General features: G+C 60.0%; 50 protein-coding genes and 3 pseudogenes (1 of these 53 running past the window's edge). 25 read left to right on the forward strand and 28 right to left on the reverse strand.

Annotated features, from left to right (window positions below; all coding sequences use genetic code 11):
* Positions 1–228, reverse strand: a 228-nt coding sequence (locus EAH74_RS30280; RefSeq protein ID WP_140677966.1) for a transposase, incomplete at its 3' end; no start/stop codon positions are given.
* 175 nt (positions 229–403) lie between these two features.
* Here EAH74_RS30280 and EAH74_RS30285 point away from each other — a divergent pair.
* The gene (locus EAH74_RS30285; protein WP_193560160.1) at positions 404–1441 is read left to right on the forward strand and encodes a GGDEF domain-containing protein; all 1038 of its coding nucleotides are present in this window, start codon (positions 404–406) and stop codon (positions 1439–1441) included.
* A gap of 257 nt (positions 1442–1698) precedes the next feature.
* On the opposite strand, the gene EAH74_RS30290 is transcribed toward EAH74_RS30285, so the two are convergent.
* From EAH74_RS30290 to EAH74_RS30325, 8 genes are all read right to left on the reverse strand, one after another.
* Positions 1699–1923: an AbrB/MazE/SpoVT family DNA-binding domain-containing protein gene (locus EAH74_RS30290; RefSeq protein ID WP_240050586.1), complete on the reverse strand. Its 225-nt coding sequence runs from the start codon at positions 1921–1923 to the stop codon at positions 1699–1701.
* A 394-nt stretch (positions 1924–2317) separates the two neighbouring features.
* Complete coding sequence (locus EAH74_RS30295; RefSeq protein WP_140683842.1) at positions 2318–2914, reverse strand: sarcosine oxidase subunit gamma; 597 nt, start codon at positions 2912–2914, stop codon at positions 2318–2320.
* 3 nt (positions 2915–2917) lie between these two features.
* On the reverse strand, positions 2918–5815 hold the full coding sequence (locus EAH74_RS30300; RefSeq protein WP_140683844.1) for a 2Fe-2S iron-sulfur cluster-binding protein: 2898 nt from the start codon (positions 5813–5815) through the stop codon (positions 2918–2920).
* Positions 5812–6111, reverse strand: coding sequence for a sarcosine oxidase subunit delta (locus tag EAH74_RS30305; RefSeq protein WP_140683846.1), 300 nt, complete (start codon positions 6109–6111; stop codon positions 5812–5814). Before EAH74_RS30305 ends, EAH74_RS30300 begins: the two co-directional genes overlap by 4 nt.
* A gap of 13 nt (positions 6112–6124) precedes the next feature.
* Positions 6125–7366, reverse strand: a complete 1242-nt coding sequence (locus tag EAH74_RS30310; RefSeq protein WP_046052994.1) for an FAD-dependent oxidoreductase — start codon at positions 7364–7366, stop codon at positions 6125–6127.
* The gene (gene folD, locus EAH74_RS30315; protein WP_140683848.1) at positions 7348–8253 is read right to left on the reverse strand and encodes a bifunctional methylenetetrahydrofolate dehydrogenase/methenyltetrahydrofolate cyclohydrolase FolD; all 906 of its coding nucleotides are present in this window, start codon (positions 8251–8253) and stop codon (positions 7348–7350) included. Before folD ends, EAH74_RS30310 begins: the two co-directional genes overlap by 19 nt.
* Positions 8250–9116: a formyltetrahydrofolate deformylase gene (purU, locus tag EAH74_RS30320; protein ID WP_140683850.1), complete on the reverse strand. Its 867-nt coding sequence runs from the start codon at positions 9114–9116 to the stop codon at positions 8250–8252. Before purU (EAH74_RS30320) ends, folD begins: the two co-directional genes overlap by 4 nt.
* A gap of 239 nt (positions 9117–9355) precedes the next feature.
* Positions 9356–9955, reverse strand: a complete 600-nt coding sequence (locus EAH74_RS30325; protein WP_123366042.1) for a helix-turn-helix domain-containing protein — start codon at positions 9953–9955, stop codon at positions 9356–9358.
* Between the two features lie 282 nt (positions 9956–10237).
* Between EAH74_RS30325 and glnT the strand changes: the two genes are divergently transcribed.
* The 5 genes from glnT (at position 10238) to EAH74_RS30350 (ending at position 16040) form a co-directional block, all read left to right on the forward strand.
* On the forward strand, positions 10238–11572 hold the full coding sequence (gene glnT, locus EAH74_RS30330) for a type III glutamate--ammonia ligase (protein ID WP_140683852.1): 1335 nt from the start codon (positions 10238–10240) through the stop codon (positions 11570–11572).
* 72 nt (positions 11573–11644) lie between these two features.
* Entirely contained in the window at positions 11645–12550 is a 906-nt protein-coding gene (locus EAH74_RS30335) for a class II glutamine amidotransferase (RefSeq protein WP_140683854.1), read from the forward strand.
* A gap of 11 nt (positions 12551–12561) precedes the next feature.
* Positions 12562–13245, forward strand: a complete 684-nt coding sequence (locus EAH74_RS30340) for a protein glxC (protein ID WP_140683856.1) — start codon at positions 12562–12564, stop codon at positions 13243–13245.
* A gap of 20 nt (positions 13246–13265) precedes the next feature.
* Entirely contained in the window at positions 13266–14594 is a 1329-nt protein-coding gene (locus EAH74_RS30345) for an FMN-binding glutamate synthase family protein (RefSeq protein WP_140683858.1), read from the forward strand.
* A gap of 120 nt (positions 14595–14714) precedes the next feature.
* Positions 14715–16040: an ammonium transporter gene (locus tag EAH74_RS30350; protein ID WP_140683860.1), complete on the forward strand. Its 1326-nt coding sequence runs from the start codon at positions 14715–14717 to the stop codon at positions 16038–16040.
* A gap of 69 nt (positions 16041–16109) precedes the next feature.
* Here EAH74_RS30350 and EAH74_RS30355 read toward each other — a convergent pair whose 3' ends face one another.
* From EAH74_RS30355 to EAH74_RS30395, 9 genes are all read right to left on the reverse strand, one after another.
* A complete protein-coding gene (locus tag EAH74_RS30355) occupies positions 16110–17015 on the reverse strand; it encodes a bifunctional 5,10-methylenetetrahydrofolate dehydrogenase/5,10-methenyltetrahydrofolate cyclohydrolase (protein ID WP_193560161.1) in 906 nt (301 codons plus the stop codon).
* 96 nt (positions 17016–17111) lie between these two features.
* On the reverse strand, positions 17112–18791 hold the full coding sequence (locus EAH74_RS30360) for an APC family permease (protein WP_140683864.1): 1680 nt from the start codon (positions 18789–18791) through the stop codon (positions 17112–17114).
* Between the two features lie 74 nt (positions 18792–18865).
* The gene (locus EAH74_RS30365) at positions 18866–21208 is read right to left on the reverse strand and encodes a DUF1989 domain-containing protein (RefSeq protein ID WP_140683866.1); all 2343 of its coding nucleotides are present in this window, start codon (positions 21206–21208) and stop codon (positions 18866–18868) included.
* A gap of 15 nt (positions 21209–21223) precedes the next feature.
* On the reverse strand, positions 21224–22591 hold the full coding sequence (locus EAH74_RS30370; protein ID WP_140683868.1) for an NAD(P)-binding domain-containing protein: 1368 nt from the start codon (positions 22589–22591) through the stop codon (positions 21224–21226).
* Between the two features lie 52 nt (positions 22592–22643).
* Positions 22644–23510 carry a formyltetrahydrofolate deformylase gene (gene purU, locus EAH74_RS30375; RefSeq protein ID WP_123366032.1) on the reverse strand — a complete coding sequence of 289 codons (867 nt, stop codon included), beginning with the start codon at positions 23508–23510 and terminating at the stop codon, positions 22644–22646.
* Between the two features lie 31 nt (positions 23511–23541).
* Complete coding sequence (locus tag EAH74_RS30380) at positions 23542–24672, reverse strand: aminomethyltransferase family protein (protein WP_140683870.1); 1131 nt, start codon at positions 24670–24672, stop codon at positions 23542–23544.
* Between the two features lie 34 nt (positions 24673–24706).
* Positions 24707–25720 carry a heme-dependent oxidative N-demethylase family protein gene (locus tag EAH74_RS30385; RefSeq protein WP_140683872.1) on the reverse strand — a complete coding sequence of 338 codons (1014 nt, stop codon included), beginning with the start codon at positions 25718–25720 and terminating at the stop codon, positions 24707–24709.
* A gap of 9 nt (positions 25721–25729) precedes the next feature.
* A complete protein-coding gene (locus EAH74_RS30390) occupies positions 25730–26659 on the reverse strand; it encodes a PDR/VanB family oxidoreductase (protein WP_140683874.1) in 930 nt (309 codons plus the stop codon).
* Positions 26656–27168 carry a dimethylamine monooxygenase subunit DmmA family protein gene (locus EAH74_RS30395; protein ID WP_140683876.1) on the reverse strand — a complete coding sequence of 171 codons (513 nt, stop codon included), beginning with the start codon at positions 27166–27168 and terminating at the stop codon, positions 26656–26658. Before EAH74_RS30395 ends, EAH74_RS30390 begins: the two co-directional genes overlap by 4 nt.
* A gap of 189 nt (positions 27169–27357) precedes the next feature.
* Between EAH74_RS30395 and EAH74_RS30400 the strand changes: the two genes are divergently transcribed.
* The 3 genes from EAH74_RS30400 to EAH74_RS30410 are packed head-to-tail and all read left to right on the forward strand — an operon-like array spanning position 27358 to position 29905.
* On the forward strand, positions 27358–28503 hold the full coding sequence (locus EAH74_RS30400) for an ATP-binding protein (protein WP_240050587.1): 1146 nt from the start codon (positions 27358–27360) through the stop codon (positions 28501–28503).
* On the forward strand, positions 28472–29143 hold the full coding sequence (locus EAH74_RS30405) for a response regulator (RefSeq protein ID WP_123366026.1): 672 nt from the start codon (positions 28472–28474) through the stop codon (positions 29141–29143). The genes EAH74_RS30400 and EAH74_RS30405 overlap by 32 nt, the downstream gene beginning before the upstream one ends.
* Positions 29144–29905 carry a PAS domain-containing protein gene (locus EAH74_RS30410; RefSeq protein WP_140683878.1) on the forward strand — a complete coding sequence of 254 codons (762 nt, stop codon included), beginning with the start codon at positions 29144–29146 and terminating at the stop codon, positions 29903–29905.
* A 147-nt stretch (positions 29906–30052) separates the two neighbouring features.
* On the opposite strand, the gene EAH74_RS30415 is transcribed toward EAH74_RS30410, so the two are convergent.
* Positions 30053–31369, reverse strand: a complete 1317-nt coding sequence (locus EAH74_RS30415) for an L-fuconate dehydratase (RefSeq protein WP_140683880.1) — start codon at positions 31367–31369, stop codon at positions 30053–30055.
* Positions 31370–31470: 101 nt separating this feature from the next.
* Between EAH74_RS30415 and EAH74_RS30420 the strand changes: the two genes are divergently transcribed.
* The 7 genes from EAH74_RS30420 (at position 31471) to EAH74_RS30450 (ending at position 40509) form a co-directional block, all read left to right on the forward strand.
* Positions 31471–32418, forward strand: coding sequence for a LysR family transcriptional regulator (locus EAH74_RS30420; protein ID WP_140683882.1), 948 nt, complete (start codon positions 31471–31473; stop codon positions 32416–32418).
* Positions 32419–32489: 71 nt separating this feature from the next.
* Positions 32490–33452, forward strand: coding sequence for a LysR family transcriptional regulator (locus EAH74_RS30425; protein ID WP_140683884.1), 963 nt, complete (start codon positions 32490–32492; stop codon positions 33450–33452).
* A gap of 164 nt (positions 33453–33616) precedes the next feature.
* Complete coding sequence (locus EAH74_RS30430) at positions 33617–35164, forward strand: UxaA family hydrolase (protein WP_140683886.1); 1548 nt, start codon at positions 33617–33619, stop codon at positions 35162–35164.
* Positions 35165–35200: 36 nt separating this feature from the next.
* Positions 35201–36781 (forward strand): aldehyde dehydrogenase (NADP(+)), encoded by a 1581-nt coding sequence (locus tag EAH74_RS30435; protein WP_140683888.1) that lies wholly within the window; start codon positions 35201–35203, stop codon positions 36779–36781.
* 16 nt (positions 36782–36797) lie between these two features.
* Complete coding sequence (locus EAH74_RS30440; protein WP_140683890.1) at positions 36798–37856, forward strand: Ldh family oxidoreductase; 1059 nt, start codon at positions 36798–36800, stop codon at positions 37854–37856.
* 26 nt (positions 37857–37882) lie between these two features.
* Complete coding sequence (locus EAH74_RS30445) at positions 37883–39100, forward strand: fumarylacetoacetate hydrolase family protein (RefSeq protein WP_140683892.1); 1218 nt, start codon at positions 37883–37885, stop codon at positions 39098–39100.
* Positions 39101–39192: 92 nt separating this feature from the next.
* Positions 39193–40509 carry an MFS transporter gene (locus EAH74_RS30450; protein WP_140683894.1) on the forward strand — a complete coding sequence of 439 codons (1317 nt, stop codon included), beginning with the start codon at positions 39193–39195 and terminating at the stop codon, positions 40507–40509.
* An 820-nt stretch (positions 40510–41329) separates the two neighbouring features.
* Here EAH74_RS30450 and EAH74_RS30465 read toward each other — a convergent pair.
* On the reverse strand, positions 41330–41566 hold the full coding sequence (locus tag EAH74_RS30465; protein WP_140683896.1) for a hypothetical protein: 237 nt from the start codon (positions 41564–41566) through the stop codon (positions 41330–41332).
* Between the two features lie 257 nt (positions 41567–41823).
* On the opposite strand from EAH74_RS30465, the gene EAH74_RS30470 reads away from it, so the two are divergent.
* Both EAH74_RS30470 and EAH74_RS30475 read left to right on the forward strand, forming a co-directional pair.
* Positions 41824–42165 carry a hypothetical protein gene (locus EAH74_RS30470; RefSeq protein WP_140683898.1) on the forward strand — a complete coding sequence of 114 codons (342 nt, stop codon included), beginning with the start codon at positions 41824–41826 and terminating at the stop codon, positions 42163–42165.
* Between the two features lie 263 nt (positions 42166–42428).
* Positions 42429–45335: a sensor domain-containing phosphodiesterase gene (locus tag EAH74_RS30475; protein WP_140683900.1), complete on the forward strand. Its 2907-nt coding sequence runs from the start codon at positions 42429–42431 to the stop codon at positions 45333–45335.
* A gap of 12 nt (positions 45336–45347) precedes the next feature.
* Here EAH74_RS30475 and proP read toward each other — a convergent pair whose 3' ends face one another.
* Both proP and EAH74_RS30485 read right to left on the reverse strand, forming a co-directional pair.
* Positions 45348–46850, reverse strand: a complete 1503-nt coding sequence (gene proP / locus EAH74_RS30480; protein WP_140683902.1) for a glycine betaine/L-proline transporter ProP — start codon at positions 46848–46850, stop codon at positions 45348–45350.
* A 110-nt stretch (positions 46851–46960) separates the two neighbouring features.
* Entirely contained in the window at positions 46961–47872 is a 912-nt protein-coding gene (locus tag EAH74_RS30485; RefSeq protein WP_140683904.1) for a bestrophin family protein, read from the reverse strand.
* A 152-nt stretch (positions 47873–48024) separates the two neighbouring features.
* Between EAH74_RS30485 and EAH74_RS30490 the strand changes: the two genes are divergently transcribed.
* The 3 genes and pseudogenes from EAH74_RS30490 to EAH74_RS30500 all read left to right on the forward strand — a co-directional run bounded on the left by EAH74_RS30490 (position 48025) and on the right by EAH74_RS30500 (position 50337).
* Positions 48025–48951 (forward strand): Gfo/Idh/MocA family protein, encoded by a 927-nt coding sequence (locus EAH74_RS30490; RefSeq protein WP_140683906.1) that lies wholly within the window; start codon positions 48025–48027, stop codon positions 48949–48951.
* A gap of 68 nt (positions 48952–49019) precedes the next feature.
* A pseudogene (locus EAH74_RS30495) lies at positions 49020–49226 on the forward strand (helix-turn-helix domain-containing protein); the annotation flags it as partial.
* 238 nt (positions 49227–49464) lie between these two features.
* On the forward strand, positions 49465–50337 hold the full coding sequence (locus EAH74_RS30500; RefSeq protein WP_140683908.1) for a DNA/RNA non-specific endonuclease: 873 nt from the start codon (positions 49465–49467) through the stop codon (positions 50335–50337).
* 170 nt (positions 50338–50507) lie between these two features.
* On the opposite strand, the gene EAH74_RS30505 is transcribed toward EAH74_RS30500, so the two are convergent.
* Genes EAH74_RS30505 through EAH74_RS30515 form a run of 3 tightly spaced genes read right to left on the reverse strand, consistent with a single transcriptional unit; the run spans position 50508 to position 52579 of the window.
* Complete coding sequence (locus EAH74_RS30505; protein ID WP_140683910.1) at positions 50508–51050, reverse strand: histidine phosphatase family protein; 543 nt, start codon at positions 51048–51050, stop codon at positions 50508–50510.
* 17 nt (positions 51051–51067) lie between these two features.
* Positions 51068–52156, reverse strand: a complete 1089-nt coding sequence (locus EAH74_RS30510; protein WP_140683912.1) for an SDR family oxidoreductase — start codon at positions 52154–52156, stop codon at positions 51068–51070.
* 3 nt (positions 52157–52159) lie between these two features.
* Entirely contained in the window at positions 52160–52579 is a 420-nt protein-coding gene (locus EAH74_RS30515; RefSeq protein WP_008154664.1) for an ester cyclase, read from the reverse strand.
* A gap of 117 nt (positions 52580–52696) precedes the next feature.
* Between EAH74_RS30515 and EAH74_RS30520 the strand changes: the two genes are divergently transcribed.
* Positions 52697–53632, forward strand: coding sequence for a LysR family transcriptional regulator (locus EAH74_RS30520; protein WP_076031405.1), 936 nt, complete (start codon positions 52697–52699; stop codon positions 53630–53632).
* A gap of 249 nt (positions 53633–53881) precedes the next feature.
* Here the strand turns inward: EAH74_RS30520 and EAH74_RS33515 are convergent.
* Positions 53882–54051, reverse strand: a pseudogene (locus tag EAH74_RS33515) (AraC family transcriptional regulator); the annotation flags it as partial.
* On the opposite strand from EAH74_RS33515, the pseudogene EAH74_RS30530 reads away from it, so the two are divergent.
* Both EAH74_RS30530 and EAH74_RS30535 read left to right on the forward strand, forming a co-directional pair.
* Positions 54048–54206 (forward strand): annotated as a pseudogene (locus tag EAH74_RS30530) (AraC family transcriptional regulator); the annotation flags it as partial. The pseudogenes EAH74_RS33515 and EAH74_RS30530 overlap by 4 nt on opposite strands.
* 205 nt (positions 54207–54411) lie before the next feature.
* Positions 54412–55533, forward strand: a complete 1122-nt coding sequence (locus tag EAH74_RS30535; protein WP_140683919.1) for a carboxylate-amine ligase — start codon at positions 54412–54414, stop codon at positions 55531–55533.
* 65 nt (positions 55534–55598) lie between these two features.
* Here the strand turns inward: EAH74_RS30535 and EAH74_RS30540 are convergent, their stop codons facing one another.
* Positions 55599–56156, reverse strand: a complete 558-nt coding sequence (locus EAH74_RS30540; protein WP_111449600.1) for an ATP-dependent Clp protease proteolytic subunit — start codon at positions 56154–56156, stop codon at positions 55599–55601.
* Positions 56157–56424: 268 nt separating this feature from the next.
* On the opposite strand from EAH74_RS30540, the gene EAH74_RS30545 reads away from it, so the two are divergent.
* Positions 56425–56856, forward strand: a complete 432-nt coding sequence (locus EAH74_RS30545) for a general stress protein (protein WP_140683914.1) — start codon at positions 56425–56427, stop codon at positions 56854–56856.
* A gap of 84 nt (positions 56857–56940) precedes the next feature.
* On the opposite strand, the gene EAH74_RS30550 is transcribed toward EAH74_RS30545, so the two are convergent.
* Positions 56941–57671, reverse strand: partial view of an HpcH/HpaI aldolase/citrate lyase family protein gene (locus EAH74_RS30550; protein ID WP_140683915.1) — the 3' portion only. Its footprint extends 85 nt past the window's final position; the window shows 731 of its 816 coding nt (coding positions 86–816); its start codon lies off the right edge, out of view — the gene reads right to left on this strand; the stop codon is at positions 56941–56943.

Here is a 57671-nt window from a genome sequence, read left to right on the forward strand (position 1 = left end):
AGGCACCACGGCCTCGCCAGCACTGACCGCCGACAGGCTGCCGTCCTGGTACAGCTTGCGCCACAGGAACAACTGGTTGGCATTGATGCCGTTACGCCGAGCCACCACCGAAACGCTTTGCCCTGGCTCAAGGCTCTCGCGAACCATGGCCAGTTTTTGCTCTGGGCTCCAGCGGCGCCGCCGCTCCTGGCCCAAAAGCTCCCCACTCTTATCGTTGCTGTTAGTCATAAACATAACCGTTTGCCTATCCCTTATCGTAAGGGGGAAACGGTGTCCTGTCTTTCATGGGGCTCGTTCATCCAACAGGTAGTAGGGACACTTTATGTATGGCTGCTTGGTGTACGTAAGGATATGCTGCCTCCCGACTTCATATATGCCAATAAAAACCAACCACAGTGACGTTATGAGCCAATCAGAGACGCGTGCGACTGCCCTAACGCTGTATCCAGAGGACTCCCGCGAGGCGGCGGCTCTGCTGAAGCAGGCCGTACCACTGATGGTGCGTCACAACATTCCACCAAACCCCGTGCACTATGCCCTCTGGTACACCTACAGCAAAGGTCAGGAGCCAGAGCTTAATCGCCATCTGGACAGGGTGGTCAAAGACTTCGACTGTTTCCCTCCAGAATCTGCTACGAAGCTTTTTCGTGACTACATCATTCGTGACGAATTGGAAGAGGCACGCGCAGGGCAACAACAAGCGATCAATCTGGTTGACGACATGGAGCGTAATGTCTCGCGTAGTGTGAATGGCAGTGTCAACTTTCAAGCCAGTCTTGGCCATTGCATGGAAATGCTCGCGGAGCCGGTCGATCAGAGATTGCCCGCCATTCTGAGCGCGCTGCAACAGAGCACCCAGGTCATGCAGGATCAGCAAGAGCTTTTCCTCTCCCAGCTGCACTCAGCGCAAAATGAAATTATGAGTCTGAGAGACAAGCTCGAGCGAGCCCAACTGGCTGCATCTTTGGATGGTCTGACTAAGGTGTTGAACCGGGCTACCTTCACTCGCTTGCTGGAGCATGCATTGATCAACGCTCCACATGGGGTGGCATTGGTCATGTTGGATATCGATCATTTCAAGCAGTTCAATGACCGGTATGGCCATCCTTTGGGCGACCGCGTACTTGAACATGTTGGTCAGGTGTTACGGAACTCAATCCCGTCTCAGGCCCTGGCGGCACGCTATGGTGGTGAAGAGTTCTGTGTAGTCCTGCAAGAGTGTTTTGATCTCACCAGTGCTCATACTTTTGCTGAGCAGCTGCGCCTGAAAATTCAGGCGCTGCGAATCAAGGTTCGTGGCACGGATGAGGTGCTGGACACTGTAACTGCGTCCCTTGGTGTCGCCCTCGCGATAGCGGGTGACGATGTGGAAAGCCTTCTGACTCGTGCCGATGATGCCCTCTATCAAGCCAAGCGCAGCGGGCGCAACCGAGTGAATTGAAACTGGCATTCGGATTCAATCTGCAATCACATAGCCGCACAGGATATGGTGATTCGATTCGCGTTCCTTCCGCATGGCAGCCATAGCTAGGCTGTGGTGTGAAGTAACGTCAATGGAGAGGTCGCTCCTTCGGGCTTAAGCCCGGCTCGATCTTGCGCCTTCAGGTGAGGTGTCCAGGTATGCGTTTGCGGCTTGGCGGAGGACTCTGAAGTTCAGCCTGATGTACCGGTAAAGCGAAGCATTTTATGGCTTCCTCATTAGTCTTCGAGGCTGCCGCGCTGTTCGCTATTCCAGGCTTCAGTGAGCTCGTCTATCCGATCTGTGATTTGAGGCTTTTTTGATAGGACTAGGCAGCGCGTGTTGCCGACAAATTCTTCTATCAGATACACAGAGTCGCCGACATCCAGCTCCAACTCCTGCAACGCTTCATCGGGAATTCGAATAGCACCGTCACCATCCCATTCTTCGATGATGATTTTCATAGGGGGCTTTCTCACGTGTAGTCTCCAATGCTTCTGAGTCGGCAATGGTAACGTGTTTTGGTCTATCCGGTTTAGAGCGAACCTAGACATCCCAAATAGCTAAGCTCTACGGCTCCGGCGCTCTGACCGAACAACCGCTCCATCTGTAATTTCCTGTTTGTCATTAAGGGCGGGGAAATCACACACTTGCGAAAGTACTTGCCGCTGACTGTTATAGACCCCCTCAGAATTGAGTCCGTTCCTGCTCCAGGATCCACAAAAAAACGCCACTCAATGAGTGGCGTTTTTTTGTGCGTGACATTTACAAGCGGCATTGCCATCACTGTCGGCATCTGCCCATGCATGCTTAGAACGGAATTTCGTCTCAGCAGGCATGACCCGTAGGGCGGCAGAATCAGCGCGTTTTCACAGCGGTAGCCAGACCTGAATACTCCTGCATTGCATCCTCCAACGCCCCCCGAAAATACTCCCGCGACGCCCGGTCACAAAGGATGTGCAAGCTCGCCTGCTGCACGGTGCCGGAATTGATAACGATCACGTTGATGCGTGCCGCCGACGTCTGGGCCACCGCTCCCGGGCCGAACGCCTGAGGGCTCAGGTCAACCCCGCAGAGCTTGGCCAACACTTCGCTCAGATGATCCCCCGTCAGCTGAAAACAGGCATGGCTGTCCTGCCGAGGCAGCAGATAGTTGGCTTGATGATCAAGTTCCCAGCGTGCCTCTTCATCCGCCATTCGTTGGCCTTGATCCTCTGGGCTGCCGAGCAGCAGGTATTCGGTCTGCGACAGCCGCGCCACCTGACTGCCGTCGGCTTGAATCACCGCACGGTTGGGCGCATCCGGCAGGACGAAGCCGCGGCTGCGCAGGTACGCGGCACTGTGGGCGCCGCGGAAACCGACTCGCGGCAGGTCAGTCAGGTCCGCCAGGCGGCACCCCGGCATCGGTGCCAGGGCTTGCCGAGGGATGCTGTGTTGTTCTCTCAGACTGGTCATGACTCAAAGCTCCTGGCGTTGGTTGTCGGGATCGAAGAAGGGCAACTGCACCACCTCGGCCTGGACCACGATGCCGCCTTCGACGCGGATCGGAATCCGTTGCCCTGGCGTGCTCTGATCGATGCCGGCGTAGGCCAGGCCGATGATCTTGCCCAGGGAGGCGGAATATTCGCAGGAGGTGACGTTGCCGCTGATGTCGGGGCCGTTCAGCACCAGATGGCCTTCCAGCGGTTGCAGGCTGCCTTTGGGCAGGCTGAAACCCACCAGTTTGCGTTTCAGTGGCTGGGCTTCGAGGATGTCTACCGAGCGGCGGCCGACGAAGAACGGCTTGGTGCGGCTGATCGCCCAGCCCATGTCGATTTCCGCCGGGTGGGTCATGCCGTCAGTGTCCTGACTGATGATCACGTGGCCTTTTTCCAGACGCAGCAGGCGCTGGGTTTCGACGCCGAAGGGGCGGATGTCATGTGCTTTGCCGGCCTCAGTCAGTGCGTCCCAGAGCTTGAGCCCATGACGCGCGGGTACGTGGATTTCATAGCCCAGTTCGCCGACAAAACCGACTCGCAACAACCGGGCCTTGATGCCGGCCACGGTGCCCTGGCGAACGCCCAGATAAGGGAAGGCATCGGCGCTCAGGTCGAGGTCGGTGCAGACCTGTTCCAGCACCTTGCGCGAGTCCGGCCCGGCGACGTTGACTGCACAAATGGCCGCAGTGACGTTGGCGACATCCACGTCGAGGCGCCATTGCGCGTTCCACTTAAGCATTTGCTGATAGATCCGGTCGACACCGCTGGTGGTGGCGGTGACGTAGAAATGGTTCTCGGCAAACCGCGCGCAGACACCGTCGTCGATCACCACGCCGTGCTCATTGGTCATCAGCGCATAACGGGAGCGGCCGATCGGCTGCTTGATAAAGGCGAACGTGTACATCCGATTGAGCAGTTCGGCCGCATCCGGGCCGCGCACATCCAGGCCACCGAGGGTCGAGACATCGATGATGCCGACCTTGTTGCGCACGTGCAGGGCTTCGGCCTGCATGCAGGCTTCGCGATCCTTCGCGTTACCGTAGTAGGCCGGGCGTTGCCAGATGCCCGCAGGCATCATCTTCGCGCCAGCTTGCAGGTGACGAGCGTGCATCGGCGTTTGCCGGTACGGGTCGAACGCGCGACCGGCGACATGCGCCAGCTTTTCAGCCACAAACGGTGGTCGTGCCGTGGTCACGCCGGTTTCACTGATGTTGCGTTGGGTGGCCCAGGCCACCAATCGCGCGGTCGGCAGCGCCGAGTGACGACCTTGAGACGGGCCCATGCCGACGGTGGAGTAGCGCTTGACCAGTTGCACGTCGCGATAACCGATCCGGGTGGCGTTGACGATGTCGGCTACTTGCAGATCCTCGTCGAAGTCGACGAAGTCCTTGCCTTTGGGATGCGGGAAGATTGGCCAATTAAAGTTGACCCGAGCCTCGCCGCTGAATGGCGCGCGTTGCGTACCGACTGTCAGACCCAGCGCGAGGGCGGCTTCGGTACCGGCATTCACACCATCGGCAATCACGTTATCCAGCTGGTGACGACCGTTGACCGAGCCGGCGACATTCAGATTCTTTGGCAGGCCGCTGAGAGTGAACTCGGCACGCTGATCGTCGTAGGCCAGTTTGCCGCCGGCCTGGCACAGCAGTTGATAGACCGGCATGTAGCCGGCGGACATGCACAGTAAATCGCAATCCAGGTGTTGCCCGCTCTCGGCGACCTGGCCTTGTGCGGTGATCTTGCGCACGTCGACGCCGTTGATATGGCGCATGCCTTTCTCGTGCTGGGCTTCATAGACGGTGCTGTTGCTCTGACGGTAGATCTTGCGTTGCGCCAGTGCACCCAGCAAGGATTCGTCCGAAGGACCATGACGCAGGTCCACCACCGCGACAACCTCCACGCCCTGGTCATGCAGATCCAGCGCGGCGAGGTAACCGTCATCGTTGCCTGTCAGCACCACGGCGCGTTTACCGGGTTTGACCGCATACAGTTTCATCAGTCGTTGCGCGGCGCTGGTCAGCATCACGCCCGGCAGGTCGTTGTTGCGAAAGATCACCGGTTGATCAAAGGCCCCGCTGCACACCAGGCACTGGCGGGCGCGGACCTTGTACATGCGTTTGCCCTGAATCACCGGCAGGTAGTTGTCGGTGAACCAGGCGTTGCAAGTGGCTTCGGTCAGGATCTGGATATTGGCGTGTTGCTCTACCGCAGCGAGCAGTTCGCGACGCAGGTTTTCAGCCCTGTTGCCTTCGATATCGAAGCGGGCATAGGTTAGTGAACCGCCGAGCACCGGTTGTTGCTCGATGAGCAACACCTTGGCCCCCGCGTTGGCTGCCGTCAGCGCCGCATGGAGCCCGGCGGGGCCTGCGCCGATGACTGCCAGGTCGGTGAAAAGGTAGGCCTTGTCGTAGTACTCGGGCCGGAAGGTCAGGTCGAGCACACCGAGGCCGGCCTTCTTGCGAATGATCGGCTCCCAGATTTTCCACATGCCCTTGGGTTTGTAGAACGAGCGGTAATAGAAACCCACCGGCATGAATTTCGAGAACTTGCCGAGGTAGGCGTCCTTGTCGTTATCCAGCGAGCCGTTGACGTTCTGCGCGCTGACCTGCAAACCGGCGGACAACGCATGTGCGTCGGCCAGCACGTTGGGCTCTTCGGGCAACTGCACCAGGCTGTTGGCGTCCTGGCCGGCCATGGTCAGCGGGCCACGCGGGCGATGGTATTTGAACGAACGGGAGATCAGGAAACGCCCGTTGGCCAACAGGGCGCTGGCGATGCTGTCGCCTTGCAAGCCTTGGTAGCGGTGGCCGTCGAAGCTGAAATCCAGCGGTTGATCACGGTCGATCAGCAAGCCCATGGGGGCGGGTAGGCGATTCATCCTGCGATCTCCTTGGCGACGCTGAAGTCGACGCGGGCGGTGAACAGTTCTTTGGGGTCGAAGGTGCGCAGGATTTCATCGGTTACGGTGTGCCGCTCCGCAAGAAACCAGTAGCTGGATGGCGTGTGCATCCACCATTCGCGCACCACACCGGCGAGGTTGTCGGTGTTGAACACGTAGTCGGCCCATTCGGCGTCGCTGCAACTGACCGGGTCAGGCATCGGCTTGAATTCACCGCCATAGGTGAACTCGCTGATATTGCGCGGCCCGTTGAGCGGGCAATTCATGATTTTCATAGTCCGCTCTCCGTCAGTGACTGGCCGCCGTGGCGCCCATTTCGTTGACTTGCTGGAAGGTTGAGAAACGCTCAAGGCCGAAGGGTTTGATCAGCTCCGGTACCTTGCCGCCACTGGCCACCAACTCGGCCATGGTCTTGCCGCAGATCGGCGTGGCCTTGAAACCCCAAGTGCCCCAGCCGGCGTCGAGGTAGTAATTCTTCACCGGCGACAGGCCCATGATCGGGCTGTAATCCGGGGTCATGTCGGTGATACCGGCCCATTGGCGCATCAGCTTGGCGTTGGCCAGGAACGGGAACATCTCGATGGCATGGGCCAGCAAGCTTTCCTTGAGGTCCAGCGTCGAGCGTGTATTGAACAGTGGATAGGGATCGGAGCCGCCACCGAACACCACTTCACCGCGGCTGGTCTGCTGCACATAGCAGTGCAGGGCGGAGGAGCTCACCAGCGGATCGAGAAACGGTTTGAACGGCTGGGTGACCATCGCTTGCAGCGGGAAGGTCTGGATCGGCGAACGGATCCCGGCCTTGGCCATCAACAAGGAACTGTGTCCGGCAATCGCCTGCACTGCACAACCGCACTTGATGGTGCCGCGATTGGTTTTCACGGCGGTGATGGCGCCGTTCTCGATGATCAGGTCCTGGACTTCGGTGAGCTGATGAATTTCCACGCCACGCTTGGCCGCCTGCTTGGCGTAACCCCAGGCCACGGCGTCGTGGCGCGCGGTGGCGCCGTCGATGTGCCACAGACCGGCGATCACCGGCAAGTGACCGGGATCGAGGTTGAGGCTGGGCACCAGTTCGCGGATCTGCTGGCGGTCGATCATCTCGGTACGGCCGCCAAAGTGTTTGTTGACCTCGGCGCGCTGACGGAACGAACGCACCGTGGCATCGGTGTGAGCCAGGGTCAGTTGGCCGCGCTCGGAGTACATGATGTTGAAATCGAATTCGTTGGACAGCGACTGGAACATCCGCACCGACTCGGCATAAAAACGCACGCCTTCGCTGGTCAGGTAATTGGAGCGGATCACTGCGGTGTTGCGCGCGGTATTGCCGCCGCCCAGATAGGACTTTTCCAGCACCGCGATGTTGGTGATGCCGTGGTACTTGGCCAGGTAGTAAGCGGTGGCCAGACCGTGGCCGCCGGCACCGATGATCACCACGTCATAACTCGACTTGAGTTCCTTCGGTGGCGGCAAATCCACTTCCACCGGGTACTCCGAACTCAGCCCGTATTTCAATAGATTGAATGGCATAGGGCCTCCGATTGGCTGCGTTGAGCCTGGTGTTGCGCAAGGGCTGCGGTGACAGTGTTTTTCATCAGAAAGGCGATGGTCATCGGCCCGACACCACCAGGTACCGGGGTGATCGCCGCGACGTGGGGCAGGGCGCTGTCGAAGTCGACATCGCCCACCAAACGGCTGCGGCCATCGTCTTCGATGCGGTTGATGCCAACGTCGATCACCACTGCGCCTGACTTCAGCCAACTGGCGTCGATCAGCCTTGGGCGCCCCACGGCGGCGATGACGATGTCTGCCTGCCGGCACAGAGCCTGCGGATCCGGGCTGCGCGAATGCAGGACGGTCACTGAGCAGTCGGCCTGCAGCAACAACGCTGCCATGGGTTTGCCGACGATGTTCGAGCGGCCGATCACCACCGCGTGCTTGCCGCGCAGATCGCCGCAGGTTTGTTCCAGCAAATACAAGCAACCACTGGGGGTGCAGGGCGCGAGTACCGTGCGACCCTGGCTGAGACCGCCGACGTTCTGACTGTGGAACCCGTCTACATCCTTGTCCGGAGCGATAGCCTCCAGTGCGCGTAATTCGTCGATATGCGAAGGCAGCGGCAGCTGCAGAAGAATGCCGTGGATCGAACGATCGGCATTCAATCGGGCGATCAAAATGAGTAACTGTTCAGTGCTGGTGTCCGTGGACAGCCGATGTTCCAGCGAGCGGATACCCACCTCTTCGGCGCGCAGGATCTTGTTTCGCACGTAGACCTGGCTGGCAGGGTCGCTGCCCACCAGAATCACCGCCAGTGCCGGTTGAATGTCTTGCTCGCGCAGGCGCTCCACGTCCTTGCGGACCTGTACCAAGACGCGGGCGGCGGTGGCCTTTCCGTCGATCAGTTTGTGTGCGTTCACCGGAAGATCACCGTTCTGTCCTGGTTGAGGAAAACCCGGTGCTCCAGGTGGTACTTGACCGCCTTGGACAGGGCCACGGTTTCGGTGTCACGGCCGGTGGCGACCAGATCGTCGGGCAGGTAGACGTGATCGACGCGCTGTACTTCCTGCTCAATGATCGGTCCCTCGTCGAGGTCGCTGGTGACGTAATGGGCGGTGGCGCCGATCAGTTTCACGCCGCGCTGGTAGGCCTGGTGATAAGGTTTGGCTCCTTTGAAGCCGGGCAAGAACGAATGGTGAATGTTGATCGCCCGCCCCGAGAGTTGCTTGCACAGGTCATCGGAGAGGATCTGCATGTAGCGCGCCAACACCACCAGTTCGGTGCCGGTTTCGTCGACGATCTTCATCAGCTCGGCTTCCTGTCGGGCCTTGGTTTCCTTCGTCACCGGCAAGTAGATGAAGCGAATGCCCTCGCGTTCTGCCATGGGCCGCAGGTCGAGGTGGTTGGAGACGATGGCGGTGATGGTCATGTCCATCTCGCCCTTGTGGTAGCGATAGAGCAGGTCGGTCAGGCAGTGGTCGAACTTGCTGACCATCAGCAGCACACGCATCGGCTCGCGGGTGTCGTGTAATTCCCAGGTCATCTCGAACGCCTTGGCGACGTCGGCGAAGCCGTCCTTGATCTGTTGAATGTCGCCCTGATGGCCGTCGTTGAAGCGGAACACCGCACGCATGAAAAAACGGCCGCTGAAGTCGTCGTCGAATTGCGCCATCTCCCCGATGTAGCAACTGTTGTCCGCCAGGTAGGTGGTGACGGCAGCGACGATGCCGGACACCGCGGGACAGGTGATCTTGATGATGAAATGGTTTTTTTCGTGTTGCATGACACGTCCTCGGGATGATGGCGGCAGCTCATCGCATAGCGAAAAAAGTGTCAGCGGACAGCAGGCTCATCCATGAGCGCGTTTTCTTGGTGGGAATAAATTATTCCTGTTGATGGCTTTATAGGGGAATGGTCGCGCCGCGTCCAGAGCTTTTAAGAAAGTTTTTTAACTGGCAGGAAAATTCGCGAGGCCGACAGTGGGTCGGCCTCGAGGCAGGGCAGAGCGCGGGAAGAGGGGCGTTATTCTTTGTCGGAACCGTAGTTCATGATCGACAGCAAGCGGATCGGCACTTGCACCAGTTGCTCGGGACCGTGAGGAATTTCGCCTTCGAACGTCAAGCTGTCGCCAGCCTCCATGCGGTACAGCTGATTGCCGTGGCGATAGATCAGTTCACCTTCCAGCAGGTGGAGGAATTCGGTGCCGGGGTGGGAGAAGGTCGGAAACTCCTCACTCGCGTCATCCATGCTCACCATGTAAGCCTCGAAGCTCTTCTTCGGCCCGCGGGTGTGGTTGAGCAGATGGTACGTATGGCCTTTCTCGGTACCGCGGCGCACCACCTCCATGCCCTGATCAGCCTTGACTAACAGCGCGCTGCCGTCCTGCTGGTCGTATTCGCTGAACAACTTGGACAGGGGCAGGCCGAGCACGTCGCACAGACGGCTCAGGGTATCGAGGCTGGTGGACACCTGGGCGTTTTCGATCTTGCTCAACATGCCCTGACTGATATCGGCAATCTTGGCCACGTCAGACAATTTCAGATCCTGAGCCTGGCGCTGGCGCTTGATCTGCAATCCCAGGTATTGCTCAAGCTTGAGGCGCGGGGCGGTTTCGGTCGACATAGTCATCAGATCCTGCACACTTTCCGTTCAGTAATATTAGTTTCGCACTGAGAAAGTGCAAATGGCGATGCTTGACGCATGCCCTGCGGGCAGTATTCCCACAGGGAAAAGAATATTCCCATATATACAGCACAAAAGCGCCTGTCACGGCGTTTCGACGTTTCACTCGCGAATCTGGCAAGGGCTTTGCATTCCTATTAGGAAAATAACTTTCTTTTTAGGAATAAAAAGACGGTCAACGCCCATCCAGAATGTTTTGCCTTTCGCGAGGAGTGACGAGCAATGTTGCCAGCAGAAACCCAGCGCATCATCGACAAGCACGGGATCAAGTACGTGCTCGCGCAATTTGTGGATATTCACGGTGCGGCCAAGACCAAGTCGGTGCCGATTTGTGGGCTCAAGACCGTCGCCGAAGAGGGGGCGGGTTTTGCCGGGTTCGCGATCAGTGGCATGGGCATGGAGCCCCACGGCCCGGACTTCATGGCTCGCGGCGACTTGTCCACCCTGACCCCGGTGCCCTGGCAGCCGGGTTACGGACGGGTGGTGTGCGTCGGCCACGTCGATGGTAAGCCGCATCCGTATGACAGCCGTTATGTGCTGCAGCAACAAGTGCAACGCCTGGAAGAAAAGGGCTGGACCCTCAACACCGGTCTGGAGCCTGAGTTCAACCTGATGCGCCGCGATGAGAGCGGCAAGCTGCAACTGGTCGACCCCAGCGACAACCTTGACAAGCCTTGCTACGACTACAAAGGCCTGTCGCGTTCCCGGGTGTTTCTTGAACGCCTGACCGAGGCCTTGCAGGCGGTAGATTTCGAGGTCTATCAAATCGACCACGAGGACGCCAACGGCCAGTTCGAGATCAACTACACCTACAGCGACGCCATGACCTCGGCGGATCGTTTCACCTTCTTCCGCATGGCTGCCGGCGAGATCGCCAATGACCTGGGGATGATCTGCTCGTTCATGCCCAAGCCTGACCCTAAACGTGCCGGCAACGGCATGCACTTTCATCTGTCGATCAGCAGCGCCGACAACAAAAACCTGTTCCATGACGCCAGCGATCCGAGCGGCATGGGGCTGTCGAAAATGGCCTATCACTTCGCCGCCGGCTTGCTTGCCCACGGCCCGGCGCTGTGTGCCTTCGCCGCACCGACGGTCAACTCCTACAAGCGTCTGGTGGTGGGCAATTCGTTGTCCGGTGCGACCTGGGCGCCAGCCTTCATTGCCTTCGGCGCCAACAACCGTTCAGCGATGGTGCGGGTGCCTTACGGCCGTCTCGAATTCCGTCTGCCGGACGCGGGGTGCAATCCCTATCTGGTCAGCGCCGCGATCATCGCTGCCGGCCTGGACGGCATCGACCGCCAGCTGGAAATCGACCACGTCTGCAACGAAAACCTCTACAGCCTGAGCCTCGAGCAGATCGCCGCGCGGGGCATCAAGACCCTGCCGCAATCGCTCAAGGAAGCCTGCGATGCGCTGGAAGCCGACCCGTTGTTCGCCGAGGTGCTTGGCCCGCAGATCGTTGGCGAGTTCATCAAGCTCAAGCGTATGGAGTGGGTGGAGTACAGCCGCCACGTCTCTGACTGGGAGATCCAGCGCTACACCGAATTTTTCTGATTTTCCATTTTGACAACCATTCGGGCACCCGGCACGGCGCCGGGCGTTCACTGCCTCCGAAGGAGACTTGATATGTGTGGAATCGTAGGTCTTTACCTGAAAAATCCGCAGCTGGAATCCCAGCTCGGCAAGCTCTTCGAACCGATGTTGCAGGCCATGACCGATCGTGGCCCGGACAGTGCCGGCTTCGCCATTTATGGTGATGAAGTGGCGGACGGCTGGGTCAAGTTGACCTTGCAGGCGACCACCGAAGGCTTCGACTGGAAAACCCTGATGGGCGAACTGGAAGGGCGCCTCGGCTGTTCCCTGGACTGGTTCCAGAACGCCAGTGCCGCGGTGCTGAAGATTCATGCCGAAGAGGCGCCGGTACGTCTGGCCCTCGCCGAACTGGCACCGAGCCTGCGCATCATGAGCGCCGGCCAGAGCATCGAAATCCTCAAGGGCATGGGCTTGCCCCAGGAGATTTCCCAACGCTTCGGCCTGGCCGGCATGAAGGGCAGCCACATCATTGGTCACACCCGCATGGCCACCGAAAGCGCGGTGACCATGGAAGGCAGTCACCCGTTTTCCACCGGCGCGGACCTGTGCCTGGTGCACAACGGCTCGCTGTCGAATCACTTCCGCCTGCGTCAGGAACTCAAGCGCGAAGGCATTCACTTCGAAACCGACAACGACACTGAAGTGGCCGCCGGCTACCTGACCTGGCGCTTGCAGCAGGGCGACTCACTGAAAGAAGCGCTGGATCACTCGCTGGAGGATCTCGACGGTTTCTTCACCTTCGCCATCGGCACCCGCAACGGTTTTGCGGTGATCCGCGACCCGATCGCCTGCAAGCCGGCGATCCTCGCCGAGACGGACGACTACGTCGCCATGGCCTCCGAGTATCAGGCCTTGTCGAGCTTGCCGGGAATCGAAAATGCCAGAATCTGGGAGCCCGCACCGGCCACCCTGTACATCTGGGAACGCGAGTCAGCTTAAGGAGCGCACACATGAAAACCATCGATCTTTCCACCGCCACCGTGCGCGACCTCAATCAGGCGCTGCACGATCAGGTCAATAACGTGACCGATCACGAGTGGGTGGTGACTCACTCCGATGGCAAGCACAACCTCGCGGTCGGGGTGAATGAAGTCGTGTCCATCGATATCCAGGGCCACGCCGGTTACTACTGCGCGGGGATGAATCAAAAGGCCTCGATCACCGTCCACGGCAACGTCGGTGTCGGTTGTGCCGAGAACATGATGTCCGGCTACGTCCGGGTCAAAGGCAGCGCCTCCCAGGCGGCCGGTGCCACGGCCCATGGTGGCCTGCTGGTGATCGAAGGCGATGCCGGTGCCCGCTGCGGGATTTCCATGAAGGGCATCGACATTGTGGTCGGCGGCAGCATCGGCCACATGAGCTGCTTCATGGGCCAGGCCGGGCGCCTGGTGGTCTGCGGCGATGCCGGCGATGCGCTGGGCGATTCGTTGTACGAAACGCACATCTACGTGAAAGGGACCGTTGAGTCCCTGGGCTCGGATTGCATCGAAAAAGAGATGCGCGCCGAGCACCTGGAAGAGCTGCAAGGGCTGCTCAACCGCGCCGGTTTCGAGCACAAGGCGGCTGACTTCAAGCGCTACGGTTCGGCCCGTCAGTTGTACAACTTCAAAGTCGATAACGCGTCCGCGTACTGATCCGCGCGAGGAGAATAGATATGACTGATAAAACCCCTCCGGTGCTGCGCGAGTCGGCCACCTTCGACCGCCTGACCATCCAGGAAATCCAGCGTGCCGCCGAGACCGGCATCTACGATATTCGCGGCGGTGGCACCAAGCGCAAGCTGCCACATTTTGATGATTTGCTGCTGCTCGGCGCCAGCGTTTCGCGCTATCCGCTGGAAGGCTATCGGGAGAAGTGTGGCACCGATGTAATCCTCGGTAACCGCTTCGCCAAGAAGCCGATCCACCTGAAGATTCCGGTGACCATCGCCGGCATGAGTTTCGGTGCTTTGTCGGCCAATGCCAAGGAAGCCCTGGGCCGTGGCGCGACCATCGCTGGCACCAGCACCACCACCGGTGACGGCGGCATGACCCCGGAAGAACGCGGCCAGTCGCAGCATTTGGTTTATCAGTATTTGCCGTCCCGCTATGGCATGAACCCGGACGATCTGCGCAAGGCTGACGCCATTGAAATCGTCCTGGGGCAGGGCGCCAAACCCGGTGGCGGCGGTATGTTGCTGGGCATGAAAGTCACTGAGCGCGTGGCGGGTATGCGCACCTTGCCGATCGGTGTCGACCAGCGCAGCGCCTGCCGTCATCCGGACTGGACCGGCCCGGATGACCTGGCGATCAAGATTGCCGAGCTGCGGGAAATCACCGATTGGGAAAAACCGATCTACGTGAAGATCGGCGCGAGCCGACCGTACTACGACGTCAAGTTGGCGGTAAAAGCCGGGGCTGACGTGATTGTGCTCGACGGCATGCAAGGCGGCACCGCAGCGACTCAGGAAGTGTTCATCGAACACGTCGGGATCCCGATTTTGTCGGCCATTCCCCAAGCGGTACAGGCTTTGCAAGAGATGGGCATGCATCGCAAGGTTCAACTGATCGTTTCCGGAGGGATTCGCAACGGTGCCGACGTCGCCAAGGCGATGGCGCTGGGGGCGGATGCGGTGGCCATCGGGACGGCGGCGCTGATTGCCTTGGGCGATAACCATCCACGCCTGGACGAGGAACTGAAGAAAATCGGCTCGGCCGCCGGTTTCTACGATGACTGGCAGAACGGCCGCGACCCGGCCGGGATCACCACGCAGGACCCGGAGCTGTCCAAGCGTCTGGACCCGGTGGAAGGTGGTCGGCGTCTGGCCAACTACTTGCGCGTGTTGGTGCTGGAAGCCCAGACCATGGCCCGGGCCTGCGGCAAGTCGCACCTGCACAACCTCGATCCCGAGGATTTGGTAGCGCTGACGGTGGAGTCAGCTGCCATGGCGCGGGTGCCGCTGGCGGGAACTAACTGGATTCCGGGTTCCGGTACCGGTTACTGAGAGAGTGCTCGTTCCCACGCAGGAGTGGGAACGAGCAGATTGAGAGGCCCGTCAAGAGGCCCATGAAATAACCATTGCTCGCTGCCAGACACTTTCCGTTCTTTTGCAGGAGCTTTGAAAATGGTCAATCGTCTTCTCGGCAAATCCCTTCTGGTCTTATTGGCGGCCGGCGCGCTCGCGCCGCTCGCCCAGGCGGCCGACGCACCCACCTTGAACACCGGCAGCACCGCCTGGATGGTGACCGCCGCGGTGCTGGTGCTGTTCATGTGTCTGCCGGGCCTCGCCTTGTTTTACGGCGGTCTGGTGCGGGCGAAAAACATGCTCTCGCTGTTTACCCAGTGCTTCGGCATCGCCGGCCTGGTCGGCGTGCTGTGGGTGATCTATGGCTACAGCATGGTGGTCGACAGCACCGGCATGGTCGAGGGACAGGTGACGTTCAACAGTTTCGTCGGTGGTTTGAACCGGGCCTTTCTGGCTGGCATGACCCCGCAGAGCCTGGTCGGTGACATTCCGGAAGGCGTGTTTGTAACCTTCCAGATGACCTTCGCGATCATTACCCCAGCGCTGATTGCCGGCGCATTCGCCGAGCGCATGAAGTTCTCGGCGGCGCTGTGGTTCATGGCGCTGTGGTTTACCCTGGTTTATGCGCCCGTCGCCCATATGGTCTGGGGTGGTTCGGGCGCTTTGATGCATAACTGGGGTGTCCTCGATTTTGCCGGCGGCACTGCGGTGCATATCAATGCTGGCGTTGCCGCGTTGGCCGCGTGCCTGATTCTCGGCAAGCGCAAGGGTTACCAGAATACGCCGATGCCGGCCCACAACCTGAGCCTGACCATGGCCGGCGCGGCGATGCTCTGGGTTGGCTGGTTCGGCTTCAATATCGGTTCCGGCGGCGGTCTCAACGGCACTTCGGGCATTGTCATGCTCAATACGCAACTGGGTGCCTGCGCCGGGATTCTGGGCTGGATGTTCACCGAGTGGTTCAAGGTCGGCAAGCCGAGTGCTTTGGGCCTGGCCAGCGGTGCTTTGGCCGGTTTGGTCGGCATTACTCCGGCGTGTGCGTATGTGGGCGTAGGCGGAGCGTTGGCCATCGGTCTGCTGTGCGGAGTGTTCTGCTACTTGAGCGTCACTGTGCTGAAACGCCGGTTCGGGTATGACGACAGCCTCGACGTGTTTGGCTTGCACGGCATCGGCGGAATGATTGGCGCGGTGTTGACCGGCGTGTTCTGCGTGCCGTCCCTGGGCGGGTTGGTGGAAGGCGTGAGCATGGGCGCTCAGGTCGTGGCGCAGCTCAAGGGCGTGTTGCTGACGACGGTGTACTGCTTCGTCATCAGCTGGATCATTCTCAAGGTGATCAACGCGGTGATCGGCTTGCGTGCCGACGAGGCGGTGGAGGAGATGGGGCTGGACCTGGCCGAGCACAACGAGAGTGCCTATAACCACTGATCTTTAATGTTGACTGACACGGCCCACCTTCGCGTGGGCCGTTTTCGTGGTGCTCAACTCAACGCTGCATCACTGATCGACTTTCGCTCGCGCTTGGGCGGCACGCTGCAATTGACTGGCGATCAGGGTGTTCTTTAGCAGATACGCAATGGTCATCGGCCCCACGCCTCCCGGAACCGGCGTGATCGCACGGGCGACGGTGCGCGCACTGGCGTAATCGACATCGCCTACCAGCCGATTGCCGGACTCACTGGCAATGCGATTGATGCCGACATCGATGACCACTACTCCGGGTTTGAGCCAGCTGGCGTCAATCAACTCAGGTCGACCCACCGCCGCGACCACAATGTCCGCCAATCTGCACAACGCCGGTGCATCGACACTGCGCGAGTGCACCACGCTGACCGAACAGTTGGCCTGCAACAACAGGGTCGCCATGGGTTTGCCGACAATGTTCGAACGACCGATGACCACCGCGTGCAAGCCGCTCAAGTCACCGCAGGTTTCGTGCAGCAGACGCATGCAGCCGCTGGGTGTGCAGGGTGTCAGGACTTCGATGCCTTGCACCAGGCCGCCGACGTTTTCCCGATGAAAACCGTCCACGTCTTTGATCGGGTCGATGGCGTGAATCACTGCCGCTTCGTTGATATGTCCCGGCAGGGGCAACTGCACCAAAATGCCGTTCACCGTGGCATCGGCATTCAGTTGGGCAATCAGTTCCAGTACTTGCGCCTGGCTGGCGTCGTCCGGCAGACGGTATTCAAGGGAGCGAATCCCGACTTCCTGGGCCCGCAGCAGTTTGTTGCGCACATAGACCTCGCTGGCCGGGTCCTCACCGACGAGCAGCACGGCCAGGGCGGGGTAAATCTGCTGTCCGGCCAGGACCAGAACCTCTTCTCGAACTTCGTCGAGAACCTGGGCTGAGATGGCTTTGCCGTCGATAACGCGGGCAAGTGCAGGGGTGGTGCTGATCAAAAGAGTCACCGTCGTCTTGATTGATAGGGGGGCGAAGTGATCATCGAGGCGTCGTTGCGCCCCGATGATCCATCAGAGACCTGCAGGCAAGGGCGGTCAGGCTACCAGTTGATGGCAGCCGTACACCACCAGTACACCCGCGATCAGCGTGGCATAAGGCAACCAGCCGGCGCGTTTTTGACCGGCATCGGTCTGAATGTACAGGTCGCTGAGCATCGCTTCCGGGAAGCGCCCCTTGTCCTGCACATAGTGCCGGAAGCAGAACACCGGGAGGATCAACAACGCCAGCAACAGGCCGGTCACCAGGGTGCCGGCGCCCCAGATATCGGCTCCCAGCCCCATGCACGCCAGGTTGACGAAGCTCAGTACGCCACCCGCGACCAACAGCACGGTCGGGGCCTTGTATGGGCGTATCCAGTCGGGACGGTCCAGGCGATGGATCCAGCCGGCATTGAGGTTGAGGAAGTTGAAGATGATGTAGCTGACGTTGGACGCGGCCAGCACGAACACATAATCGGACATCAGCAACAGCAGCAGGTTGAACGACAAGTCGGTCCACATCGCTGCGGTAGGCGCGCCGTGTTCGTTGGTGCGCCCCAGGTATTTCGGCAACCAGCCATCCACCGACGCCTGATACAGGGTGCGCGAGGAGCCGGACATCGAGGTCATGATCGCCAGCAACGTGGCCAGGACCAACATGATCAGTACGATGTTGGCCACCAGCTTTCCGCCGCCGATGCTGTCCGCCATGACCTGGCCGACGCCCATGCCACTGTAGATCGCCGGCGACAACAGTCCACTGTAGACCGCCGGTGTAACCACCGCGCCGCTGGCATCGAGCACTGCCGGGGTCACCAGCTGCCCGAGACCCAGGCTGCCTTGAAACGCCAGGGGCACCAGAGTGAACACCAGAATGCACAACAGGCCGGCATAGAAGATCGCCTTGAAGGTGTCACGCTTGGGGTCCTTGAATTCCCTTGTGTAGCACACCGCCGTTTCGAAACCATAGGTCGACCACGCGGCCATGAACAGCCCGCCGGCCATCAATGACCACCCGGAAATATCCCAAGGCCCGTCGATCACTTGTCCGGCTGCGTCATGGGCCAGCGGGTACAGCGGCAGGAAATTGGCCTGGGCCGCGTCCCCGGTGAACAATGGCACCACGCCCACCAGTAACAAAGGAATCAGCGAGGTCACGCCAAGCACCAGGGTCAGGCGTGCCGAGCGCAAGATGCCGCCATGCTGCACGGCGAACACCGTCAGTAAAATCAACAGGCCGATGGCGAACGTCGCGTTGATCCGTAGCGAAAGGCCGCTCTTGACCCAGCCCAGGTCAAGCAGGGTCAGTTGCCAGGTATTGATCAACGCATCAGCGGGGAACAATGCGGTGAGGATGTAACCGGCCGCCAGCCCCGAGCCAATCGACAAAACCGGGGACCAGGCCAGCCAGTTGCACCACACCGAGACCGGCGCAATCAGCTTGCTGTAGCGCACCCAGGCGACTGCACCGTAGACCGAGGCGCCACCGGATTTGTGTGGGAACAGCCCGGCGATTTCGGCATAGGTGAAGGCCTGGATGAAGCCGAACAGGATCGACACGATCCAGACGATCCAGGCAGGTTTGCCTACTGTGGCGGCAATCGCGCCGATAGAGAACAGCACCAGGGCGGGCACGCCACTGGCGACCCAGAACGCCCCGCGCCAATCGATCTTGCGGTGCAGGCTGCCCACTGAGCTGGCGGCCTGCGGTACGGCCTCGAACGTAGTCGCTTCCATCTTCGTATTCCCATGTCTGAGTAGAGGGGTAGTGGGGCAGTCAAAGTCGGGTGGCGCACAGCTCGTGTGATCGATCAACTGCGTACCCGGCTCTTGTCCGGGTCGTAGAAAATCGCTGCGGTGACCGTGGCGCTGATGCGCTTCTGCAGGCCATCGACTTTGCCGATCTCCAACGCTGTGCCGACGTCGGCGCAGGCCACGTCGACCCGGCACAGCGCGATATTGCTGGCCAGCAGCGGCGAGCGGCAGGCACTGGTGATGACCCCGACCTGAGCCCGGCCGCGGTACGCCGGGTCACCGTGGTGGGCGCCTTCGTTGCCGCTCAGTTGCAGGCCCACCAGTTTGTGAGCGGGATGGGCGCTGCGCCGCAACAGGGCGTCGCGGCCGATGAAGTCATCGGTTTTGCTTTTCAGCGGTACGCAAAAGCCGATACCGGCCTCGAACGGATCGGTCTGGTCGCTGAACTCGTAGCCGGCAAAAATCAGTCCGGCTTCGATGCGCAGCATGTCCAGTGCTTCCAGGCCCAGCGGCACCAGGCCCAAAGGTTGGCCCAGTTGCCAGATCCGGTCCCAGACCCGCTCGGCATCCTCGGGCTGGCACCAGACTTCGTAGCCCAGTTCGCCGGTGTAGCCGGTGCGCGAGATCATCAGCGGGCAGCCGTCGTAACCGTCCAGGCGACCCACCAGGAAACGGAACCAGCCCAAGGTTTCGAGGCTCGGCTGGTTGGGCGCGGTCCAGACCATCTGCTTGAGCAGTTCGCGGCTCATCGGGCCTTGCACCGCCAGGTTATGGATCTGCTCGCTGGCGGACTTGATCCAGACTTTCATTCCGAGCTTCTGCGCCTGCTCACGCAGCCAGACCCCGGGGTAGTCCTCGCCGCAGATCCAGCGGAAATTGTCCGGGCCCAGACGCAGCAAGGTGCCGTCGTCGAGCATGCCGCCGTGCTCGTGGCACATCGCCGAGTAGACCACTTGACCCACCGCCAGGCGCCGCACATCCCGGGTCAGGCAGTACTGCAACAACGCTTCCGAGTCGGGGCCGATGATTTCGAATTTGCGCAGGGCGGTCAGGTCCATCACCGCCACCCGCTCGCGGCAACCGAGGTATTCCTCGATCGCGCCATAGCCGTCATAGCGCAGCGGCAGCCACCAGTTGCGGTAGTCGACGAAGCTGCCGGTCAAGGCACTGGTGCGTGAGTGGAACGCGGACTCACGGGTAAGAATCGGGTCGGCATCGGCCGTGGTTCGAGTGCTCATGGCGATGGAAAAACGCTCCTTTTCGCTGTAGATGCGGACATGGATATCGGTCGGGTTCCAGCCATTGGCCGGGTCGATGTCATCCGGGCACGAGGTACTGCCGCACACCAGATCGGTCATGGCGCGCAGCAGCACGTAATCGCCGGGGCGCGACCAAGGTTCATCCAGGGTCATCTGCTGGTGCGCGTCGATCCCGGTATTGAAAAAGAAATTGATCGCCGGCCAGCCATTGCGGGCCTGGACCCCATGGGACGCGAGCACTCGGCTGAGGTTGTCGCTGCAGTTGTCGTGCCCGAAGTAGCCATGGCTCTCGTAGTAGCGCGCGGCGCAGGCCAGGGCGAAGGAGTCGTGACGGCCGACGGTGTCACGCACCACCTCCAGCATCGGCTGCATCTGCCGGTCGAAAAACTTTGAGAACAGTCCCGGTGCCGGGTAGGCGCTGCCGTTCAGGGTGCGGGTCACGGTCTGGTCCAGGTCCAGTTCCTGGCCGCGATCCAGTGCCCACCGGTCCAGAGCGACGAAGTCCGAGCACTGGCGACCGGCGACATCGAGCACCTGCACATACTGACCTTTGCCGACGGTGTAACTGTGGGCGGTGCCGGCGCCGATGGTGAACTCGTCGAGTAACTCGCCCAAGGGTTCGGGCAACGCGGGGAGTAGCAGGGGCGAGGGATTGGCCCGAGTCACCCATAACCTGAGTTCGCTGGGCCGGTATTGCCGGTCAACGGCGGTTGGTCCGGCGGGTGCCGCGACGATCACCAGTAGCTCATCGCTGGCGACGAAGTGACGGCTGAAGTCGGCGGGACTGTCCTCGTCCCAGAGTGACGCGGCGCTGGGCAGATGTTGCGGATCAATCCCGCGTCGTTTCAAAGCCTGGTTGATGCGCTGAGCCTGCAAGGTCGGTTCGGCGAGCCGTGCGCCGATGAAGCCGCAGGCCGTCGAACCGCTCAGCGCCCAGGCCGCCAGGGCGCTGCGACCGAGCGTATCGATGGCCAGCAATTCGCAGGGTTGCCGGCCTTCGAGGTCGATCACTTGCAGGCTGTCGCCGGGTTGCAACGCTACCAGGGTCAGGCCGCCGGCGGCCACCCGATAGCGCTCCAGGGCCGGGGGCCGGGCAAAGAGTCCGGGCTCCCGCGGGCGGGAAACACGAGGTGCGTTCATGGTGGGGCTCCCGGGTCAACCGATCGACTTGATGGACGTCGGCGGTTCAGCGAGGTACGCCGCCATGGAATCGTCAAGGGCATGCAGCCAAGGCGTGTGGTGGGGTGGCGACTGGGTACCGGTCATCAGCGATCGGTAGGACTTGTCGCGGTAACCCATGATGTTGTGGGCCTTGTCGTGCTTCCAGTGCAGGAAGGTGTCGTTGACCGCGGCGATATCGAAGTTCGGGTAGTCGGTGGCGTCCACCAGTTGCTGGATATAGGCGCCCTGGTATTCGAACATCTGCTGGTTGGTTTCAAGCTGCTGTTCGCGGGCACGCCATTGCTGACTATCGGCGGCCCTTTGTGTCTGGTCGGGTAGGGCGATGCGTTGCAGGATCACGTCGCGGGCGTACCAGGCCTGGGCGTCGAACATGTTGAACGAGTACCACTGGTCCTGCATGCCGAGGTAGATCAGTTGCGGGTTGGACTCCCAGAAAATGCCTTTGTACAGGTTCATCGGCCATAGCCGGTTGTCGGTCTTGAGGCACAGCTCGTCCGGCAAGAAGGGGAAGTGATGTTTGTAGCCAGTGCAGAGGATCACCGCATCGATGTGCTTGTGAGTGCCGTCGATAAAATACGCACGGTTTTTTTCCAGGCGCTGCAACAGCGGTTTTTCTTCCCAATTGGCCGGCCAGTCATAGCCCGTGGGCGCGGTGCGGTAGCAACTGGTGATGCTGCGGGCGCCGTATTTGTAACACTGGGAACCGATGTCTTCGGCGGAGTAGCTGCTACCGACGATCAACAGATCCTTGCCTTTGAACTCCAGCGCCTCGCGGAAATCATGGGCGTGCAGGATGCGCCCGCCGAACTGCTCGAATCCGGGGAAGTACGGCATCTTCGGCGTCGAAAAGTGCCCGCAGGCGTTGATCACATAGTCGAACTCTTCCGAGGTCCGGGTATCGCTGCCGTGGTCATGGGCGACCACTGTGAAGCGGCGAGTCTCTTCGTCAAAGGTGACCTGGCGCACCACGTTGTTGAAGCGGATGTAATCCCTTACCCCGGCTTTTTCGACGCGGCCCTTGATGTAGTCCCACAGTACTTCCCGTGGCGGATACGAGCCGATAGGGCGGCCAAAATGTTCTTCGAAGGTGTAGTCGGCGAACTCCAGGCATTCTTTCGGGCCGTTCGACCACAGGTAGCGGTACATGCTGCCATGCACCGGTTCGCCGTTTTCATCCAGGCCAGTGCGCCAGGTGTAATTCCACATGCCACCCCAGTCTTGCTGTTTTTCGTAGCAGACCAGTTCCGGGATGGGCGTTCCCTGGTCCCTGGCCGATTGAAATGCCCGCAGTTGAGCCATGCCGCAAGGGCCGGCGCCGATGATTGCTACGCGTGTGGTCATGGTCGTTTCTCGTGGCTGTGTCTCGTGGCTGTGGATCGGAAAAAGGGCTCGCTCAGCGAAAAATCACCGTCTTGTCCTGGTTGATGAACACCCGGTGTTCCAGGTGGTATTTCAGGGCTTTGGAAAGCGCTACGGTTTCGGTGTCGCGGCCGATGGCGACCAGCGCATCGGGCAGGTAGGTGTGATCGACTCGCTGGATTTCCTGCTCGATGATCGGGCCTTCGTCGAGGTCGCTGGTGACGTAGTGGGCGGTGGCGCCGATCAGTTTCACGCCGCGTTCGTAAGCCTGGTGATAGGGTTTGGCCCCCTTGAAACCGGGGAGAAACGAGTGGTGAATGTTGATCGCCCGGCCGGACAGCTGTTTGCACAGGTCGTCGGAGAGGATCTGCATATAGCGGGCGAGTACCACCAGGTCGGTCTCGGTCTCTTCCACGATGCGCAGCAGTTCGGCTTCCTGGCGCGACTTGCTGTCTTTGTTGACCGGCAGGTAGATGAAGCGAATGCCTTCGCGTTCGGCCATGGCTCGCAGGTCCAGGTGGTTGGAGACCACTGCGGTGATGTGCATGTCCATCTCGCCCTTGCGGTGGCGGTACAGCAGGTCGGTCAGGCAGTGATCGAACTTGCTGACCATCAGCAGCACCCGGGTCGGCTGACTGCTGCAGAACAGCTGCCACTGCATGTCGAAGCCGCCGGCCAGGTCGCCGAGACCTTCGCGCAGAGCACCGATGTCGCCGCTCACGCCCTTGTTGAAGCGGAACACCGCGCGCATGAAAAACTGCCCGGTGAACTCATCGTCGAATTGCGCCAGCTCGCTGATGTAGCACTGCTGTCCGGCCAGACAGGTGGTGATCGCGGCAACGATGCCGGACGCTGCCGGACAATTGATCTTGAGAATGTAATGTTCGTTGGAAGTGTCCATCGAAGGTCCCTTGGATAAAGTGGTTGGAGGCTCAGCCCTTGGCCGTGCGCTTGGTTTTTTCCGGATCGTCGAAGGGCAGGGCGTGGGTCACGGCGGCGCTTTCCTGGCTGCCGCGCACCTGCAGGGCAATGCCTGGGGCCGAGCAGGCGACGCTCATGCGGGCGATGGCCATTGAGCGTTTGCTCAAGCGCGAATACATGCCGCAGGTGATCACCCCGACTTGCTGGTTGCCTTGCCATAGGGTGTCGCCGGCCTCTGCGGCGCGGACGCCTTCGAGCAACACGCCGGTGATCTTGAAGCGCTCCTGACCGCGCAACCGAAAGTGTTCTTCGGCGCCGCGGAATTCGCGCTTGTCCGGGGATACGGTGAAATCCAGGCCCATTTCCCACAGAGTGTCGCCAGCCTTCTGATCGGCGAAGGGGTACATCTGTGAGTTGTCGTAGGGGAAAAACATCAGCGAGCTTTCCACCCGCAACCAGTCCAGGGCGGTAAAGGCGCAAGGGATGATGCCCAGGCCCGCGCCCTGTTCGAGGATCGTGTCCCACAGCGCTGGGGCATCGGCGGCCTTGCAGAAAATTTCGTAGCCGCGCTCGCCGGTGTAACCGGTGCGAGAGATCATCACCGGGCGGTCGAACAGGCGGGTTTGCAGGTGATGGAAGTAAGGCAGCTGACGGATCCCGGGGATGTGCTCGGCGAGAAAGTCCACCGCCAGCGGCCCTTGCAGCGACAGGTCGTGCAGGTCGTCATCGAACAGCACCGCCACTTGCCGGCCCTGGGATGAGCGCACCAGCATTTCGTGGCCGCTGCCGGCACCGTGCACCACCATGAACGCGTTGGGTCCAGTGCGGTAGACGATGCAGTCATCGACGAACTTGCCGTCCTCGTCGAGCATCGAGGCGTACACCGACTTGCCGGGGTAGAGCTTGGCGATGTCGCGGGTGGTCGCCCATTGCAGCAGGCTCTCGGCGTGGGGGCCGACGTAGTGGACTTTTTTCAGCCCGGACACGTCCATCAGCCCGGCCCGGGTGCGGATCGCCTGATGGTGATCGGCCAGGTCGCTGTCGTAGGTCCAGGCAGTGCCCATGCCGTTCCAGTCTTCGAGGTTCGAGCCGAGTGCGCGGTGCCGTTCGGCCAGTGCAGAAATACGCCATGAATGCGCCATGTGAAGATCCTTGTCGGTGAAAGTGGGTCAGGGTTCAGGCCTGGTCGAAGCGGCTCAGCCACTCGACCAGGGTCTGTCGGTAGCGGCTCATGCCCTTGTAGTCGGCGATCGGCTCGGGCAGGTCGCGCAGCACACGGTGCAGGCGGCAGCCCCAGCCGGGCTGAGTGACCAGCTCCTGCATGCTGATCAGGTAGGTGCGGATGCTGAACATCACCGCGTTGCTGCGCGGCAGACGGACCATCACTTGCAACTCGACCCGCAGGTGAACCTGTTGCCCGACGTTCTCGGCGGTGATGCGGCCGCGGTCGGCGCCCCATTCATGGAAAGTCTCGGGGGAGGAGTCCAGGCGCGGATTGATGGTCAGCGTCCAGTTCAGACGCCGCACCGGCTGCCCCACTTGCAGGTTGAGCAAGTACTTCAGCGCACGGTCGAAGATGCCCATCTGGTGGGCCATGGGCACCGGCGAATGCCACTGCTTGAAACTCATGCCGGCGTCGAAGGCCAGGGACCAGTCGGCCGGGCTGGTGACCAGGCCGGCATCCATGTACAGATCGCCGTCGCGTTGATCGAGCAGGGCGAAATCCCCCTGCACCTGTCGGCCAATGAACTCCAGCGGTTCGCAAGGCAGGCTCGCGGCATCACCGAACACAAAGCGCTGATCGATATCCAGCAGCGTGTTGCGCCAATGCCAGTGATCAGCGTCACGCTCGAGGGTGAACCACTGCGGATAATCGGCGGCCAGATGCTCCATGAGCATCTGCAGCGCATCCCAGGCCGCCACTTGCATGTGCGGCAGCACCAGGTAGCGGCGCGGATCCTTGTCCAGCACCAGGGTGCGTTCGGCCATTTCCGAGCGATAGTGTTCGTCGATGTCGAACCCGTGCTGGTAAATCGAGCCGGGATCCCGGGAGGTCGCCGGTTCGATGTTCACCGAGTACAGGTAGCTGTCCTCGGTGAAGGGGAAGGGAAAACGGCGGATGGCGGTCGGGCTGTTGCGAAAGCTGAAATCGTCTCGGTAGCTCTGCACGGGGCTTGATTGAATGGTCATGGTCGACTCCTAAAGATCCAGCGAAACGCAAGGGCCACAGCCGCGAGAGACACACGGCATGAGAAAGTCGGCCTGCTCGGCGGGGCTCAGAAAACTGTCGCGGTGTTCGATGTCGCCGCCCACGTGGCGGGTCATGCATTGGCCGCAGACCCCGCCGCGGCACAGGTTGGGGATCTGCAGCCCAGCGGATTCCAGGGCTTCGAGCAGGCTTTGTTCGGTGCCGACCCGCAGGCGCCGGCCGCTGCGCAGCAGTTCCAGATCGAAGGGTTGGCCCGGTTGTGCGGCATTGAAGGCTTCCCAGTGCACACGGCTGCGCGGCCAGCCGAGTGCCTTGGCCTGTTGCCGAACCGCGTCGAGCAACGGTTGCGGGCCGCAGGTGTAAAGGTGGCTGCCCAGCGGTCGATCACGCAGGATCCGGCTCAGGTCCGGGCGGCTGGCATAGGTGTGCAGGCGCGATCCCAGCCGCTGTTGCAACGCCTCGACATAGGCATCGCTCAGGCCCGGACGACAGAGGTAGTGCAATTCGAAGTGAGCCTGGCGTTGTTCAAGGGCCGCGATGTAGGCCATGAACGGCGTGATGCCGATGCCTCCGGCGATCAGGATGTGCAGGCTGGCGGTCGAGTGCAGGGCGAACAGATTGGCCGGTGGTGAGATCTCCAGCCTGTCGCCGACCTGGACCTGTCGATGCAGGTAGTGTGAGCCGCCGCGAGAAGCTTCCTGCAGGCGTACAGCGATGCGGTAATGCTGGCTGTGCGCCGGGTCGCTGGTCAGTGAATAGGCATTGCGCACCTTGCCGTCGGCCAGCGGCAGGTGAACCTGCACATGACTGCCGGGGGAGAACGCTGGCAGGGGCCCGGCGCACGTCTGCAGGGTGAATTCGCGCACCACTGGGGTAAGCATTCTTGCCGCGCTGACCCGCACTTCGATGACGGCGCTCATGACCGGGCTCCTGCGTAAGGCTGGTCGGGGTTGGTGCAGACGCCGAGGTACGCCCCGAGGCGGCGGGAAAAGTGCTCCCGGACTTCCAGCCCGACGGCGCAACCGTTGCAGGTCAGCAGCGGCTCCGGCCCGGCGGCCTGAGTCAGGCCGCAGTGCACGCAATACACCAGGCGCGGGCCGGCAATTGTGCGGGTGATGTCGATCTCGTCATTTTCCAGTCCGGCGCTGCGGGCCTCGCCGTGGATGCGCCAGATAAAGGCCTCGTCGCCCATGATGTAGAGATGGCTGCCGACGGTGGCGCTGACCAGCACCTGATGCAGACGCCGGGAAAAGTCGGCGCTCTCGCCATTCAGCACCAAGGGCTGTTCCAGTTTCCCGATAAAGGGCGAGCAGACGGCAGCTGATTGCATGACCACGATGTGCCGGGTGACGCTTTCACGAGGCAGCGGTTGGCGGTAGCGCGGGAGGCTGTGAAGTCGGTCCGGGGCGGCGCTGTGTCTATCCGTCATGTGGGCTTTCCTGGCGTTGAACTGGGAATTTGTTTCCTGTTGAGGAAGATACTTTCCTATGGGGAAAATCTTCTCAATCCGGAAAAAGGGCTATGTCTTTGGAGATAAGTCCTGCGCAACACCTGTTCAGGGCATGGAAGTTGCTGGTCTTTGCTCAGGGCTGAGCAACCGGACGGGGAGTTATCGAGAGTGCGAACACGACCGCAGTGGTGGCCGCTCTGGTGGGGGCGTATCCGCCCCGAACAGGCACGCAGCGTGCGCAAACTGCTGGCAGGATTGCCCTTGTGCCAGGTGCACGCTGACGGTGCCTTGTCGGGTTTTCTGGACCGTTTCGAAGCATTGTTGCCGACCTGCAACCTGAATCTGATCCTGGGCGGCGAAGACTTGGGGCCGGCGCGACGCGGATTGATCGAGGGCTGCCAGGACGCGGAACGCTGCCCTTGGCGTGACTCGACACTGGATGATGCGGCTCAGGTCTGTGGCCCTTGTCGGCAGCGGGGCGTACATCGTCTGCTGTGTGCCTTGCCGCAAAATGACGATTCAAGCAAAGGGGTGTTGTTGCTCGATACCCCACAACCGGTCCACGCAAGCTGGCGCCAGTTGCTGGAAGAGGCGGCGCAGGCAGTCGGCGTCACCGTGCGCTTGCGCTGCTACACCCGTGAGCAACAGCGCAAACAGGCTACGTCCCGGCACGGCTCCCTGGCCCGTGAGCTGCACGATTCGGTGGCTCAGCAATTGGGTTACCTGTCGTTCCAGGCGCGTTTGCTGCAGTCGCAGTTGGGCGAGCCTGCGCAGGCTACCGCCGCGTTGCAGGAACTGTGCGGCGGTTTGAGTCAGCTGCAGCGCCAGGTGCGCGAGCTGATCACCAGCGCTCGTCTGACCATGGACGGGCGCTCGCTGCGCCAGGCCCTGGCCGACTCCGTCGCCGAGTTTTCGCGGCGCTGCATCATCGTTTTTGAACTGGACAATCGCCTGGCCGACGATGCCTTGAGCCCGGAAACCGAATTGCAGGTTCTGCAGATCATTCGCGAGGCACTGGCCAACGCGGTACGCCATTCACATGCACGGCATGTGCGCATCGAGTTGCGGCAAAACCAGGACGGTGATGCCTCCGTTTCGGTGGAGGATGACGGCATCGGCCTGAGTCCCGCATCAGGGGAGGACAACCATTTCGGCCTGGCGATTATCCGTGAGCGCGCTGCGAGCATTGGCGCCCGGTTGACCATTGAAGCGATCCGCCCGCATGGGGTACGCGTACACCTTGGCCTTAGCCGCAACCAAGACTTGCCAGAAGGGAGTTTCGATGGACTGCACGACCTTATTACTGATCGATGATCACCCGCTGTTTCGCAAGGGCCTGGCACAGTTGTTCGGCGCCAGTGACGATTTCGAAGTGGTGGGGCAGGCCGCCAGTGGCCGCGAAGGCATCAACCTGGCCGTGAGCCTGGCGCCGCAGCAGGTTCTGCTTGATCTGCACATGCCCGGCTTGAGCGGTTTGCAGGTGCTTGATGAACTGCGTCAGTTGCGCCTCGACTGCCAGGTGGTGGTGCTCACCGCATCGATGGATCGCGCCGAGCTGTTGACAGCCCTGCGCCTGGGCGCCAGTGGTTATGTGCTCAAGGAAACCGAGCCTGATGCGTTGTTGGCTTACATGCGCAATTGCCACAAGGGCGCGATTGTTCTGGATTCAACCCTGATTGCGCTGCTGGCCGATCAGCGTGAGTCGGTGACCCGGCCTGCGCACGATGCGGATCCGCTCGACACCGGCAACCTGACCGAGCGCGAGGGGCAGACCCTGGCCCTGATCGCCGCTGGCATGAGCAATAAACAGATCGGCCGTGAACTGGGCATCAGCGATGGCACGGTCAAAATCTATGTGCGCAATCTGTTGCAGAAGCTCAGCCTGCACTCGCGCCTGGAGCTGGCGGCGTGGGTACACAACGGCGCGTCGGTAAGACACGAGGAGCGTCATTAGATGATGGAACGGCCAGAGGCATTCGTGCAGACACTGCCCTTGCACCTGATGGATCGCTTTCCGGCGGCGTTGCTCGAACTGCGCGATAACGGTCAGATCGCCCACTTCAACCTGGCCTGGGTCGAGCTGATGGATCTGCCGGGTACGGAACGCAACCTCATCGACTATGTGCACCACGAAGACCGTTCGTTGTGGCGTCAGGCCCTGCATGAACTGCGTCGGCGCCCCGAAACCTCCTTCAACCAGCGGCTGCGTTTTGTTCACCCTTCGGGGGAACTGCGCTGGTTCGATGTCAGCCTGAAGCGCGGGCCTCAGGGTTTTTATCTGGTGGCCGGCGACATCACGGCGCACAAGCGGCGCGAGATTGCCTTGCAGGCCAGCCAGCGCAGCAGCATGAGCCTGCTCGACAGCATGCCGGGGTTGATCTATCGCGGCCGCAACAACCGCGACTGGACCATGGAATTCGTCAGTGCCGGTTGCCTGCAACTGACCGGGTATCCACCGGAGCGGCTGGTGGACAACCATGAGTTCACCTACAACAGCCTGATCCTGGCGCAGGATGCCGATTACGTCTGGCGCGAGGTGCAATATGCCTTGTCACGGCAGGAGCCGTTCGAACTCAATTACCGGATTCGCTGTGCCGATCAGTCGATCAAGCATGTCTGGGAAAAGGGTGTCGGGATCTATGCCGACACGCGGGAAGTGCTGGGTATCGAGGGGGCGATTTTCGAGCGCAGGGCTGGCCAGAATCCGGCGCGTTGAATGCAGGGTTTTAGGGGAAGCGCAACGCCGGGCATTGCACTCGGCGTGGTGGTTTTCAGGCGTTGATCAAGACCGTTCTACGCGCACCGGATTGGTATCCGTGGCGTAATCGTCGAAACTTTTTTGCCGGCTGCTTCGGCGTGGCGATCAGGTGCGGGCGATATCGATCCACACTTGTCCGTTGGGGTACTGATAACGCTCCAGGGTTTCAGCGGTCATTTCGATGCTATAGCCCGGGCGCAGGGGAGGGATGTAGCGGCCGCGGCGGATCACAACGGGATCAAGGAAATGCTCGTGCAGGTGGTCGACGTATTCGAGTACACGGTTGTGCAGCGAGGCCGAGACGGCGATGTAGTCGAACAGGGCGATGTTCTGCACATACTCGCATAAACCGACACCACCACCATGGGGGCAGACCGGCACGTCGAACTTGGCGGCCATCAGCAGCACGATCAACACCTCATTGAGACCACCCAAGCGGGCCGCGTCCAGCTGGCAGAAGTCCAGTGCGCCGGCCTGGAACATCTGCTTGAACATCACCCGGTTGTGGCAGTGCTCACCGGTCGCGACGCCGATCGGTGCGATGCGCTGGCGGATGCTTGCATGGCCGAGTATGTCGTCGGGGCTGGTCGGCTCTTCGATCCACAGGGGGTCGAAAGCCGCCAGGCGGCGCATATTGGCGACCGACTCATCGACGCCCCAGACCTGGTTGGCGTCCATCATCAGGCTGCGTTCCCAGCCGATTTCTTCGCGCAGAATAGTGGCGCGGCGGATGTCCTCTTCCAAATCGGCGCCGATTTTTTGCTTGATGTGGGTCCAGCCATCCTCGACCGCGGCTCGGGCCAGTTGGCGCATTTTTTCTTCACTGTAGCCGAGCCAGCCCGGCGCGGTGGTGTAGCCGGGGTAGCCTTCGCGCAGCATTTGCGCCTCGCGCTGGGCTTTGCCCGGCGCCTGGCGGAGCAGCAGGGCGATGGCTTCTTCGGGTGTGAGCACGTCGGTGACGTAGCTGAAGTCCAGGCAGCGCACCAGTTGTTCCGGCGTCATGTCGGCCAACAGCTTCCACACGGGCTTGCCTTCGTGTTTGGCCCATAAGTCCCAGACAGCGTTGACGATGGCAGCAGTGGCCAGGTGTATAACGCCCTTTTCCGGGCCCAGCCAGCGCAGTTGGCTGTCGCCCATTGTGATGTTGTGCCAGAAGGCACCCATGTCGGCAATGATCTCTTCCAGGGTCCAGCCGACCACCATTGGTGCCAGGGATTGCACCGCCGCCACACAGATCTCGTTGCCACGGCCGATGGTGAACGTCAGGCCGTGGCCTTCAACGCCGGTAGGGGCGTCGGTGTGCAGCACGACGTAGGACGCGGAGTAATCCGGTGCGCTATTCATCGCATCGGATCCGTCCAGCGACAGGGAAGTGGGGAACCGGATGTCGCGAACGCTCAGGTGAGTAATTCGAATGCTCATGATGGATTTTTGTTCTTGGTGACCTTAGGAAGACTCGACTGTAGGTCGCCGAGCGATACATGCATAATCACGGTTTCCTAAGTATGTATACCGGATTTGATATGTATGAAAATCCAGAAGTCCCCACGCTCACGCCACGTAACCTCGGCGCCCTGAAAATTTCCAGCCGGCAGATCACCTTGCTCAATGCCCTGGGTGAATTCGGCAACCTGCGCCGGGCGGCCACGGCGATGCACACCACGCAACCGGCCGCCAGCTTGCTGTTGCAGCAACTCGAAGAGCGCCTCGGCGTGCGCCTTTTCGAACGCTTGCCGCGCGGTATGCAGCCGACCCTTTATGGCGAGGTGATGATCCGCTACGCCCAAGGCGCGGTGCATGAGTTCGAGCATGCCCAGGCGCAGATTGCGGAACTGGCGCGCGGGGCCACGGGACTGGTGCGCGTCGGCAGCGTGATGGGGCCGGTGCCCAGTCTGCTGACCAATGCTGTGCTGGCGTACAAACGCGCTCACCCCAAGGTGCGGATTTCCATAGAAGTCGGTACCAGCGATACCTTGCTGCCTGCGTTGCTGCGCGGCGATTTCGATGTGGTGTTGGGGCGCTTGCCGGACCAGAGCGACAGTCAGGACCTGGACATCGAACTGTTCGAAAACGGCGAGCAGATGCGCGTGATTGCCCGGGCGGGTCACCCGTTGGCGGGTTCTTCGCCCTTGCAGTTGGCCGACCTGATCACCTTGACCTGGATTCTGCACCCCATCGGCAGCCCCATGCGCCGTCGAGTGGAAACGGCCCTGCAGACCGGCGGTTTGGTGCAGTCGCTGGACATTGTTGAGACCGCTTCGATCCTGGCGACCACCGCAATGCTGGAGGCTTCGGACATGATCGCGGTGGTGCCCAATGACGTGGCCGAGCATTATGCGCGCTATGGCATGGTCGCTATCCTGCCGGTCGAGCTGCCGATCTCCATGGCCAACATTGGCCTGCTGACCTTGCGCTCGCGGCCAAGGTCGGTGGCGTTGAATACGCTGCTGCAGTATTTGCGGGGGCAATAGCTTTGACTTCGTCTGTTCGGGCGGATGAACTGACAGACACTGCATTCCATCTTTAACGAGGCGCTGACCCGATGCCGTCGGACATTACCCATTCCAGCTTCTGCAATTGGGTGCGTTTCAAGCACCTGGTACTGATCGACACCTTGGCGCGCACGCGCAACATGCACGCCACCGCGATACGGATGAACCTTAGCCAACCAGCCTTGAGCAAGATGCTGCGCGACCTGGAGGAGCAGTTCGGCTTTTCCCTGTTCCAGCGTCTGCCTCGCAGCATGCCGCCCACGGAGCTTGGCGAGTACGTGGTGCGCTATGCACAGGGTGCACTGGCCGATTCACACAAGTTCGTCGACCAGGTCAACCGCCTGCGCAAAGGCGGCCATGGCTTTCTCAAGGTGGGCGGGATTTTCGCGGCAACCTCGGTGGTGCTGCCCGAAGCCATCGTCGCGATCAAGGCGCGCAGCCCTTTGCTGTCGATCGAAGTGGTGGAGCAATCCAGCGATCATTTGCTCGCCATGCTTGAGCAAAACAAGCTCGACCTGATGATTGGCCGCTTTACCGAAGAGCGTTACAGCCAGGTTTTCGACTTCGAGCCCTTGGAGCCCGAGCCCTTCAGCTTGGTGGTCAACCGCAGCCATCCGCTGAACGAGCTGGACTGCACACCGCTTGAAGCGCTGGGCCAGTGGCCGTGGGTGTTGTACCCGGTCGGTACGCCGATTCGCGATCGCCTGGAACTGGCCTTCAAGGCCGCGGGCATCGCCTCTCCGGCTGACAGCGTCGAAACCATCTCCATGCAGATGTTCCTGCAATTGCTGCACTCGGGGCCGTTGATCGCCATGCTGCCCAGATCCATGGTGGCGGCGCAGCTGGACAGCGGCCAGTTCAAAGAGCTGCAGACCCCGCTGCGCCTGGCGCCACTGGAGTACGGCATCATCACCCGCAAGGACGAGCCGCTTACCGGTTCTGCCCGGGAATTCGCCGACATCCTGCTCGATTTCGCGCGCCAACGACGGGAGGAGGAGGGGGCGACTGATTGATTAACGACGGTCAATAAGACAATTCGATAACGCCAGGTTATCGATTGATCGGATCATCTCATTGGGAATGTTCAGGCAGGGTCCATACAGTTATCGCAGATTCGCCCTTCACAGAAAGGGCGACGCCATAACAAGAAGACAGCCGTACTGCCCTGAGAGGTCCCATGCAACTGATTGCCAGAACCCGGACCAGCGACGCTGCCGTGATCCGCCTTAACCCCCTGGATAACGTTCTGATTGCACGCCAGGCCCTGCCTGAAGGCTTGAGCCTGGAAGCCGAAGCAATCACCGTGCGCCAGCCGATTCCCTCCGGGCACAAAGTCGCTAGCCAACGCGTGGAGCAGGGCCAGCCGCTGCGCCGTTATGGGCAAATCATCGGTTTTGCTTCGCAACCCATCGAAGCCGGCGACCACGTGCATGTGCACAACGTGGAGATGGGCGACTTTGCCCGTGACTACGCCTTCGGCGTCGATGCCCACGCCATGCCAGGCACCGAAGCCGTTTTCCAGGGCATCGTGCGTGCCGATGGCCGCGTCGCGACTCGCAACTATGTCGGCATTCTCACTTCGGTGAACTGCTCGGCGACTGTGGCCCGGGCCGTGGCCGATTACTTTCGCCGGGATATCCACCCCGAGGCGCTGGCTGATTTCCCGAACATCGACGGCGTCGTGGCGCTGACTCACGGCGTCGGGTGCGCAGTGGACCCCAGCGGTGAGGCTTTAGGTTTGTTGCGCCGCACGCTCGGTGGCTACGCCGTTCACCCTAACTTTGCGGCAGTGCTGATCATCGGCCTGGGGTGTGAAACCAACCAGATCGAGAGCCTGCTCGAGACTCAGGGTCTGAAGGCCAGCGACCAGTTGCGCGCCTTCACCATCCAAGGCATAGGCGGCACTTCGAAAACCATCGCCAGTGGCATCGAGCAGATAAAGGCATTGCTGCCAAAGGCTAACCAGGTGCAGCGCGAACCGGTCAGCGCTCGCCACTTGATCGTCGGCCTGCAATGCGGTGGCTCGGACGGGTACTCGGGCATCACCGCAAACCCTGCGCTGGGCAATGCCGTTGACCGCCTGGTGGCGGCGGGTGGCACCGCAATTCTCTCGGAAACCCCGGAAATCTATGGCGCCGAGCACCTGCTGACGCGCCGCGCCGTGAGCCGCGAGGTGGGGGAAAAACTCATCGCGCGCATCCACTGGTGGGAAGACTACTGCCAGCGCATGAACGCCGAACTGAACAACAACCCCTCGGCCGGTAACAAGGCCGGTGGCCTGACCACCATCCTGGAGAAATCCCTCGGTGCGGTGGCCAAGGCCGGTTCCAGCAACCTGGTGGATGTGTATCTGTACGCCGAAGCGGTCCGGGCCAAGGGCCTGGTGTTCATGGACACCCCAGGCTACGACCCGGTCTCGGCCACAGGGCAAGTCGCCGGCGGCGCCAACCTGATTGCCTTCACCACGGGCCGGGGTTCGGCCTACGGCTGCGCGCCGACACCTTCGATCAAGCTGGCGACCAACAACCGGGTATTCGAGCACCAGGAAGAAGACATGGACGTGAACTGCGGCGGCATCGCCGACGGTTCCACCAGCATTGAAGAGCGCGGTGCCTTCATCTTCGAACAGATGCTGCGCATCGCTTCGGGCGAGCGCAGCAAGAGCGAACAACACGGTTATGGGCAGAACGAGTTCGTGCCCTGGCAGATCGGTGCCGTGACCTGATTGACAGCCCTGCAACCTTCACGAGGCGAAAAGTACATGCAAGTTTCCGGATACAACTTTATTGCCGGCCAGCGCAGTGCGCTGGGCGACACCCTGGTCTACAGCGTCGACGCCCACACTGGCGAACGACTGCCAGGCGCTTTCCATCAGGCAACTCTGGCGGAGGTCGATACGGCGGTGGCAGCTGCGAGCGCGGCATTTCCGCTGTTTCGCAATTTGCCCGCGGTACGCCGGGCGGAATTTCTTGAAGCCATCGCCGACGAGCTCGACGGCTTGGGCGAGGATTTCATCGCATTGACCTGCCAGGAAACAGCGCTGCCGAGCGCCCGTATTCAGGGTGAGCGCGGTCGTACCAGTGGCCAGATGCGCCTGTTTGCCCAAGTGCTGCGCCGTGGCGATTTCTATGGTGCACGCATCGACCAGGCTCTGCCGACACGCACCCCCATTGCGCGTCCTGACTTGCGTCAGTACCGCATCGGTGTTGGCCCGGTGGCGGTATTTGGCGCCAGCAACTTTCCCCTGGCGTTCTCCACGGCCGGAGGTGATACCGCCGCAGCCCTGGCGGCCGGTTGTCCGGTGGTATTCAAGGCCCATAGCGGTCACATGGCGACAGCCGAGCGGGTCGCCGAAGCGCTGATCCGTGCCGCCGAGCGCACCGGTATGCCGGCCGGCGTGTTCAACATGATCTTTGGTGCCGGCGTCGGTGAGGCGCTGGTCAAGCATCCGGGCATCCAGGCGGTGGGCTTTACTGGCTCGCTAAAAGGCGGCCGTGCCCTGTGCGACATGGCGGCGGCAAGACCGCAACCGATCCCGGTGTTTGCCGAGATGTCGAGCATCAATCCGGTGGTGGTTTTGCCACAGGCCCTGGCCAGCCGCGGCGCTCAGATGGCAAAGGAACTGACTGCCTCGGTGGTGCAGGGCTGTGGCCAGTTCTGCACCAATCCTGGTCTGGTGCTGGGGATTCGCTCACCGGCGTTCAGCACTTTCATTGAGCGCTTGACCGGGCACATGGCCGAGCAGGCGCCACAGACCATGCTCAATGCCGGCACCTTGAATAGCTACGGCAAAGGCTTGCAGGCGTTGCTTGCTCACCCGGGCATCAAACACTTGAGCGGCCTCGCGCAAACGGGCAACCAGGCGCAGCCGCAGCTGTTCGAGGCCGATATCAGCCTGTTGCTGGAACAGGATGAACTGCTGCAGGAAGAGGTCTTCGGCCCTTGCACGGTGGTGGTTCAGGTCACGGATGAAGCACAACTGTTGCGCGCGGTCGAGGCCTTGCGTGGCCAGCTCACGGCCACGCTGCTGGCCGACAACGATGACTTGGCCGCATTTGGTCACCTGTTCGGTGCGTTGGAAGTGAAGGTCGGCCGAGTGCTGCTCAACGGCTACCCGACCGGTGTCGAGGTGTGCGATGCGATGGTCCATGGCGGCCCGTACCCGGCCACTTCCGATGCCCGCGGCACTTCGGTCGGCACTCTGGCGATCGATCGCTTCCTGCGTCCGGTGTGCTACCAGAACGTGCCCGATGCGTTGCTGCCCGATGCCTTGAAGAACGCCAACCCACTGGGCATACAGCGCCTGGTCGATGGCAAGAACAGCACAGCCGCCTTGAATTGATGACGGAACAGCCAGCATGACTGAAGCCAAACACTACGACGTACAAACGCTCACCACGTTCGTCGAGCAACTGTTCGAAAAAGCCGGGGCTGATGCCGAAGTCGCCCAGGTGGTGACCCGGGTACTGCTCGAAGGTGAATTGCTGGGCCATCGCACTCACGGCCTCAACCTGGTGAGCCGCTATATCGGCGGTATGCTGACAGGGCAGGTCAAGGCCAGTGCCCAGTTGCTCGAGCAGGTCTCGGATAGCGGCATTTCGGCTCTGTTCGATGGCCACTATCTGCTCGGTCCTTATTGTGTCAGCCGAGCCCTGGACTGCGCGGCCAAAGGCGCCACGGAGCAGGGCATAGGTATCGCGGTGGTGCGTCGTGCCTCGCACATCGGTTGCCTGGCCGCTTACCTGAAGCCGTTCACTGACCGTGGCCTGGTGGCGATGGTGTATTCCTCGGACCCGTCGGTGGGGCTGGTGTGTGCCCATGGCGGGATCGATCCGATCTACACGCCCAACCCGATTGCCGCTGGCATCCCGACCCGAGGCGAGCCGATCCTGCTGGATGTGAGCATGTCCACCGTAACCCTGGGCCTGATCGGCCAGTGCCGCGATGCCGGCAGCGCACTGCCTCACCCGGTGTTGATGAGCAATGATGGCCGTCTGAGCGACGACCCGACCGACTTCTTCACCACCCCGCCGGGCAGCATCCTGCCCCTGGGCGGTCAGGCCTTTGGCCACAAAGGTTTTGCCCTGGCGATTCTGGTCGAGGCCCTGACCTCGGGATTAGCCGGCCACGGGCGCAAGGACGCCCCGGACCAGTGGGGTGCTTCGGCCACGGCTGTGGTGATTGACCCGCGCTTCTTCGGCGGGCTGGAAGCCTTCACCGACGAAAGTTCGTTCCTGAGCAAGCTGATCCTGGCCAGCCGTCCGGCCGACACCGAGCGCCCGGTGCGTTTGCCTGGCCAGGCCGGTCTGAAGCTGCGCGAGCAAGCCCTGCGCGAAGGCGTGAGCCTGTCGCAGAAGGTGATCGATGATCTCAACCAATGCGCCGGGCAGTTGCAGCTTCCAGCACTTTCTCAATGACTGACAACGACAACAAGAGTGCAGACATGACAAACGAATCAAGAGCACAAGCACCGCTGCAGTTGAGCAACAACGCCGCCGTATTCAATACCGGCAGTTGGGTCGGGCGCGTCTGGCTGCCCGGCCAGGGGCCGGCAGTGGTGCTGGTCAAGGCCGGCGCCGTGCACGATATCAGCGCCCATGTGGCAACCGTCTCGGCCTTGCTTGAAGTGGCTGACCCTGTGGCGTATCTGCGTGCATTACCCTTGACCCAGGCCCTGATCGAGTTGCCTGCGTTGCTGGGCAACAGCGACCCGAGCCTGCGCGACGAAAACTTGCCGTGGCTGCTGGCGCCGATCGACCTGCAAGCCGTTAAGGCTGCTGGCGTGACTTTCGCCGCCAGCCTGCTGGAGCGTGTGGTCGAAGAGCAGGCCAAGGGTGATCCGGCCAAGGCCGATGCGATCCGCGACACCCTGGCCAGCCGCATTGGCGCCGACCTTTCGCAAATCGTCCCAGGCTCGGCCCAGGCCGAAGCCTTGCGCAAGGTACTGGTGGAGCAGGGCTTGTGGTCCCAGTATCTGGAAGTGGGCATCGGCCCGGACGCCGAAATCTTCACCAAGGCCCAGCCAATGTCGGCGGTCGGCCACGGTGCCGACATCGGCATTCACCTCAAGTCGAGCTGGAACAACCCGGAGCCGGAAGTGGTGTTGGCGGTGTCGAGCAACGGTACCGTTCAGGGTGCCATGCTTGGCAACGACGTCAACCTGCGCGACTTCGAAGGGCGCAGCGCCTTGCTGTTGGGCAAAGCCAAGGACAACAACGCATCCACCTCCCTGGGCCCCTTGCTGCGCCTGTTCGACGAGACTTTCAACATGGATGACGTGCGTAACGCGCAAGTGGATTTGCGCGTCGAAGGCCAGGACGGTTTCATCCTTGAAGGCCACAGTTCGATGCGCCAGATCAGTCGCGACCCGCTCGACCTGGTCCAGCAAACCCTGAACGAAAATCACCAATATCCCGATGGCCTGGTGCTGTTTCTCGGTACCCTGTTCGCCCCCAAGCAGGACCGCGACCAGCCGGGCAACGGTTTCACCCACAAGCTGGGCGACATGGTGGCCATCAGCAACGCGCAACTGGGCACCTTGAGCAACCGCGTGACCACCAGCGACCAGGCGCCGCAGTGGAATTTCGGCCTGCGCTCGCTGATCGAGAGCCTGAGTCGGCGTGGCCTGCTCGAGGCGGCAGTGACGGCGCGTCAGCCCTGATTTTTTCGTCATACCCCAAGGATGAGTGTGTCACCGGTTGAAGGAGCACCGGGCATTGAAACCGCTGCAATAACAATAATAAAGGCCATCAGATGAACACACTGAAGAAGTATCAAAGCATCACCGTTGTCTTCCTGCTGTTGATCGGCATCGTCAACTACCTGGACCGTAGTGCGCTGTCGATCGCCAATACCTCGATCCAGAAGGACATGATGATCAGCCCCTCGCAGATGGGCATTCTGTTGTCGGCCTTCTCCATCGCCTATGCCTTTGCGCAGTTGCCGATGGGCCTGATCATCGACCGCCTGGGCAGCAAGATCGCTCTGGGCGCCTCGTTGCTGGCCTGGTCGGTGGCTCAGTCAATGTGCGGCATGGTCAACAGCTTTTCCGGTTTCATGGGCCTACGCGTACTGCTAGGGATTGGCGAGGCACCGATGTTTCCTTCGGCGGCCAAAGCCCTGTCCGAATGGTTCGATGCCAACGAGCGCGGTACTCCGACCGGGATCGTCTGGTCGTCGACGTGCCTGGGCCCATGCCTGGCGCCTCCCTTGCTGACGCTGTTCATGGTCAACTTCGGCTGGCGCGGAATGTTCGTCATTACCGGCGCGATCGGTATCGTTCTGGCCTTGTGCTGGTTGACCTTCTACAAGAGCAAGGCGCGGTACCTGGCCGAGCTCGCGGCTGAAGGCAAGCCCTTGCCAACCGAGAAAAAGCGCCAAGTGCAAGCGGCCACCTCGCAGGCACCGAAGGTCTCCTACTTTGCCGGCTGGCTCGACCTGTTCAAGCACCGCAGCACCTGGGGTGCGGTCCTGGGCTTCATGGGCGTGATCTACATGCTGTGGCTGCACCTGACCTGGCTGCCCGGTTACTTCGAGCGTGAGCATGGCTTGAACCTGTACAAGACCGCATGGCTGGTGTCGCTGGCCTATGGTTTCGGCGCGGTGGGCACCATCGTCGCCGGACGCTTCTGCGACCTGCTGGTGCGCCGTGGCATGAGCATCCTGGCCAGCCGAAAATTCGGCGTGATCACGGGCCTGGTGCTGGCTGCGCTCTTCACCCTGCCGCTGTCGTATGTCACGGGTCTTGCCGGTTGCATCATCCTGCTGTGTCTGGCGCTGTTCAGCATCAACATGGCTAGCGCCACGGCCTGGATGATCGTCAATACCATCGTCGACAGCCGCCGGGTCGCCTCGTTTGGTTCGATCCAGAACTTCGGCGGCTACATCGCCGGTTCCGTCGCGCCGATCGTCACCGGCTTCAGCATCCAGTACTCGGGTTCGTTCAATACCGCGTTCATGATCAGTGCGGTGGTGGCGCTGTGTTCGGCTCTGGCGTACTTCCTGCTGCTCAACGCCCCGATCGGTAATGCCGAGCCTGCACCTGAGCACATCGTTGGTGTGACCGAGTAAGAGCCTTAAGTCATCGGCGGCCGGCGGCACCTGCCCAGGGAGGCTGACGGTCGCGGTGGTTCAACGTATCCGTTGAGGCAGTCGAGCAGCGTTATCTAACTGCCCCTCGAACGGACTGGAGGAGGGCGATGAAGCAATCGTCGCCCGTCCCCCTGTCGCACTGTGTGAATGCGGAGTGGCCACGATATGGCGCTCCACATCTTGACAGCACAAAGAGCGCAAAACCGGCGATTAAAAAATGCAGTAACGGCTGGCGAAGGCATCGTTTGATTGACGACAATCGAGATGCTTTAAGTTCGGAGACGGTTAAGTTCATGACTTATTGCCCCACGCTATACTCGAATAGTTTTCGAAGCAGAGTGGAGTATTGCTGCTGGACCGGAAGTTTCCATCGAGGTCAATCACGATAGTCACTAGGTATTAGTCGCAATCGGATTAACCCACTCCCCTGGCAGTGCAGTCACGTACCCCGCGCACTGGAAGTCAGCACTCAGTTGGCGGAAGCCCATTGGATTCTGGTCGAGAGCAATTACGGAGGGTCTGCCTACGGCGTTTCTTGTCATCCTGACCTGCTGGCTGGCCTGGCTATTCGCGACGTTCGGTCTTCATGCGCCGGCAAATCCTACGGTCATTGGGGGCATGCTTATCTGCGCCTTGTCGATTGCTGCTGCGATGATTCTGGTGGTCGATATGGCTCATCCTTACATTGGTGTCATCCATGTTTCGGATGTCCCGTCGCGGACTGCGCTTATGCATATCGGTAAGTAGTTTTTTGTGTGATCGAGCGGTGGCCATTTGGATTGAGGTGCGCGCGCAGAGGCTAAAGCCACGTATTCACCACTCTGCGATCCAGCTCCTCCCAATCCGCCATGCCCAACACTCGTGTGGTGTTCAATCCGCGCAAATAGCCGCGCAACTGATTGGCGGTGGCCCGTACAAGCTCCGGGTCGGGCGCGTTTTCGCTCAACAGTACGGTTTCGTATTGGGTCAGGTACTCGGCCACCCGGTCTCGGAAATCGGGCAAAACGGCGTCACGGATCAGGTCAAATGTTCTCAAGGAGAGATCCTCATCAATCTTTTCTGGTTGTGATTGAGTGTGCATGCGTCTGCACGGCGCGCAACTATCGCTAGAAGTAATAGTGACCATTACGAAACGCAAGTTCTGCTTTGTCGGCAGTAGGCGGAAAATCACCTCCATCGAACACGCGGCTCAAAAAATTTGCGTGATCAAGACATTGACCCGATGGCAATGACGACGTTCGACGCAGTTCCGTTGCTTGTTGAACCGAACCTTTTATTTTCAGGATGAGACCGATGCGCCCTTTTTTCGTGCCTGCCATGGCGTTTGCCTCTTTGCTGCTCGTCGGTTGTGCCTCCGCGCCGAACGATCCGACCCTGACCTTGCAGACCAGCAAGACCCCGGCCCAATACGCTGACTGCGTCATACCGAAATTGCAGGGCAGTGCGTTGAACCCGACTGTCTCGCAGACCCAGCGCAGCTACCGGATCGTGGTGCCGAGCAAGGTCTCGGCGGACAACGTGCTGGAAGCCTACAAGGCCGGGAACGGCGGCAAGGTGTTCATCTACGAGCGACATTTGCTGGCCTCGAACTTCCTGCCTTCGAGTTTTGAACGCGCCGCGCAGGATTGCATCTGACCCTGGCCCGTAAACGCTTCTCACAGCGCTCCTTTGGTTGGCCGCAACCAACCAATTTTCGCCCCGCACCGCATTCGGTGGCGGGGCTTTTTTTCGTCGGCGAAGGTAACAAGTAGCGAATAACTCGTTGTTGGTCCCTTAGTTGGCACTAAGCGAATAAAACTATTGATAAAAACTCCCATAAGCATTAAACGGAAAGCTCGCCGGCAAATTGCTAGCAATCAGTAAGTGAGTATCGCCGGTTTTTGGCTCAGGGAGCGCTGATGAGTGTTCGTCCATTGACTGACTCCCCGTGGCAATCGAACGATTGCGACGAAGTCGTCTCTCAACTTAAAGGGATCTTGGATACTGTCGGCATGGCCTGCGCCGGCAACCAGGACACGATTGAGCATTTGCTGGACTCGGCGCGCAACTGGGCCCATACCACCGCGTGGGTGGTTTACCGCGCCGGTGAACAACTGCATTTGGTCGGACAGGGCGACGCCCTGGAGCAGTGGCCGTCAATCGTTGCCAATGATGAGTTTGAAGCCTTTTGCCTGACCCGGCGCTTGCACCGCTGGCCGACCGGTCGAGGCGAATGTGTGCTGGGTTGGTTACTCGCGCCAGTCGATGATGCCGCGGACCCGACGCTCGCCGAGTTTGCCCAGCGCCTGGGCATTGAGGTTCAGACCAATACCTTGGCCCGTGCGCAGATTACTCAGCGTGTGCTGTATGAAATTACCTACCTGGCCAGTTCGACCCGCGACCGCTCAGTGTTTCTGGTGGGGGTCCACCGGCTGCTGGCCAGCCTGATAGACGCCGAGAACTTCTACCTCGCGCTGTATGACCCGCACAGTGGCAAGATTGACTACCCGTATTACGTTGACATCATCGACGTTGATGCCCTGGAGTCCGAGAACTACGAATACCTGGACCGTTCGCACCTGTCGTTGACCGGCCAGGTGTTGACCACTGGCCAGCCGTTGCTGATCGACGCCGCCGGCATTCTCGCGGCCCAGGCTGAGGGGCGTTTCTACTGCGTGGGTGATCGTCCCGAGTTCTGGATGGGCGCACCGTTGAAAAACGCCTCGGATGAGGTGTTCGGCATGCTGGCGATGCAGGTCTACGACGTGTCTCGTACCTACAGCGCTGAAGACCGCGCGCTGTTTCTGGTGGTGGCCCGCCACGTGGCCATGGCGCTGGACCGGATTCTGCACCGAGCGGACCTGGAAGAGACGGTGATGCGTCGCACCCTGGAGCTTTCGGCACTCAACGACGCATTGAGGCAGGAAGTGGCAGACCGGGAACGCGCCGAACATCTGCAGAGTGCGCTGTTCCAGATTGCTGAACTGTCGAGCCAGCCTGGCGACATGGCTGAGTTGTTTCAAACCTTGCATGGCATCGTCGGTGATCTGCTGTTCGCGCAGAACTTCTATATTGCGCTGTTCGACGACGCGACCGGTGAAGTGACTTTTCCGTATTACATCGATGAGCGGCAGACGACCCGCCCGGAGGCACGGCGTGGACGCCGGGGCTTGACCGAGTACGTTATCCGTCAGCGTCGACCTTGCCTGATTGATGCAGGCGAAGCTGACCGATTGTCTGCGCACGGTGAAATCGCAATGGCCCATGAATCTGTCAAAGCCTATTCCTGGCTGGGCATTCCATTGTTCGATGGCGATGTAGTGCGTGGCGTGCTGGCGGTGCAAAGCTATACCTCGCAGGTGCGCTATACCCTGCGTGACCAGGAATTGCTGACGTTCGTGTCGCGGCACATCGACACCGCGTTGTCGCGACGCACCGCCGCCGAAGCGATCCATGCTGCCAACCTCATGCTGGAAGCCCGGGTGCAGAACCGCACTCGCGAGCTCGATCACGCCAATGCCAAGTTGCAACACGAAAACTCCCATGATGCGCTGACCGGGCTACCGAATCGCACCTACCTGCAACAGCGCCTCAATCTGGCCTGGTCGCAGTTCGGCAGCGCAGGCGGGCACCTGGCGGTGATGTTCATCGACCTCGACCGTTTCAAGATGGTCAACGACAGCCTTGGCCACCATTTTGGTGACCTGCTGTTGAGGCAGGCCGCCCACCGTCTGCGTGGTTGTCTGCGCGACACCGACATGCTGGCGCGCCTGGGGGGCGATGAGTTTTCGGTGCTCGCTCCTGAGGCACCGCTGGACGTGGTGATCGACATCGCCGAACGGATCCTGGTGGCGTTTGACCTGCCGTTTGTCATCAATGGCCATCAGGTTTTTTCGTCCTGCAGTATCGGCATTGTCAGCGCCGACAGTCAGTTCCATCACGAGCCAGCCGACTTGTTGCGTGATGCCGATGCGGCGATGTACCGGGTCAAGAGTGCCGGGCGCGACAGCTACGCGGTGTTCAACCAGGAAGTGCGCCGTGAAGTCTCGGACCAGGTCGAGCGTGAAGGTGCCTTGCGCAATGCGCTCAAACGCACTGACGAACTGCTGCCGTATTTCCAGCCGATTGTCAGCGTCGAAACCGGCGAATTGTTGGCCCTTGAAGCGCTGATCCGCTGGCATCAGCCGGGCGGCCGGGTGATCGCGCCGGGCGAGTTTTTGCCGGATGTCGAGGGCTTGCGCCTGATCGGTCGACTGGATCTGTACATGCTCACCAGCATTGCAGTGATCCTCGCACAACCCCGGCACGCCAATTGGCCGCCGGTGCACGTCAATTGCTCCAGCTACAGCATGACGCGCCCGGACTTCGCCAGTGATGTGCTCGCACTGTTGGCGCGGCACGGGGTCGCGCCGTCGCGGATCTGCCTGGAGTTGACCGAAGGTGCGCTGGTGGCTGAGCCAGCCATTGCCCGACTGACCATGCAGCAATTGGCCGACAACGGCATGTCGGTGGTGCTCGATGACTTCGGCGCCGGGTTTTCATCCCTGAGCTATGTGCATCAATACCGGTTCAGCGGCCTGAAGATCGACAAGTCGTTCATCCTCGAACTGACCACCAGCCCCCGCAGTCGCGCGATCGTCCGGGCGATTGTGCGGATGGCCGAATCGCTGGACCTGAGTGTGGTGGCTGAAGGTGTCGAGGATGCAGCGACCCTGGACCTGCTGCGCGAAATCGGCGCAGGGCAGGCCCAGGGTTATTATTTTGCCAAGCCGATGGGGTTGGAGGCGTTGTTGGCGAGCTCGCTGGTTGGTTGCCAGGGTTTATGACGGATCGCCCCGTCAGTCGATGCGCGGGTGCTGTTGCACCAGAGTTTCGCGCTTGGCCTCCAGCGCGGCGATCTGCGCGTCGATGTCTTCGATCTTCTGTTCAATATTATCTTCATGCTCCTGCAGCAGTTCCCGCGCTTCCTCAAGGTCGGACGCCGCCGGGGCTGCACCATGCAAGGGTTTGTTGGCGGTTTCTTTCATGGTAATGCCGGTCACCAGGCCCACCACGGCAATCACCATCAGGTAGTACGCCGGCATGTACAGGTTGTTGGTGCTTTCCACCAGCCAGGCCACCAAGGTTGGAGTCAGGCCCGCGATCAGCACCGAGACGTTGAAGGCACTGGCCAGGGCGCTGTAGCGGATGTGGGTGGGGAACATGGCCGGAAGGGTCGAGGCCATCACGCCGATAAAGAAGTTGAGCACCACGGCAATGATCAGCAGGCCCGAAAATATCAGCCCGAGCTTGCCGCTGTTGATCAGCATGAAGGCAGGAATGGCCAGGCAGAACAGCGCGATGCTGCCGAAGAGGATAAAGGGCCGGCGGCCAATTTTGTCGCTGATAAAGCCGATCAGGGGCTGTACGAACAACATGCCGACCATGATCGCGATGATGATCAACACACCGTGATTTTCGCTGTAGTGCAAGTTGTGCGACAGGTAGCTCGGCATGTAGGTGAGCAGCATGTAGTAGGTGACGTTGGTCACAGCCACCACGCCGATGCAAGTCATCAGGCTGCGCCAGTGCTGGGTGGCGACTTCCTTGAAGGACACTTTCGGGCCTCTTGCCAAGCCTTCGCGGTCGCCTTGTTCGAGTTTTTCGACATGTTGCTGGAAGGCCGGGGTCTCTTCGAGTGCGTTACGCAAGTAGAGTCCGATTATGCCAAGGGGCAGGGCGAGGAAAAACGGCAGGCGCCAGCCCCACGCCTGGAACTGCTCTTCGCCTATAACGGCAGAAATCAGCACCACCAGGCCTGCGCCGAGTACAAACCCTGCGATTGAGCCGAAGTCCAGCCAGCTCCCGAGAAAGCCGCGCTTGCGGTCCGGGGCATACTCGGCGACGAAGATCGAGGCGCCGGTGTATTCGCCGCCTACCGAAAAGCCCTGGGCCATCTTGGCCAGCAACAGCAGGATAGGGGCCCAGATGCCGATTGAGTCATAGGACGGAATCAGTCCGATGGCGAAGGTGCTCAGGGACATGATCACGATGGTGGCCGCCAGGACTTTCTGCCGGCCATATTTGTCGCCCAATGCGCCGAAGAACAAACCACCCAGGGGGCGGATCAGGAAGGGCACCGAAAAGGTCGCCAGCGCGGCGATCATCTGCACGCTGGGGGACGCGTCGGGAAAGAACACCTTGCCGAGCACATAGGCGACAAAGCCATAGACGCCGAAGTCGAACCATTCCATGGCATTGCCCAGTGCGGCGGCCGTAATCGCCTTGCGCATCTTGGCGTCGTCGACAATGGTGATGTCGTCCAATCCGATGGGATTGACGGTTTTCTTGCTTGATTTCATGAGAATTACTCTGTCCCTGAACCCTCTCGATGCCATTGATTTAATGGCGCGCGCTCTTTGGTTCAGATACATGAGGACACTGAATAATTCAGCACCCTCCGTTTTTTTTGTTAAATCACCGCTGCACTGGGGTCGCTGAGTTGATCGCTACTCAGTGAATCGCGTTGCATTGAGTGCAGGTTTTTTTCGATGGTTTCGCAGAGGTTTTCCATTTGGATCTGGTGTTCGCTGTCGCGAAACGGGCTTTGCAGGTCAGTGCCGATGCGTTCGATGGCCAGCAGCATGAAGCCCACCACTGTCGAGGCCAGCGGGGTAAACCAGCCCAGGGATTCTACTAGCCCCACCGGCACAATCAGGCAGAACAGCGAAATGAACAGCCGTGGAAAATAGACGTAAGGGTAGGGCAGCGGCGTATTGGCAATCCGCTCCATGCCGCCCTGGCTGTTTGACAGATCAACCAGAGTCGACTCCAGCCGCGCCAGGCGAATGCTGTCCAGGCGCCCGGCCTTGTATTCCCGGGCCAGCAGAGCCGCGGAACCGTTGAGGATATCGTTGGCAAAATTATTGGTGGTGCCGCTGCGTGCAAACTCCCCGGCGGGAATAAACGCCTGTACTTCGAGCGGGCACGGCTGGCCCCTGAGATGCGCCGCCAGGCAATTTACGTACGCCACGTGACGGCGCAGCAGGGTTGACTTCATCGGATTGACCTCATTACCCGGATCATCCAGCAACGTCAGTACTTGCCGCGCAAAGCTACGGGAGTTATTGACCATCGCCCCCCACAACGTGCGCGCTTCCCACCAGCGATTATAGGCACTGCTGTTGCGAAAACTGATCAGCACCACCAACGCCGAACCGAGCAAGGTCAGAGGCATCAGCGGCAGATTGATCTTGCTGTTGAGAAACAGCATGAAGTCCACGGTGACGGCTATATCCCAGAGCAGCAACCAGAACAGGGCCCAGCCCACATAGCCCATGGTCTTGATGATCAGGCGGTATTTTTTGATGATGGCAGCTTTCAAACGGCGACCTCGCGGTCAAGGGTGAGCATTGATGCCCTAGTTCGGACGGCGTTTGCGGGATAAAGGTTCGGTGGGGGCTGCGATCAATGATCCGAGCGGTGTAACCTTGCCCGCTCGCTTACCAAGATAAGAAAAATAATCAGGAGTCATTGATGCAACCGATCCGTCTCGGTCTGGTGGGCTACGGCAAGATTGCTCAGGATCAACACGTCCCCGCTATTAATGCCAATCCCGCGTTCCAGTTGGTGTCTGTCGCCACGCAAGGGCAGCCCTGCGCCGGGGTAGAGAACTTTCAGTCCCTGAGCGAGCTGCTCGAAAACGGCCCGTACGTCGATGCGATTGCGTTTTGCACACCACCGCAAGGACGATTCGCTCTGGTGCAACAAGCGCTGGCCGCTGGCAAACACGTGCTGGTAGAAAAACCGCCGTGCGCCACGTTGGGTGAAGCGATGGCGTTGGTGATTCAGGTTGGGGAGCAAGGCGTCAGCGGGTTGTTCGCCTGGCATTCACGTTACGCGCCCGGCATCGAAGCGGCCCGTGACTGGCTGGCCAGCCGCACCTTGCAAAGCGTACAGATCGACTGGAAGGAAGACGTGCGCAAGTGGCACCCCGGCCAGGCATGGATCTGGCAACCCGGAGGCCTGGGCGTCTTCGATCCCGGCATCAATGCCTTGTCGATAGCCACCCATCTGCTGGCGCTGCCGCTGTTTGTCGAGTCTGCCGAACTGCGAGTCCCCAGCAACTGCCAGTCGCCGATTGCCGCGTCCATCAAGATGTCTGACGCGCGCCACCTCGATGTTCGCGCGGAGTTCGATTTCGATCACGGTCATGAGGAACTCTGGAGCATCGAGATTCGTTGCACTGAAGGCATCTTGCGACTGGACAACGGTGGCGCACTGTTGAGTATTGACGGCGTGCGCCAATCCGTATCGGAGGAGGGCGAGTACGCGGCGGTGTATCGGCATTTTCAACAGCTGATTGGCGACAAGGCCAGTGACCTGGACCTCCAGCCGCTGCGACTGGTCGCCGACAGCTTTTTTGTCGGCAGTCGGGCGTCGGTTGAGCCGTTCTTCGATTAGCTCGCCGAGCGGCGATCAGGCTATTTTCAGGGATGATTTGGTGATGAAATTTGTACACCGCATGAAGGCGTGCAACGCCTGCAAAGTACGTCGAGGACGTACGGGTCGAAGCGGCCTGTCGGCAAATAGAGCTGGGAAGGCGGTCGATGGAAGAGGTTGCGCGCCGATGCGTCTACCACAGTGTCGACGGGCTAAGAAAAGCCTTCGTGCGACGCATGGGGGTGAGTCCAAAGGAGTACGCGCAACGCTTCGCGCCAGTTAAGGAGCCCGCTTAGACATTGGCCAGTAGAATCTAAACGCTGCTCAGCACTTATGTGACTTGTCATGGTCAATAAATCCCGCAGGACCGTCAACGGTCGTACCGCTCGGAGCCGACCGGATCCGCATCGGCATTTTGATCAAGGACAGTGAACGCATGCTCGCCGCAAGATAATCAGCAACCGCCGCCACCTGGTTCCGTGAATCGGGACTCGCCGTACGTTTACCCCTCAATCCAATTCGAAGATTAAAAGCATGCACCTACGCAAAATTGCAGTTGGGCTGTCGGCCCTTGTTTTGCTCTCGACCGGGGCAGAAGCCCGCAGTCTGCTGGATCTCCTTAAGCCGCCCACCCAGCATCAGGAACAAGCGTCCCACTCGGGCTCGATCAGCCAGAACGCGGCGCTGGACCTCTATTCAAACAAGCAGAAGCAGGCATCGTTCGACGGCTGTGCAGATCTGTTCCCGGCAACCAAACCGATCAACATGGCCACTGTGCCCGCAACCATGAAACCCCTGGCCCTGTGTTCCGACAACTTCGCGGTGCTGTACTCGCAAACCAGCAAGACGCCGTTGGTAGTGGTCGAACGCCTTAATGCCGCCCAGCTGAAAGATGCCAAAGGGGAGGAGCGCACCAACCAGTTCTACCCGGACCCACGCATCCCCAAGAGTGGGCGGGCAGAGTTGAGCGACTACCGTAGCCAACATCCGGCCGTGGACCGTGGCCATCAATCCCCGGCAGCCGATGCACCGAACCCTAATGCAATGGCCCAATCCTTTGCGCTGTCGAACATGGTGCCGCAAGACCCCACCAACAACCGGAAGATCTGGAGTAAGGTCGAGGCGGATGTCAGAAAATTTGCCAAGCGAGCCGATGGCAATGTTTTTGTCTTTACCGGCCCGCTCTTTGACTCAGGCCACACCACCATCGGCGACAACAAGGTCTGGGTGCCGACCCGTCTGTTCAAGCTGGTTTACGACGCATCGTCCAAGCGTGCCTGGGCCTACGTACTGCCCAACGCTGAAACCCGTATCGAGAGACCGATGGATTATGACGCTTTCGTGAAGAGTACCGGGCTCAACTTGCTGGGGAATCTACCGGTCACAGGTTCCGTAGGGCGCTCTTGATGGTTTGATGAATTGCACCTCAAAGGCTGGATGCAACCGATGGGGTGCTTCATTCACGGATAGGGCCGAGCGAGTAGAAAAACGTGGTTTTCGCGTCCCAAAGAGGTCTCTACAAATGAACGACCAACCTGAACTTTCCCTTCGTTTAATCTCCGCGCCAGATGGCACTTTTAAACACCGCCATATTGATACACCGTCGCACTCCAATACTGGCTGCCGTTACGTTTTTGGCGAACCCATCCATCGGCCACCAGTTGTTTGGCGATCATTCGATTCATAAAGCCATGACCGAGCAGCAGAACCGGTCCTTCGTTGGCAAGGGACTGAAGTCGTCGAGCTGCCGTGCTGGCGCGCATCCTCGCAGTTCCGGCGGATTCGACGCTGCGTGAGTAACCGCACAACCATAAGACTCGAAGGATAAATGCCCAGGTAAACGACGATAGCCGTGGCAGTTTCCAGTGACCATAAGGCAGTTGCGCTTCACAGAAAAGCGCGTCGACAAGGGCGGGCTTCAGGCCAAGAGCCTGGACGGAGGTCAGCGCACGAGGCGCGCTGCTTGAGACAATCACCTTGGCGGTTGCGGCGAGCTGCATGCTGGCATCCGGGACGGGTTGGTTGGTAATTTCGGACCGGTTGTATTGCTCGATCCAGTCTTTCATATCGAGCGCTGACATTTTGTCGGTTGCGACCAGTTTTGGCTGGCCGTGACGCATCAGGATTATTTTCCTACTCACTGTATGTTTACGTCCTTGTTCAGGTGTGCGGTCAATGTGGAAGGAGTGCGGTTCCGGGAACTTAAGGTTTGACTCTCAAACCAATCGTGATCGCGGTACCACGCCACCGTGTCGGTGATTGTCAGCTCTAGTGGCCGGAAACTCAGGCCAAGCTCTTGTTCACTCTTGCTGTGGTTGAAACAGGTGCGGTCCTTCTCTCGTACCAACAGGCGCAACGTGGCCATGCTCAGCAGAATGGGCTTGCTGGTAATACGCGCATACATCTCCTGCACAGCCGCCAACGTGTATAGAAAGGGGAGCGGTAGTTGTCGAACGGGTGTCTTGACGCCCGCTATACGTCCAAGCATAGGCACCAGCTCACGCATTGTCATATGCCGGCCCGCCGCGAGATAGCGCTCACCTCGCCGCCCATGTTTGGCTGCGGCAATCTGCGCCAATGCCACATCGCGGGCATCGACAACGGAGAAACTACCGGGGATCAGTCCGGGCAGTTTGCCGAGCACGACATCGTTAACCAACTGTCCCGAGGAGGTGGGGCCCATGTCGGCTGGGCCCCACATCCAGCCAGGCAGGACCATGCAGGCATGCATCTCGGGATGGACCTCCAGGAACGACAAGACGACACGGTCGGCGAGAATCTTGCTACGGTAGTAGTCATCCGCATCGGCGTCGGCCCGCAGACATGTCTCATCGATGGACGTGCCAGGTGCGCCGTCGAGCACGGCAATGGAAGACGTATGGATGAACCGTCGTATACCGGCGCGGTAGGCCTGGTTTAGCAGGCGCCGCGTACCAGACACATTAATCTTTTCGAGTTCCTTCCAGTGGCTGCCGCCCTTGTAGTTGTCGCGAAAGAACGCCGCGGTGTGAAACACCGTATCGCAGCCTTGCAGCGACGCTGCGAATGCGTCGACATCGGCCATGTCCCCAACGACCAGTTCCACACCCGGAAAATTGTTGAACTGCTGTTCACCTTTGGCTCTTGAACGGACCAGGGCTTTGACCGCGTAGCCACGAGCGACCAATTCACGCACCAGGTTGTTGCCCAACAAGCCGGTTGCGCCAGTAACGAATGCGCTGTGCATGGCTCAACCCTCAGCTGGATAGGCTAACGGCATCAGCACCGCACTGTCGAAGAAGGCCTCTTCACGGATGGCCAGCCCGTCTCTGAAGGTGAAGTGTGCGGCGTAGTACGCGGTAATATGGCGTCCATGAGGTGGAATCACCCGGCCTGGCAGCACCAAGGGTGCGGCGAATGTGCCGGTCAGGAAGGCAGTCAGCGCCAAACGATCGTTACCGACGGCGAATGGGCTGAAAATCACTTGGGCATCGGGGAGCGCTTCGAGCAATGCGATCTCTCGTTTGCGCATGGCTTCGCGACCGGTTTGTATGCCCATGCTATCGAGGTAGATGAAGTCTTCGCAAACCAGCGCAAGCATCGCCTCCACATCACGGCGATTGAAGGCACTGGCGGCGCGTTCCGCATAGTCGTTGGGGCCAGTAGTCATACAGTCCATTCCATTCGTCTTCGAGGGCTTGTAGATATACCTTTGAGGCCTCTCCCGAAAAACAGCGACTACTGCATAATGGATTTGCACATATGCAGACCAGGGAGGATATGAAGCATGGCGTTGCAAGCAAATTGGGACGATCTTCGTCTGTTGTTGGCAGTCTCGCGGCGTGGCAGCTTTCTTCAAGCTGGCCAGATGCTGGGTATTGCGGCGTCTACTGTGTCCCGCCGGTTGACCCAACTTGAGAGCGCCCTGGGCGAGCTACTCGTCGAGCGGGGCGTTGAAGGATGCTGGTTGACCTCGCGCGGCCAATCCCTCGTGGAAGTTGCCCTAGCGGCGGAGGCGGGCTTGAGGCGTCAAACCGTTGCTGGTATGTCCGGGCTACACACAGAGCTATTTGGCAGTGTCCTGGTCAGTGCAGGAGAGGGATTTTCGTCTTGCGTGCTGGAGGCTGCGAGTCGCTTCACCTCTCTTCACCCGCGTTGCTCGGTGGAGTTGATGGCAACAGCCGACTTTCACAAGATTGTCCGCGGCGTGGCAGACATTGCTGTACGCACAGCTCATCTAGGCGAACCGTCGCTGATTTATCGACCAATAGGCAGGCTCGCTTACGGTGTCTTCGCCGATGCAGGTTATCTGAAACGGTATCCAGGGGTGACTCCGGCCACGGCGGTTAATATTGCCTTGCTTCCTCCGCTGGACATGTTGCCGCAAATGCGTGCGGCAAAGGCCGCGGGTCTGGAACGCGCGCAGATCAGCGTGAACTCGTTCGCGGTTCAGCTCGAATCGGTGAGGCGAGGAATGGGTGTGGCAGTACTGCCCCGTATTCTGGCGAAGGACCTGATCGAGTTGTTCCCGGATCTCCAACTTCCAGATATGGAAGTCTATCTGGTGACCCGGCCTCAGGCATTGAAACAGGCTCACATTAAATGTTTTTTTGCCATCCTGGAGCAGGTGCTGCTCGAAGCCCTTTCCATAGAAAATGTGGAAGGTTACCTCTTGGGGGGCGACCTGAAATGGGTGCATGGGGGCGCTAGCCAAAATAATTGAGATTGGTTCAGTCATGACATCAGCTAACGAAGTTACCAATGAAACCATGACCGGCAGAGATCGACCCAAAACAGTTATACGTAAGCGCTTTATTAGGAGCATCGCCCAAACCCCATCCTCTCCCCGTGTCGCTTTCAGAAATCGGGATGAGGGTGTGAGTTAATTCAGCGATGCGTCCTGGTTTTTTATGAGCGCGAACCACGTCGTAGCGAGGTGTGACCAGGCACGGACACCACAGTGTTCGTGCCGCATGTGTGCATTCGCCGCCAAGTCGTCCATGCGTAGCGCATGGCGAAAGTTAAGTTTCAGCCAGGCAAGCGTCTTGGCGATGTGTTGGCTCCGATCTCTTCCTTGAACAGCGGCGCGAGTGTTTCAAGCAGCTCAGGCTCGCTGAGTAGTCCGACCAAACGCCCCAGTGCAAGCGGCTCGACAGTTGATGCTAAGTCAGAATGTCGACGCGAGCAGTGCGGGAGGGTTGGTGGGGTATGAAAGCTCGTCGCAGTTCAGTCGAGAATATAGCCGCCTGTTCGGAGAGCCGCCGCAGCGGGACATAAAACGCATGCGCTTTCAGTAAATAGGTTACAGCTGTGAATAGTGATCTGCTCATAGACAAAGGAGTGAGCGCGTCAAAAAAATTCAAAGTGTTTAGCAGACCCTCTGAAGCGTTTGAATCTGGTTTTTTTCGTCTGGATTTGCACCTCTTGTCGGCGCCCATGAACCTGCGTCGAATCCAGTTGACCCATCAGAAATAGCTCAGGGATTGCATTGCTATGAATTCAATGAACAGGCCATTGAGGTTCGGCATTGAAGAGGAATACTTCATCACTGATCTGGACACTCGACACATGTGCGAGCAGCCTCCCGGCGCGTCGATTGAAGCGTGCAAGCGGGTGATGGGCGATTGTTTTGCTTATGAGATGTTCCAGGGGCAAATCGAAGTGGCTTCCCCCATTTTCACCAGCATTGCGCAAGCAGAGGAGTACCTTGTAACGGCTCGAAAAAGGTTGCGGTGCGCACTTGAATATTTTGGCCTGGGGCTGCTCTGCGCCGGGAGCCACCCTCTGGCCGACTGGCGTACGCAACAGGCCACTGGGCAAGATCATTTTCTTCAACTGTTTGAAGACTACCAGTGCGTAGCTCGGCGTAGCCTGTTATCCGGTTTGCACGTGCATGTTGAAATTGCGAGTCATCTGGATCGCATTCAAGTGATGAACGAAGTCTTGCCGTGGATGCCGTTGCTGCTGGCACTCAGTAGCTCCTCGCCATTTTGGGACGGCGCCGACAGCGGCTTTATGAGTTACCGGCAGACGGCGTGTGACGAGTGGCCGAGGATGGGCATACCGGAGTTCTTCGAGGATGAAGCTGCCTATGCCGCCTATGTCGCATTGTTGATCCGTACCGGTACGATCAAACAGGCCAGCGAATGCTGGTGGGGAGTGCGGCCTGCTGCGCAGTATCCGACCCTGGAATTGCGCATGACCGATGCCTGCCCACGCCTGGAAGATGCCCTGTGCATTGCCTCGTTATTTCGACTACTGGTCGCCTACGCCATGGATCAACCTCGGCCGGGATCAGCCTACTCGCAAGCGTCCCAATGGATTCTCAAGGAAAATCGCTGGCGGGCAAAACGATTTGGTATCCATGCGGCGTTCATCGTTGAAGGTTACGACCGGCCATTCTCTGCCGAGCAGTGGCTGTTCCTGGCGGAACAGATGCTGGGTGACACAGTGCGGAAAATGCGCGTGGAAAACGTCTTTTCTCAAGCTCGCCGAATCCTGCGGGAAGGAACCAGTGCAGAGCGGCAGAGGAACGTCTTCAAACGAACCGTACGCGGCGGAGAGAGTGTTCCTGCAGCGCTATCTCAAGTCGTGGACGAATTGCTGATGGAAACGGCGCAATAGCCTTGTAGCAGCAGGCTTCGCCAGCTGCTACAGGATTGCGGGTTTCTTAACTGACCGCGCTGACCTCAACCACCGCTGACTTTCCAGTGTTTGACATCGTCGGCGAAGACCATCTGCTGCATCTCATGAGCGATGCCGTAGGCCAGGGATTCGTGGGCTGCGATGACTTTCTCTTCCGCTGAAAGGCAATGGAAAATATCGAGTTTGGTTTCTGCCTCAGCGGTTTCGAGGTTAAAAATCTGTACATAGCGGGCGAGGTCGTTGTCGAGGCTCGACAGGTACTCGCGCAAGCGTTGATGGTCGACCGATTTTTGACTGAAGTACCAGTTCATGGGGTGAATCAGGAAGCGAGCATGCGGCGACGTGATGCGTCGGCTTGCCGCTAAAAACATGATAATGCCCATCGATTCGATGTTGCCCGCATTAATCGCGCACAGCGGCACCGGCAATGACTTCAGAAAGGTATAGAGCGTGAAGCCGAAATTGGTGCTGCCACCACACGTGGACAGGTTCAACAGCAGCGACGTGGCACCTTGATCGATGGCTTCAAGACAACAATCCCTGAAGCGCTCGGTCGTTCCCTGATCGATCTGGCAGTGAAAATGGACGATGTGTTCGGTCATCGACTGACCTCCCATGCACGACGTTCGCAGGATTCAAAAGCCTTTATAACCTGGTAAAAATCTGAACTCTTTTGAAAAATAATCCAATCGCAGGGTGATCGGCGGTGACTGTGCCGCCAGTCGCTCAGGGCAGATTTTCCGGGAACTATCTTGCCCATTCCGCCCGTCCCGAGAGGGGCATTTTCGTTCAAACTTTCGATTTTTCCTGACCTCGTAATTGTAGGCGAGCACACGCGCTCGTCTTTGAGAAAGAAAGAGGTGAACAAAAATGGCTAACACCGAAAACAACAACCCCGGAAACTTTGGCAATGACCGGGACAAAGCCTCAGAAGCCGGCAAGAAAGGCGGGGAGGCATCAAGCGGTAATTTTGCCAACGATCCACAACGGGCTTCTGAGGCTGGCCAAAAAGGTGGCATGGCTTCAGGCGGACAGCAGTCAAAAGATGCTGACCGTATGTCCGGCGGTGGTCAGGGCGCAGGACGCGGAGGCAGCTTTACCGACGACAGCGACAAAGCCTCGCAGCCGGGCCAGAAAGGTGGCCAGGCTTCGGGCGGTCGGCAATCCACCGATGCGGATAAGTCGACCAGCGGCGGCCAGGGAAGTGGTCGCGGCGGTAACTTTGCCGACGACAGAGATAAAGCCTCTGAAGCAGGGCGAAAAGGAGGTGAACAAGGCCCTGGTAGCGGACGTAAATCCTGATGAGGTGTGATTCACATCAAGCCCCGTGTTTTTTCGGGGCTTGATTTTTATCTCTGGGTGTACACAGCAGATGTGCTGTCAGAGTCAATTCGCGCGCATCAGAATGGCTTGCGCGCGTCCAATGACCGGCGCATCGACCATTTGCCCATCCAGTACAAAAACGCCGTCACCTGAGCTGGCGGCTTCGATAATGCGTTGCGCCCAGAGAAGTTCTTCAGGGCTGGGTTTTAACGCCTGATGGATGATCGGCACTTGGCTCGGATGGATGCACAGCGCGCCACCAAAGCCCATGTCGCGGGCAAATTGAATGGCATTGTGCAGGCTTGTGGTGTCCTCGATTGAGGGGAAAACACCGTCCAGCGCCGGGGCCAGGCCGGCAACCCGAGTGCTGAGCAATACGGCGTAGCGGGCGTGGCTGAGAACCTCTTCGGCGGCACGGCTGCCTATAGTCAGATGCAGGTCCAGGCCCAGATCGAGGCTGCCGAACGATAACCGCTCAACGCCATTGGCGCTGGCAATCTCATTGAGTGCAGCCAAGCCCTTGGCGCTTTCGATGATTGGCCAGATGGGCTTTTCGGTGGCAGCAGCCGTGAGTACTTGCCCCGCGCTTTCTGCTTTGGGCAGCAAGACTCCGATCACGCCGGCATGGCGTCGGCAAAGCTCCAGATCCGCCGCGTGTGCCCAGTGATCCGGGGCATTCACTCGAACCAGAATCTGCGCATCAGGGTTTTCACTCAAGAAGCGCTCAAGGTTATCCCTGGCCTGTTCCTTGAGGTTTTCTTGCACGGCATCTTCCAGATCGACAATCACCTGGT

The sequence above is a fragment of the Pseudomonas mandelii genome (genome assembly GCF_006438925.1).
Taxonomy (GTDB): Bacteria; Pseudomonadota; Gammaproteobacteria; order Pseudomonadales; family Pseudomonadaceae; genus Aquipseudomonas; species Aquipseudomonas mandelii_C.

Bases quoted from the DNA above. Each gene is read 5' to 3' on its own strand.
- EAH74_RS30285 (WP_193560160.1), top strand. From the start codon at position 404: ATGAGCCAATCAGAGACGCGTGCGACTGCCCTAACGCTGTATCCAGAG.
- EAH74_RS30290 (WP_240050586.1), bottom strand. From the start codon at position 1,923: ATGAAAATCATCATCGAAGAATGGGATGGTGACGGTGCTATTCGAATT.
- EAH74_RS30295 (WP_140683842.1), bottom strand. From the start codon at position 2,914: ATGACCAGTCTGAGAGAACAACACAGCATCCCTCGGCAAGCCCTGGCA.
- EAH74_RS30300 (WP_140683844.1), bottom strand. From the start codon at position 5,815: ATGAATCGCCTACCCGCCCCCATGGGCTTGCTGATCGACCGTGATCAA.
- EAH74_RS30305 (WP_140683846.1), bottom strand. From the start codon at position 6,111: ATGAAAATCATGAATTGCCCGCTCAACGGGCCGCGCAATATCAGCGAG.
- EAH74_RS30310 (WP_046052994.1), bottom strand. From the start codon at position 7,366: ATGCCATTCAATCTATTGAAATACGGGCTGAGTTCGGAGTACCCGGTG.
- purU (WP_140683850.1), bottom strand. From the start codon at position 9,116: ATGCAACACGAAAAAAACCATTTCATCATCAAGATCACCTGTCCCGCG.
- EAH74_RS30325 (WP_123366042.1), bottom strand. From the start codon at position 9,955: ATGTCGACCGAAACCGCCCCGCGCCTCAAGCTTGAGCAATACCTGGGA.
- glnT (WP_140683852.1), top strand. From the start codon at position 10,238: ATGTTGCCAGCAGAAACCCAGCGCATCATCGACAAGCACGGGATCAAG.
- EAH74_RS30335 (WP_140683854.1), top strand. From the start codon at position 11,645: ATGTGTGGAATCGTAGGTCTTTACCTGAAAAATCCGCAGCTGGAATCC.
- EAH74_RS30340 (WP_140683856.1), top strand. From the start codon at position 12,562: ATGAAAACCATCGATCTTTCCACCGCCACCGTGCGCGACCTCAATCAG.
- EAH74_RS30345 (WP_140683858.1), top strand. From the start codon at position 13,266: ATGACTGATAAAACCCCTCCGGTGCTGCGCGAGTCGGCCACCTTCGAC.
- EAH74_RS30350 (WP_140683860.1), top strand. From the start codon at position 14,715: ATGGTCAATCGTCTTCTCGGCAAATCCCTTCTGGTCTTATTGGCGGCC.
- EAH74_RS30360 (WP_140683864.1), bottom strand. From the start codon at position 18,791: ATGGAAGCGACTACGTTCGAGGCCGTACCGCAGGCCGCCAGCTCAGTG.
- EAH74_RS30365 (WP_140683866.1), bottom strand. From the start codon at position 21,208: ATGAACGCACCTCGTGTTTCCCGCCCGCGGGAGCCCGGACTCTTTGCC.
- EAH74_RS30370 (WP_140683868.1), bottom strand. From the start codon at position 22,591: ATGACCACACGCGTAGCAATCATCGGCGCCGGCCCTTGCGGCATGGCT.
- purU (WP_123366032.1), bottom strand. From the start codon at position 23,510: ATGGACACTTCCAACGAACATTACATTCTCAAGATCAATTGTCCGGCA.
- EAH74_RS30380 (WP_140683870.1), bottom strand. From the start codon at position 24,672: ATGGCGCATTCATGGCGTATTTCTGCACTGGCCGAACGGCACCGCGCA.
- EAH74_RS30385 (WP_140683872.1), bottom strand. From the start codon at position 25,720: ATGACCATTCAATCAAGCCCCGTGCAGAGCTACCGAGACGATTTCAGC.
- EAH74_RS30390 (WP_140683874.1), bottom strand. From the start codon at position 26,659: ATGAGCGCCGTCATCGAAGTGCGGGTCAGCGCGGCAAGAATGCTTACC.
- EAH74_RS30395 (WP_140683876.1), bottom strand. From the start codon at position 27,168: ATGACGGATAGACACAGCGCCGCCCCGGACCGACTTCACAGCCTCCCG.
- EAH74_RS30405 (WP_123366026.1), top strand. From the start codon at position 28,472: ATGGACTGCACGACCTTATTACTGATCGATGATCACCCGCTGTTTCGC.
- EAH74_RS30410 (WP_140683878.1), top strand. From the start codon at position 29,144: ATGATGGAACGGCCAGAGGCATTCGTGCAGACACTGCCCTTGCACCTG.
- EAH74_RS30415 (WP_140683880.1), bottom strand. From the start codon at position 31,369: ATGAGCATTCGAATTACTCACCTGAGCGTTCGCGACATCCGGTTCCCC.
- EAH74_RS30420 (WP_140683882.1), top strand. From the start codon at position 31,471: ATGTATGAAAATCCAGAAGTCCCCACGCTCACGCCACGTAACCTCGGC.
- EAH74_RS30425 (WP_140683884.1), top strand. From the start codon at position 32,490: ATGCCGTCGGACATTACCCATTCCAGCTTCTGCAATTGGGTGCGTTTC.
- EAH74_RS30430 (WP_140683886.1), top strand. From the start codon at position 33,617: ATGCAACTGATTGCCAGAACCCGGACCAGCGACGCTGCCGTGATCCGC.
- EAH74_RS30435 (WP_140683888.1), top strand. From the start codon at position 35,201: ATGCAAGTTTCCGGATACAACTTTATTGCCGGCCAGCGCAGTGCGCTG.
- EAH74_RS30440 (WP_140683890.1), top strand. From the start codon at position 36,798: ATGACTGAAGCCAAACACTACGACGTACAAACGCTCACCACGTTCGTC.
- EAH74_RS30445 (WP_140683892.1), top strand. From the start codon at position 37,883: ATGACAAACGAATCAAGAGCACAAGCACCGCTGCAGTTGAGCAACAAC.
- EAH74_RS30450 (WP_140683894.1), top strand. From the start codon at position 39,193: ATGAACACACTGAAGAAGTATCAAAGCATCACCGTTGTCTTCCTGCTG.
- EAH74_RS30470 (WP_140683898.1), top strand. From the start codon at position 41,824: ATGCGCCCTTTTTTCGTGCCTGCCATGGCGTTTGCCTCTTTGCTGCTC.
- EAH74_RS30475 (WP_140683900.1), top strand. From the start codon at position 42,429: ATGAGTGTTCGTCCATTGACTGACTCCCCGTGGCAATCGAACGATTGC.
- proP (WP_140683902.1), bottom strand. From the start codon at position 46,850: ATGAAATCAAGCAAGAAAACCGTCAATCCCATCGGATTGGACGACATC.
- EAH74_RS30490 (WP_140683906.1), top strand. From the start codon at position 48,025: ATGCAACCGATCCGTCTCGGTCTGGTGGGCTACGGCAAGATTGCTCAG.
- EAH74_RS30500 (WP_140683908.1), top strand. From the start codon at position 49,465: ATGCACCTACGCAAAATTGCAGTTGGGCTGTCGGCCCTTGTTTTGCTC.
- EAH74_RS30505 (WP_140683910.1), bottom strand. From the start codon at position 51,050: ATGCGTCACGGCCAGCCAAAACTGGTCGCAACCGACAAAATGTCAGCG.
- EAH74_RS30510 (WP_140683912.1), bottom strand. From the start codon at position 52,156: ATGCACAGCGCATTCGTTACTGGCGCAACCGGCTTGTTGGGCAACAAC.
- EAH74_RS30515 (WP_008154664.1), bottom strand. From the start codon at position 52,579: ATGACTACTGGCCCCAACGACTATGCGGAACGCGCCGCCAGTGCCTTC.
- EAH74_RS30520 (WP_076031405.1), top strand. From the start codon at position 52,697: ATGGCGTTGCAAGCAAATTGGGACGATCTTCGTCTGTTGTTGGCAGTC.
- EAH74_RS30535 (WP_140683919.1), top strand. From the start codon at position 54,412: ATGAACAGGCCATTGAGGTTCGGCATTGAAGAGGAATACTTCATCACT.
- EAH74_RS30540 (WP_111449600.1), bottom strand. From the start codon at position 56,156: ATGACCGAACACATCGTCCATTTTCACTGCCAGATCGATCAGGGAACG.
- EAH74_RS30545 (WP_140683914.1), top strand. From the start codon at position 56,425: ATGGCTAACACCGAAAACAACAACCCCGGAAACTTTGGCAATGACCGG.